The 55520-nt window shown below is 63.9% G+C and carries 59 protein-coding genes and 1 pseudogene (1 of these 60 running past the window's edge); 27 read left to right on the forward strand and 33 right to left on the reverse strand.

The window, feature by feature from the left end; translation table 11 throughout:
- Positions 1-679, forward strand: a 679-nt coding sequence (locus CXY80_RS07050; RefSeq protein ID WP_146070696.1) for an IS3 family transposase, incomplete at its 5' end; no start/stop codon positions are given.
- A 148-nt stretch (positions 680-827) separates the two neighbouring features.
- On the opposite strand, the gene CXY80_RS07055 is transcribed toward CXY80_RS07050, so the two are convergent.
- The 10 genes and pseudogenes from CXY80_RS07055 to CXY80_RS07095 form a co-directional block, all read right to left on the reverse strand.
- The gene (locus tag CXY80_RS07055; RefSeq protein WP_134476899.1) at positions 828-1241 is read right to left on the reverse strand and encodes a hypothetical protein; all 414 of its coding nucleotides are present in this window, start codon (positions 1239-1241) and stop codon (positions 828-830) included.
- A 409-nt stretch (positions 1242-1650) separates the two neighbouring features.
- Entirely contained in the window at positions 1651-3435 is a 1785-nt protein-coding gene (locus tag CXY80_RS07060) for an alpha-glucosidase (RefSeq protein WP_369828652.1), read from the reverse strand.
- Positions 3436-3505: 70 nt separating this feature from the next.
- A complete protein-coding gene (locus tag CXY80_RS07065; RefSeq protein WP_104132072.1) occupies positions 3506-5584 on the reverse strand; it encodes a hypothetical protein in 2079 nt (692 codons plus the stop codon).
- 46 nt (positions 5585-5630) lie between these two features.
- Positions 5631-6716 (reverse strand): glycosidase, encoded by a 1086-nt coding sequence (locus tag CXY80_RS07070; RefSeq protein ID WP_104132073.1) that lies wholly within the window; start codon positions 6714-6716, stop codon positions 5631-5633.
- Between the two features lie 7 nt (positions 6717-6723).
- Positions 6724-7593: a carbohydrate ABC transporter permease gene (locus CXY80_RS07075; RefSeq protein ID WP_104132074.1), complete on the reverse strand. Its 870-nt coding sequence runs from the start codon at positions 7591-7593 to the stop codon at positions 6724-6726.
- A gap of 1 nt (position 7594) precedes the next feature.
- The gene (locus tag CXY80_RS07080) at positions 7595-8548 is read right to left on the reverse strand and encodes a carbohydrate ABC transporter permease (RefSeq protein WP_104132075.1); all 954 of its coding nucleotides are present in this window, start codon (positions 8546-8548) and stop codon (positions 7595-7597) included.
- 11 nt (positions 8549-8559) lie between these two features.
- A complete protein-coding gene (locus tag CXY80_RS07085; protein ID WP_104132076.1) occupies positions 8560-9867 on the reverse strand; it encodes an extracellular solute-binding protein in 1308 nt (435 codons plus the stop codon).
- Positions 9868-9905: 38 nt separating this feature from the next.
- Positions 9906-10931 carry a LacI family DNA-binding transcriptional regulator gene (locus CXY80_RS07090; RefSeq protein WP_104132077.1) on the reverse strand — a complete coding sequence of 342 codons (1026 nt, stop codon included), beginning with the start codon at positions 10929-10931 and terminating at the stop codon, positions 9906-9908.
- Between the two features lie 242 nt (positions 10932-11173).
- Positions 11174-11453 (reverse strand): annotated as a pseudogene (locus tag CXY80_RS20075) (IS21 family transposase); the annotation flags it as partial.
- Positions 11454-11868: 415 nt separating this feature from the next.
- Positions 11869-12204, reverse strand: coding sequence for an N-acetyltransferase (locus CXY80_RS07095; RefSeq protein WP_233195105.1), 336 nt, complete (start codon positions 12202-12204; stop codon positions 11869-11871).
- A 250-nt stretch (positions 12205-12454) separates the two neighbouring features.
- On the opposite strand from CXY80_RS07095, the gene CXY80_RS07100 reads away from it, so the two are divergent.
- Together CXY80_RS07100 and CXY80_RS07105 are read left to right on the forward strand one after the other, a co-directional pair.
- The gene (locus CXY80_RS07100) at positions 12455-12673 is read left to right on the forward strand and encodes a TraY domain-containing protein (protein WP_104132078.1); all 219 of its coding nucleotides are present in this window, start codon (positions 12455-12457) and stop codon (positions 12671-12673) included.
- A complete protein-coding gene (locus CXY80_RS07105) occupies positions 12670-12936 on the forward strand; it encodes a type II toxin-antitoxin system RelE/ParE family toxin (protein WP_104132079.1) in 267 nt (88 codons plus the stop codon). The genes CXY80_RS07100 and CXY80_RS07105 overlap by 4 nt, the downstream gene beginning before the upstream one ends.
- Positions 12937-13667: 731 nt before the next feature.
- Here the strand turns inward: CXY80_RS07105 and CXY80_RS07115 are convergent.
- The gene (locus CXY80_RS07115; protein ID WP_092453038.1) at positions 13668-13880 is read right to left on the reverse strand and encodes a hypothetical protein; all 213 of its coding nucleotides are present in this window, start codon (positions 13878-13880) and stop codon (positions 13668-13670) included.
- A 182-nt stretch (positions 13881-14062) separates the two neighbouring features.
- Here CXY80_RS07115 and CXY80_RS07120 point away from each other — a divergent pair, with 182 nt between their 5' ends.
- The 4 genes from CXY80_RS07120 (at position 14063) to CXY80_RS07135 (ending at position 16951) form a co-directional block, all read left to right on the forward strand.
- Positions 14063-14455 carry a VOC family protein gene (locus tag CXY80_RS07120; RefSeq protein ID WP_104132080.1) on the forward strand — a complete coding sequence of 131 codons (393 nt, stop codon included), beginning with the start codon at positions 14063-14065 and terminating at the stop codon, positions 14453-14455.
- 206 nt (positions 14456-14661) lie between these two features.
- Positions 14662-14967 (forward strand): hypothetical protein, encoded by a 306-nt coding sequence (locus CXY80_RS07125; protein ID WP_134479347.1) that lies wholly within the window; start codon positions 14662-14664, stop codon positions 14965-14967.
- A gap of 156 nt (positions 14968-15123) precedes the next feature.
- On the forward strand, positions 15124-16497 hold the full coding sequence (locus CXY80_RS07130) for a glutamine synthetase (RefSeq protein WP_092453044.1): 1374 nt from the start codon (positions 15124-15126) through the stop codon (positions 16495-16497).
- Between the two features lie 121 nt (positions 16498-16618).
- The gene (locus CXY80_RS07135; RefSeq protein ID WP_104132082.1) at positions 16619-16951 is read left to right on the forward strand and encodes a LuxR family transcriptional regulator; all 333 of its coding nucleotides are present in this window, start codon (positions 16619-16621) and stop codon (positions 16949-16951) included.
- 62 nt (positions 16952-17013) lie between these two features.
- On the opposite strand, the gene fdxA is transcribed toward CXY80_RS07135, so the two are convergent.
- From fdxA to CXY80_RS07160, 5 genes are all read right to left on the reverse strand, one after another.
- On the reverse strand, positions 17014-17337 hold the full coding sequence (gene fdxA, locus CXY80_RS07140; protein ID WP_092453050.1) for a ferredoxin: 324 nt from the start codon (positions 17335-17337) through the stop codon (positions 17014-17016).
- A 111-nt stretch (positions 17338-17448) separates the two neighbouring features.
- Complete coding sequence (locus CXY80_RS19420; RefSeq protein ID WP_158251594.1) at positions 17449-17586, reverse strand: hypothetical protein; 138 nt, start codon at positions 17584-17586, stop codon at positions 17449-17451.
- A 262-nt stretch (positions 17587-17848) separates the two neighbouring features.
- Positions 17849-19093 carry an IS21 family transposase gene (gene istA, locus CXY80_RS07150; protein WP_369828653.1) on the reverse strand — a complete coding sequence of 415 codons (1245 nt, stop codon included), beginning with the start codon at positions 19091-19093 and terminating at the stop codon, positions 17849-17851.
- 72 nt (positions 19094-19165) lie between these two features.
- Positions 19166-20374, reverse strand: coding sequence for an IS30 family transposase (locus tag CXY80_RS07155; RefSeq protein WP_233195118.1), 1209 nt, complete (start codon positions 20372-20374; stop codon positions 19166-19168).
- A gap of 593 nt (positions 20375-20967) precedes the next feature.
- Positions 20968-21624, reverse strand: a complete 657-nt coding sequence (locus tag CXY80_RS07160) for a GNAT family N-acetyltransferase (protein ID WP_092453053.1) — start codon at positions 21622-21624, stop codon at positions 20968-20970.
- A gap of 148 nt (positions 21625-21772) precedes the next feature.
- On the opposite strand from CXY80_RS07160, the gene CXY80_RS07165 reads away from it, so the two are divergent.
- From CXY80_RS07165 to CXY80_RS07175, 3 genes are all read left to right on the forward strand, one after another.
- A complete protein-coding gene (locus CXY80_RS07165) occupies positions 21773-22171 on the forward strand; it encodes a VOC family protein (protein ID WP_104132084.1) in 399 nt (132 codons plus the stop codon).
- A gap of 218 nt (positions 22172-22389) precedes the next feature.
- Positions 22390-22770 (forward strand): GNAT family N-acetyltransferase, encoded by a 381-nt coding sequence (locus CXY80_RS20705; RefSeq protein ID WP_092453059.1) that lies wholly within the window; start codon positions 22390-22392, stop codon positions 22768-22770.
- Between the two features lie 134 nt (positions 22771-22904).
- Positions 22905-23537: an ArsR family transcriptional regulator gene (locus tag CXY80_RS07175; protein WP_146070697.1), complete on the forward strand. Its 633-nt coding sequence runs from the start codon at positions 22905-22907 to the stop codon at positions 23535-23537.
- A 298-nt stretch (positions 23538-23835) separates the two neighbouring features.
- Here CXY80_RS07175 and CXY80_RS07180 read toward each other — a convergent pair whose 3' ends face one another.
- From CXY80_RS07180 to CXY80_RS07195, 4 genes are read right to left on the reverse strand one after another with little or no spacing between them, the layout of a single operon-like run.
- On the reverse strand, positions 23836-24228 hold the full coding sequence (locus CXY80_RS07180) for a RidA family protein (protein ID WP_104132086.1): 393 nt from the start codon (positions 24226-24228) through the stop codon (positions 23836-23838).
- A gap of 12 nt (positions 24229-24240) precedes the next feature.
- Positions 24241-24792, reverse strand: coding sequence for a dihydrofolate reductase family protein (locus CXY80_RS07185; RefSeq protein ID WP_092450415.1), 552 nt, complete (start codon positions 24790-24792; stop codon positions 24241-24243).
- Positions 24793-24825: 33 nt separating this feature from the next.
- On the reverse strand, positions 24826-25752 hold the full coding sequence (locus CXY80_RS07190) for a Ppx/GppA phosphatase family protein (protein ID WP_092450413.1): 927 nt from the start codon (positions 25750-25752) through the stop codon (positions 24826-24828).
- Positions 25753-25778: 26 nt separating this feature from the next.
- Positions 25779-28073 carry a hypothetical protein gene (locus tag CXY80_RS07195; RefSeq protein ID WP_104132087.1) on the reverse strand — a complete coding sequence of 765 codons (2295 nt, stop codon included), beginning with the start codon at positions 28071-28073 and terminating at the stop codon, positions 25779-25781.
- Positions 28074-28248: 175 nt separating this feature from the next.
- On the opposite strand from CXY80_RS07195, the gene CXY80_RS07200 reads away from it, so the two are divergent.
- A complete protein-coding gene (locus CXY80_RS07200; protein ID WP_092450409.1) occupies positions 28249-29709 on the forward strand; it encodes a glycoside hydrolase family 1 protein in 1461 nt (486 codons plus the stop codon).
- 9 nt (positions 29710-29718) lie between these two features.
- Here the strand turns inward: CXY80_RS07200 and CXY80_RS07205 are convergent, their stop codons facing one another.
- Positions 29719-30453, reverse strand: a complete 735-nt coding sequence (locus tag CXY80_RS07205) for an ABC transporter permease (RefSeq protein ID WP_104132088.1) — start codon at positions 30451-30453, stop codon at positions 29719-29721.
- Entirely contained in the window at positions 30450-31196 is a 747-nt protein-coding gene (locus CXY80_RS07210) for an ABC transporter ATP-binding protein (protein WP_199182236.1), read from the reverse strand. Before CXY80_RS07210 ends, CXY80_RS07205 begins: the two co-directional genes overlap by 4 nt.
- Positions 31197-31306: 110 nt before the next feature.
- Between CXY80_RS07210 and CXY80_RS07215 the strand changes: the two genes are divergently transcribed.
- The 3 genes from CXY80_RS07215 (at position 31307) to CXY80_RS07225 (ending at position 33537) form a co-directional block, all read left to right on the forward strand.
- Positions 31307-31891 carry a heme-binding protein gene (locus tag CXY80_RS07215; RefSeq protein WP_092450403.1) on the forward strand — a complete coding sequence of 195 codons (585 nt, stop codon included), beginning with the start codon at positions 31307-31309 and terminating at the stop codon, positions 31889-31891.
- A 181-nt stretch (positions 31892-32072) separates the two neighbouring features.
- Positions 32073-32639, forward strand: a complete 567-nt coding sequence (locus CXY80_RS07220; protein ID WP_092450401.1) for a LemA family protein — start codon at positions 32073-32075, stop codon at positions 32637-32639.
- A 13-nt stretch (positions 32640-32652) separates the two neighbouring features.
- Positions 32653-33537 carry a M48 family metalloprotease gene (locus tag CXY80_RS07225; protein WP_092450399.1) on the forward strand — a complete coding sequence of 295 codons (885 nt, stop codon included), beginning with the start codon at positions 32653-32655 and terminating at the stop codon, positions 33535-33537.
- A gap of 42 nt (positions 33538-33579) precedes the next feature.
- Here CXY80_RS07225 and CXY80_RS07230 read toward each other — a convergent pair whose 3' ends face one another.
- Positions 33580-34770, reverse strand: a complete 1191-nt coding sequence (locus CXY80_RS07230; RefSeq protein ID WP_104132089.1) for a winged helix-turn-helix domain-containing protein — start codon at positions 34768-34770, stop codon at positions 33580-33582.
- Between the two features lie 192 nt (positions 34771-34962).
- Here CXY80_RS07230 and CXY80_RS07235 point away from each other — a divergent pair, with 192 nt between their 5' ends.
- The 6 genes from CXY80_RS07235 to ilvA are packed head-to-tail and all read left to right on the forward strand — an operon-like array spanning position 34963 to position 41540.
- Positions 34963-36072 carry an ABC transporter substrate-binding protein gene (locus CXY80_RS07235; RefSeq protein ID WP_104132090.1) on the forward strand — a complete coding sequence of 370 codons (1110 nt, stop codon included), beginning with the start codon at positions 34963-34965 and terminating at the stop codon, positions 36070-36072.
- Positions 35969-36922: an ABC transporter permease gene (locus tag CXY80_RS07240; protein WP_369828655.1), complete on the forward strand. Its 954-nt coding sequence runs from the start codon at positions 35969-35971 to the stop codon at positions 36920-36922. The genes CXY80_RS07235 and CXY80_RS07240 overlap by 104 nt, the downstream gene beginning before the upstream one ends.
- Positions 36919-37764 (forward strand): ABC transporter permease, encoded by an 846-nt coding sequence (locus tag CXY80_RS07245; protein WP_092450392.1) that lies wholly within the window; start codon positions 36919-36921, stop codon positions 37762-37764. The genes CXY80_RS07240 and CXY80_RS07245 overlap by 4 nt, the downstream gene beginning before the upstream one ends.
- A complete protein-coding gene (locus tag CXY80_RS07250; RefSeq protein WP_166787606.1) occupies positions 37761-38864 on the forward strand; it encodes an ABC transporter ATP-binding protein in 1104 nt (367 codons plus the stop codon). The genes CXY80_RS07245 and CXY80_RS07250 overlap by 4 nt, the downstream gene beginning before the upstream one ends.
- A gap of 21 nt (positions 38865-38885) precedes the next feature.
- On the forward strand, positions 38886-40301 hold the full coding sequence (locus CXY80_RS07255) for an AI-2E family transporter (protein ID WP_233195107.1): 1416 nt from the start codon (positions 38886-38888) through the stop codon (positions 40299-40301).
- A gap of 3 nt (positions 40302-40304) precedes the next feature.
- Complete coding sequence (gene ilvA / locus CXY80_RS07260; RefSeq protein ID WP_104132091.1) at positions 40305-41540, forward strand: threonine ammonia-lyase; 1236 nt, start codon at positions 40305-40307, stop codon at positions 41538-41540.
- Positions 41541-41831: 291 nt separating this feature from the next.
- On the opposite strand, the gene greA is transcribed toward ilvA, so the two are convergent.
- Positions 41832-42323, reverse strand: a complete 492-nt coding sequence (gene greA, locus CXY80_RS07265; RefSeq protein WP_104132092.1) for a transcription elongation factor GreA — start codon at positions 42321-42323, stop codon at positions 41832-41834.
- 98 nt (positions 42324-42421) lie between these two features.
- Complete coding sequence (locus tag CXY80_RS07270) at positions 42422-42907, reverse strand: DUF4307 domain-containing protein (protein ID WP_158251595.1); 486 nt, start codon at positions 42905-42907, stop codon at positions 42422-42424.
- An 82-nt stretch (positions 42908-42989) separates the two neighbouring features.
- Here CXY80_RS07270 and mca point away from each other — a divergent pair, with 82 nt between their 5' ends.
- Positions 42990-43856: a mycothiol conjugate amidase Mca gene (mca, locus tag CXY80_RS07275; protein ID WP_233195109.1), complete on the forward strand. Its 867-nt coding sequence runs from the start codon at positions 42990-42992 to the stop codon at positions 43854-43856.
- Positions 43853-44110 (forward strand): hypothetical protein, encoded by a 258-nt coding sequence (locus tag CXY80_RS07280; protein WP_092450383.1) that lies wholly within the window; start codon positions 43853-43855, stop codon positions 44108-44110. Before mca ends, CXY80_RS07280 begins: the two co-directional genes overlap by 4 nt.
- Positions 44111-44114: 4 nt before the next feature.
- On the opposite strand, the gene CXY80_RS07285 is transcribed toward CXY80_RS07280, so the two are convergent.
- Entirely contained in the window at positions 44115-44816 is a 702-nt protein-coding gene (locus tag CXY80_RS07285) for a hemolysin III family protein (RefSeq protein ID WP_104132094.1), read from the reverse strand.
- 68 nt (positions 44817-44884) lie between these two features.
- On the opposite strand from CXY80_RS07285, the gene CXY80_RS07290 reads away from it, so the two are divergent.
- The 4 genes from CXY80_RS07290 (at position 44885) to CXY80_RS07305 (ending at position 49019) form a co-directional block, all read left to right on the forward strand.
- On the forward strand, positions 44885-45670 hold the full coding sequence (locus CXY80_RS07290) for an isoprenyl transferase (protein ID WP_092450379.1): 786 nt from the start codon (positions 44885-44887) through the stop codon (positions 45668-45670).
- A gap of 36 nt (positions 45671-45706) precedes the next feature.
- A complete protein-coding gene (locus CXY80_RS07295) occupies positions 45707-46828 on the forward strand; it encodes an aminotransferase class V-fold PLP-dependent enzyme (RefSeq protein WP_092450377.1) in 1122 nt (373 codons plus the stop codon).
- A 217-nt stretch (positions 46829-47045) separates the two neighbouring features.
- The gene (locus CXY80_RS07300; RefSeq protein WP_092450375.1) at positions 47046-48395 is read left to right on the forward strand and encodes a PhoH family protein; all 1350 of its coding nucleotides are present in this window, start codon (positions 47046-47048) and stop codon (positions 48393-48395) included.
- A 99-nt stretch (positions 48396-48494) separates the two neighbouring features.
- A complete protein-coding gene (locus tag CXY80_RS07305; protein WP_104132120.1) occupies positions 48495-49019 on the forward strand; it encodes a GNAT family N-acetyltransferase in 525 nt (174 codons plus the stop codon).
- A 188-nt stretch (positions 49020-49207) separates the two neighbouring features.
- Here CXY80_RS07305 and CXY80_RS07310 read toward each other — a convergent pair whose 3' ends face one another.
- The 5 genes from CXY80_RS07310 to xseA all read right to left on the reverse strand — a co-directional run bounded on the left by CXY80_RS07310 (position 49208) and on the right by xseA (position 53458).
- Positions 49208-50623: an aspartate ammonia-lyase gene (locus CXY80_RS07310; RefSeq protein WP_092450371.1), complete on the reverse strand. Its 1416-nt coding sequence runs from the start codon at positions 50621-50623 to the stop codon at positions 49208-49210.
- Between the two features lie 63 nt (positions 50624-50686).
- On the reverse strand, positions 50687-51337 hold the full coding sequence (locus CXY80_RS07315; protein ID WP_092450369.1) for a carbonic anhydrase: 651 nt from the start codon (positions 51335-51337) through the stop codon (positions 50687-50689).
- Positions 51334-51987: a DUF4245 domain-containing protein gene (locus CXY80_RS07320; RefSeq protein WP_158251596.1), complete on the reverse strand. Its 654-nt coding sequence runs from the start codon at positions 51985-51987 to the stop codon at positions 51334-51336. The genes CXY80_RS07315 and CXY80_RS07320 overlap by 4 nt, the downstream gene beginning before the upstream one ends.
- Positions 51984-52235, reverse strand: a complete 252-nt coding sequence (locus tag CXY80_RS07325; protein WP_092450460.1) for an exodeoxyribonuclease VII small subunit — start codon at positions 52233-52235, stop codon at positions 51984-51986. Before CXY80_RS07325 ends, CXY80_RS07320 begins: the two co-directional genes overlap by 4 nt.
- A 5-nt stretch (positions 52236-52240) precedes the next feature.
- Positions 52241-53458, reverse strand: coding sequence for an exodeoxyribonuclease VII large subunit (gene xseA / locus CXY80_RS07330; protein ID WP_092450365.1), 1218 nt, complete (start codon positions 53456-53458; stop codon positions 52241-52243).
- A 132-nt stretch (positions 53459-53590) separates the two neighbouring features.
- Between xseA and CXY80_RS07335 the strand changes: the two genes are divergently transcribed.
- Positions 53591-54631, forward strand: a complete 1041-nt coding sequence (locus CXY80_RS07335) for a 4-hydroxy-3-methylbut-2-enyl diphosphate reductase (RefSeq protein WP_092450363.1) — start codon at positions 53591-53593, stop codon at positions 54629-54631.
- Positions 54632-54659: 28 nt separating this feature from the next.
- Here CXY80_RS07335 and CXY80_RS07340 read toward each other — a convergent pair whose 3' ends face one another.
- The gene (locus tag CXY80_RS07340) at positions 54660-55292 is read right to left on the reverse strand and encodes a DUF6264 family protein (protein ID WP_146070698.1); all 633 of its coding nucleotides are present in this window, start codon (positions 55290-55292) and stop codon (positions 54660-54662) included.
- A gap of 21 nt (positions 55293-55313) precedes the next feature.
- Positions 55314-55520: the 3' portion of a class II fructose-bisphosphate aldolase gene (fbaA, locus tag CXY80_RS07345; RefSeq protein ID WP_092450359.1), read on the reverse strand. 819 nt of this gene lie beyond the right edge of the window; the window shows 207 of its 1026 coding nt (coding positions 820-1026); the start codon falls outside the window, past its right edge; it ends in the stop codon at positions 55314-55316.

Genomic DNA, 55520 nt, shown 5'->3' on the forward strand with positions numbered 1-55520 from the left:
CCGCGCCGACGGGGAGACCATCTCGCGCAAGACCGTCGCTAAGGCCATGCAACGACTCGGATTGGTGGGCATCTGCCCGAAGAAGTGGAGGACCACCACGATCATTGACCACGCCGACGCGTACCCGATCGACGCGGTCAAGCGGGAATGGGATACCGGGGCCCTGAACCAGGTCTGGGTCGGTGACATCACTTATCTGAGGACTTGGGAGGGGTGGGTCTACTTGGCGACGGTGATCGACGCACACAGCCGCCGGGTCATCGGCTGGGCCATCGCCGCCCACATGCGGACCGATCTGATCGAGAATGCCCTCGTGATGGCCATGACGCTGCGCGGAGACAGGCCGGCGCAGGTCATCTTTCACAGCGACCGTGGCACCCAATATGCCTCGGCCCAGATCACCGCATTCGCGATCAAGAATGGCATCATACGCTCGATGGAATTGACCGGTATTTGCTGGGACAACGCGATGGCCGAGAGCTTCTTCGCGACGCTGAAAACCGAGTTCTACTACCGCCGAGTGTGGCCCACCCGCGACCGCGCTACTCGGGAAGTCGGAGCCTGGATCGAGGACCGATACAACCGTCGGCGCCGGCACTCCTCAATCGGAGATGTCAGTCCCGTCGACTTCGAACTGCAATACTCGTCACAGACCGCGGAAGTTCAACTCGCCGCTTAACCCGTGTCCACTAACCGGGGGCAAGGCCAGACCAACGCACCGCCGCGGATGGCGCGCCGCGTGGCGCCGGGAATCGGCAGGGCACCTACACGATGTCGTTGCGGATAGAGGGCTTAGCAGCCTGGTCCCGGCTTGGAAGCGTAGCTGCTCAAGTCTCGCGTCGAAGGGCAATGATTCCCACATAGGCGAGCAGTGCCGTCCTGAACGTTCCGAGAAGACCAGCGAGGAATGCCGCATCAACGCTGAACCCTCCGCTGAAGCTGATAACGACGTACCCGACAACCGCGAGCAGCACGAGGGCGACATAGGACAGTCGGACGAGCCAACCCACCGGTGAGCGAACGACGGACATGAGAATCACTGCCGCCAACGGTGCAAGCATCATCCCGCCGAAAAGCAGAGCGGGCGCCACCCGCACAGCGCGGCCAGAGCAGGGACCCATGAGGTTACACGCCGTGGGGAATCCTTGCGCCATCCAGAATACAAGCCAAGTAACGACCACAATGGCCACCGCGGGAAGCACTAATCCGAGGCGACTTTTCAACCGAATATGGGAAGTCATGAAACGAGTGTGGCATTACGGCGCGCAGAATGGAGCACTACAGAGTCGTAGGATGACAACTCGTTATCGCTCAGGCCGGGTGGCCAACTCCAAGGGTCCAAAGGCGCTTTTAATCAAGGCGAACGAGCGCCAAGCTCCGGGACCTCCAGCGCGAGCGTAGCGGTCGTGGCGCGGCGGCTCAACATCACTAGAAAACTCGGCGTCCCGCAGGGGGTTCCCTTTGCGCGCAACTCGCTCAGCGAATCGACTTGAGGAATCACCCTTCCACGCGATCGGTGCGCGTTCGGCTTATAGGACGATGCGGTGACAGGGTCAGTTCGTGCAGCCATCTGGGCCTAGCTGAAAGTGAGCACCGGCAGGGATCACGACGCCCGCGACTGAATGACTAGACCTTGAGATCGGTGCTTGGTCAGTTGAGCTGGCGCGTCAGTACCCGTGCCTGCCATGGAGAGAGAATCAGATTGTCTACGCCTTCCTTCGCCGGGTAGTTGTCGATTACTGTCAGCGCCGTTCGCCACACGTCTGCGTTCGGCAATATGGGACCCGGTAACTTACCAACCTCTAGGGATGCGTCGCCAAAGTTGGCCAACACGAGCAACTCCCGATCATCCAGGGTACGAGTAAAAGCTACGAGCACCGGATGCTCCGGACACAGCATTTCGAATGCACCACGTGCAATGACCGGTTCGGTATGGCGTAGCGCTATGAGGGCACGGTAGTACTCAAAGATCGATCCTGCCCGACCATGCTGCGACCGGGCATTGATGGTCGGATAATTTGGATTCACCCCGATCCAGGGCGAGCCAGCCGTAAAGCCGGCCTGCGGTTCGTCGCTCCACTGGACTGGAGTTCTCGCATTGTCACGACTGATGTGCCGGATGCCGCGGAGCACCTTCTCCGGTTCCTCGCCCAACTGGTCGACCGCCTCTGCGAAGTAGTTCAGCGACTCGATGTCACGAAAGTCCGATATTCCCCTGAACGGAACGTTGGTCATCCCGAGCTCTTCGCCTTGGTAGACATACGGTGTTCCTCGTTGCAGGTGCAACACCGTCGCAAGCATGGTTGCCGACTCGGCCCAGTAAGGACCATCATCGCCAAACCTGCTCACCGCCCGAGGCTGATCGTGGTTGTTCCAGTACAGGCTGTTCCAACCGACCTCGGCCAGGCCATCCTGCCATCTGGCAAAAGATGCTTTGAGTTCACGCACGTCCAGGGGGCGCGGATCCCACTTCCCGGAAGGGCCATGATCGAGGCCGACATGCTCGAACTGGAAGACCATGTCAAGTTCACGCCGAGCCGGGTCGGTGAATAGCCGCGCCTGGCCAACGGTCACTCCCGGCATCTCCCCAACAGCGAGAAACTGACCGACACGGCCGGCGAAGACACACTCGTGCATCTCGTGGAGGAATTCGTGGATCCTCGGGCCGTAACCATAATGCGGGAATCCGTCGGCGTAACGCTGCCCAGGTGCACAGACTCCGTCGGGAAGCGTCGAATCCTTCGAGATGAGATTAATGACATCCATGCGGAAACCGTCGACCCCGCGGTCGAGCCACCACCGCATCATCTCGTACACGGCTTCTCGCACCTCGGGATTCTCCCAGTTGAGGTCCGGCTGTTTGCGGGAGAACAGGTGCAGGTAGTACTCGCCGGAATCCTTGTCGAATTCCCAGGCCGAACCCGAAAAGAAAGACCCCCAATTAGTCGGTTCCGCACCGGGTTCTCCCGCGGTAGCCCCGTGGCGCGTCGGCCGCCACCAGTACCAGTCGCGCTTGGGGTTGTCGCGGCTCGAGGCGGATTCAACGAACCACGGATGTTCGTCCGAGGTGTGATTGACGACCAGATCCATGAGCAGCGTCATGCCGCGGCGATGAATTTCTGCCACGAGCACGTCGAAATCCGCCAGCGTACCGAAGACCGGGTCGATGGCCCGATAATCGCTGATGTCGTAGCCGTTGTCGTCGTGTGGCGATGCGTAAATCGGGGAGAGCCAGATGATATCGACACCGAGCCGCTCCAGGTGATCGAGATGCGCGATGATGCCGCGCAGGTCGCCGATTCCGTCTCCGTTCGAATCGGCGAAGCTGCGGGGGTAGATCTGGTACACGACCGACGATTGCCACCACGGCATGTCGTCAGTGCTGTCGTCGGAATCGCTACCGGTGCCTAACTGGCCTGGCTTACTGTTGTTCATGGGGCTCCGATTGGGGAACGAGAGAAGCCGCCACCCGGTTGGGCAGCGGCCTCGCTGACGTGGGCAGGAGCTACTTCTGAACCAGCGTCACCAGTGTGAACCCGCCGGCGCCAACGGATACCCGGCCCGAGCGGTCCGCCCCGTTACTGTTGTGACCCGCGGCCAGGAGCTTACCGGTAGCGTCGAACGCCTGCTGTTCCAGCAGGTAGCCCCGCGGCACTTCGCTCTTCCAGACGATGATGTCGTTGGCCGCGCTCACGTACAGGGTGGAGTCCCCACCGGATCCGGTGACGGCGACGGAAGAGATCAGCGGCTGGATGAGGAGTGCGTCCACGGAGGCCGTCCCATCGCTATGGCCGACGATCGAGGTGGCACCGGCGGCGAGGGTGCGTTCCAGCGAGAACGGGAAGATCCTTCCCGGTGCGTCCGTGATGCCTTGGGCGCCGGCACCGCCGTTGGGCGTGCTGCCCAGATCGATGCTCTTCCCGGCAGTCCAGGCCGTGCTCCCGGCCAGTTCAACCGTCTGGTTCACGATCGGGTAGATGTTCCGGGCCTGGTCGGCGGCCGGCACCGGAATCGACAGCGTGTCCCCGGCATCCAGCCCCACGTAGGCACCGCCTGACCAGTTGGACTCCCCGGTCCATGCCGAAGCGGGCGTCACGACGGATCCGCTGCCGGTGATGGTGCCGGATTCAGCCTCCATGACGCTCAGGCCGTTGGTGGAGACGGTCTCATTGATCCCCAGCGCCTTGGCCTTGAGAGCCGGATTCGCGTCGAGGATCAGCATGGAGAGCAGCGCATGGATTGTGGATTCAGCGCCGGAATTCGGGTTGACCCGTCCGTCCCGTTCGATTCCGTCGACGGCCGTTCCAGTGGCGGGGTTGTAGGCCGGGGCGCCGCTGCGGTTGGCTCCGAAGTACCAGCTTGCCGTGATGGCGGCGATGTCCAGCAGTCCAGGAGCGTCGGTGGCCTGTGCGGTGGCGACCAAGCTTTGCACTCGTGAGTCAATCCCGTAGGCAATCTGCGATTCACCGGGCGTCGGCGTCCATGCGTTGTCCGCTCCACCGGCTGCCAGGAGCTGTGGGGTGAACTGCGCGGCATCCTTGATAGCCGCCGTCAGCAGGTCAGGCCGGTCCAGCACGTCGGCGGCCGTGGCGACGGCGGCCGGAGCCATTCCGCCCCAGGCGTGCCAAAGCGTCTGTGACTTGTTCCACGGAAGGATGGCACCGAACGGCCACTGGTTGACCGATCCGGACGACATCGCGGCGATGCCCTCGGTCAGCTGAGTCAGTGCCGTGGTGGCGATGGCGTCGGTCGGTTCTGCGCTGGCATATGCGACAAGTCCGAGCACGGCCTCGGCCGAGGCATCCGCCCCACCCGCGATCAACCAGGCCGGGACCTTCACGCCGTCGGCCACGTCATAGTTGCCATATTCGGCCAGCGATTGCTCGTTCAGGGAGGCGAGCGCTAGGTGCAGGCGGTCTTGCAGGAAGGCGGCGAACTCCGGGTCGGCCGACTTGAACGCGGCGTATCCCTCTCCCAGTGCCCACACCGTGCGCGCCAACCAATAGGATTCGGCCGAGTCGCTCGGGTCTGGCAGTTCGACGGGTGTCGCACTGGGCGCCAGGCTGCCATCCGTCTGCTGCCAGAGCACTACGTTGCCGACGTTGGGGCCGGTCGTGGTCTGCAGGTAGGTGAGCGAGCGAAGAGTCTGGAATGCGTACTCCCGGCTGGTCTCATCGCCGGTCTGTTGCCAGTGCCGCAGGTAGACGACGGCGGTGCGGGAGATATCGTCCGCGTTGTAGGCGCCCTGGCTCCAGTGGCCGGTCACCGGGTCCAGCGAACCGCCGCCGACGCGCGTGTACCTGCCTTTGCTGTTGTCCGCATAGGTCCATGGAGCCAGGACCTTAGGATTCTCGTCAAGCCGGTAGGTGGTGTGTCCCTCGACCGCCGTGAGCTGCACGGTGTCGAGCAGAAAGTTCAGATGCGCCAGATTGGTCAGGGGCGCCGTCGACGTTGGCGAGCCGTGGGCGAGCGCTGACGCGGGTACCGCGGCCGCGGCGCTCGCACCCGCCAGGAGCATCGATAGCGCGGCAGCGAGGGCCACCGGCATGGATATCAGTCTTCGACGAACATGGTCGTGCGTCATGTGCCTCTCCTTGTTAGGGTCATGGGTGGGATCAGATCAATGAGACCTAAACGCGGTCGAGTTTGGCGATACCGATCTTGGAATCGGCCATTCCGTAGAACACGAATAGCTGGCCGGCGATCTTTTCGATCGCTGTTGGAAATACCACGTTTGGCACGATGCCAGAAATTTCGTCCTCGGTTTCGGGTGCCAGCAGTGGCTTGTCAGTGCGGGCGATCACGATGGACGGGTCATCGGCGTCGAGAATCATGGCGCCCGCGGCGTAGTTGACCTTCTGCTGATGGTCGAACGCCGATTTCTCCAGCGCCCCAGCGACACCGTGGTGGATTAGCAGCCAGCCCTCGTCGACCCGGATTGGCGCCGGCCCACCGCCGATCTTGAGCGCCTCGAACGGATACTCGCTCAGGGCGACGAGCTTGTGCTTGCCCATGTGCACCAGGTTGCGGATATCCGCCTGCACGTCGGCCACGGCGACGTAGGAGATCCAGATGCCGGGGCGGTTGTCGGTGAGGCCGGCGGGCAGGTGCTCACCCTCGCCTTCGCGGATCCAGCCCAGGTCCCACATGGGCCGGTGCAGCATCGCGTAGGACAGGAAGCCATCTGGGTCGTTCACCGGCTCGGGGAAGAACACCGCGTCCTTGTTCGGAAACAGGTTTAGGTCTAGGGACAGCTCGGCCTTGTACTCGAACAGGCACGGGCCGAGGCGTTCCCAGGTGCGCAGATCCTCGGAGTAGGCGAAGGCCAGGCGCGGCCCCATCGGTCCGTACGCCACGTACGTCATCAGGTGTCTGCCAAGGGACGGCACCCAGGTGACGCGCGGGTCTTCGGTGCCGGCGTTATTCCGGCCGCGTTCCCAGCCCTCGTCGGGGGCGAGCACGATGCCTTCGCGCTCGACGCCGGAGGGTACGCCGTCGTCACTGATGATGATCCTGGCGATCCCTACCCGGGAGACGTTTCCCTTGGCCACTAGCCGCGGCAGGAGGTAGAGCACGCCGTCGGGGCCACGGCCGCTGGCAGGGTTCAGCACACCTTCGGCTTCGAGGTCGTTGCCCTCTTCCGGCGTCATGATGACGCCGGCGCGGGTGAGCGTAAACGGAACGGTTGGCAATGCAGATGTTGGTGCGGAGTTCATGAGTCAGTTAGCCCTTTACGCTGGATCCGAGATTGGTGGAAATGAATTGACGCTGAAAGAAAATGAACAACGCGATGGCGGGTGCTGCGAGCACACAGGCGCCGGCCAGAATTGCCCCGAACGGATTGGAGGCTGTCGCCGCGATGTTGGAGATGTAGTTGGCTAGTGACACGGCCAGCGGCTGAAGGGCCGCATCTTTCGTGATAAGGAATGGCCAGAGAAACTCGTTCCAGGGGCCGATGAAGGTCAACAGGATGGCCGTGACGATGGCCGGGCGCACCAGCGGGATGGCGATCTGCCACAGAATCCGAAGCTCGCTGGCGCCATCGATCCGGGCCGCCTCGAATAGGCTCGCGGGCAGCTGTAGGAAATATTGCCGGAATACGAATACCGCGGTGGAGTTGATGGCGAACGGCAGGATCATGCCGAGGTAGCTGTCGGCGAGGCCGTAGTCGCGCGCAATCATCACGTACAGTGGGATGAGCAGCAGTTGGAACGGGATCATCTGTACCAGCAGCATCATGCCGAATACCACGCCCCGGCCCCGGAACTGCATCTGCGCCAGGGCGTAGCCCACCAGGAGGCCGAACACTACGGTGCACAGGATGACGCCGCCGGTGAAAATGCCCGAGTTCATCAGACCGGTCAGCAGACTGATCCGGTCGTTGATCTCGGTGTAGTTTTCCAAACTGAGATTGGCTGGATTGGGAAAGGCACCGGCTACCGACGTGTCTGGTGAGGCCTGCAGTGAACCGATGAGCATGTAGTAGAACGGGAAGAGGAATACGAAGGCGCCGACGGCGAGCAGCAGAAAGCTGCCAACTGTCAGGTTCCGGCGTTTCTCAGTTTTTTCCTGGTGAGACTTGATCCGAGCCATTTCAGTCCTCCTTTCCGCCGACGAGGCGTTTCTGAATCAGGGCGACCAGCAGGACGCCGAGCACCAGCACGACGCCCAGTGCGGCCGCAATATCCGGGTTTCCCTGAAGGATCCCCTTTTGGTACATCAGGAATACCGGAGAGCTGGATGCGCCGTCCGGCCCGCCGCCTCCGGTGAGCAGGTAGGGCTCCGTGAACAGATTGGCACCGGTAATAGTGGCGAGGAGGGTGACCAGTACGCTGGCCGAGCGCACGCCGGGGACGGTGATGTTCCAGAATTGTGCCCACTTGTTTGCGCCGTCCACGGAGGCGGATTCGTAGTGTTCTTCTGGGATGTTCTGCAGCGCGGCCAGATATAGCAGGATGAAGAATCCCAGCTGTTTCCAGGTCACATACAGCGCGACGGTGGGCATCGCCAGCCAGGAGCTGACCAGCCAGGATGGGTCGGGGGCCAACGGACCGAGCAGGGCGTTGACCAGACCGTTCTCCTGGAACAGGAACAGCCACACGCCGACGACGGCGACACTGGCCGTGACGTAGGGCACGAAGTAGCTCACACGAAAGAACGTCCGCAACTTCGTCACCCGGTTGAGGGCGTTGGCCAGGATCAGCGACAAGCCGACCGTGAGCGGAACGTTGATGACCAGAAAAATCAGGATGTTGAGGAAAGAGCGTTGCACGGCCGGGTCGGACAGGATCGTGACGTAGTTGTCCAAGCCGACGAACGGCCGGTCCACCTGCACCCCGGGGGCGGTGAAGAAGTAATCGTGGAATGAGATGTAAACGGCATAGCCGAGGGGGAACGCCAGGACCCCGAGGATGTACACCACATACGGTGCGCTGAACAGCAGGCCCAGCGGCTGACGGCCCAGGAGAGATGTTCTCTTCCTGAGGCGCGTCAGCTTCCGGTTTGCCGTCACCCCGACCGGGTTGTCTTGGACGGTGCGGAGTGACATGGGAATCGCCGTTAGTTCTGCGCTACGAGTTGGTCAATTTTTTCGGCTGCATCTTGAAAGGCCTCGTCAATGCTTTCGTTTTCGAAGACCACGGATGCTGCGTAGGCCGTGCGAAAAGTCTGCCAGACCTCGACCGAGTTGGAAACGTTGGGCACCTCAACGGTGCGCGCAGCCTGGTCGGCGAACTGCCCATACGCCGGGTTCGCGGCGAAGTAGTCAGCGTAGGTGCTGGTCAGGTCTTCACGCATCGGCATCTGTCCAGTGAGCGCCAGAAGACTTCCGTCCTGCTCCTCACTTGTGGCGAACTTCAGCACCTCCCAAGCCGTCCCCTGGTTCTCGCAGGCGGAATACAGACCGATGTTCTTGGCGTCTGAGAAGGTATAGCCGTCATCCTGCGCCTCGGCACCGGGGATCGCGACGGCGCCCCAGTTGACCGCGTCCTTGTAAGCATTGATGGCCCACGGACCGGCCAACGACATGGCCGACTTGCCCTCGGCGAAGGAGTCGCCCTGGTACACCTCTTTGGAAGCCAGGTTCTCCTGGTAAAGGGTCTCGAACATTGTGGCCACCTGCTTGCCCGCTTCGCTGTCGAAAGTAGCCTTGCCGTCCTCAACCAGTGAGGCACCATTAGAGTTGGCCGCATAGAACGGGTAGAAGTCGAACCACGACTGGAAGAAGTCACTGGCCGGGGAAGGCCAGATGGCGTTCTGTACGGCGCCGGATTCCACCAGTGCCCGTGCGGTGTCGAGGAATTCAGCCTGAGTGGCCAGCTGCGGGTTCTCAGCGTCCAGACCTGCCGCGGTGAAGATGTCCTTGTTGTAGAACAGCACCACCGGGTTCGATTTCCACGGCATCTGGTACGTCTTGCCGTCGCTCGACTGGTACTGGCCGGCTAGGTCCCCAGTGCGCTCCGCGAGGTAGTCGGCACCATCCGGGAAGGAATCCAATGCCACCAGGCCGCCCTGTTTCTGGAACTGAGGCACGGCCACCGGGGCGGTGTTGAAGACCAGGCAGGGGGCGTTGCCAGCGGTGATGGCGGCGCCGATGACTTCCTCACTGCTCTTGCCGGCCGGGATTTGCTGGCCGGTGACCTGCTCATCCGGGTTGGCGGCGTTCCAGTCGGCCACCATTTTCTCGGCCCACTGGACTTCAAATTCGTTGTTGGAGTACCAGACCTTGATCGGACCGGTCGCGGTGAGTGCTCCGCTCGCGTCCTTGCTGTCGCTCCCCCCGCTACTGCAGGCTGCCAGGACGATGGTGCCCGCCACGGCGACGGCCGTCATGGTAAGTCGGCGGGCAGTGATTTTTGAACGCTTCATTGCATCTCCTCGGAAGGTAACTGTGTTGGTGCAGGGTGTTAGGTCGAAACGAATCTGACCGGTCCGGTAGAGCTTCGGACCAGAAGCTTGGGTGGGGGAAGAACGATGTCCTGCCCGTCGTGGGTGCCGGCGATCTGGTCCAGCAGCACCGTGGCGGCCAACCGACCCCACCTAAGCGGGTCAGACGAGATCGTGGTCAGCGGTGGATTGAGATACTGGGCAAATTCGGCATTGTCGAAGCCGGTAATAGATAGGTCATCGGGCACGGTAAACCCGTGGGTCTGGGCGAACGACTGCCCAGCGGTGGCCATCAGGTCGTTGGCGTACACGATAGCGGTGGGTCGATCCGGCCGGCGCAGCAGGGTTTCGGTGGCGGCGATCCCCCCGGGCGCGGTGAAATCGGCGTCGACGAAGAGGTCAGCTGGTAACCCGGCCGCGGAAAGTGCCCTTTCCCACGCAAGACGTCGGCTGCGGCCGTGAACGTAGGCCTGCGCTCCGCCGACATGGGCGATGCGGGTGTGCCCCAATCTGATGAGATGGTCGACAGCGTCCGTGATTGCGTCCGTGTCATCCGTGCGCAGGGCAGGAAACGGGGAGGGTGTATCCGAACGCTCCAGCGTGACTGCGGGAAGCTTGAGTTCCTGGAGGAGGGCAATCCTGGAATCGTCGTTTCGCATGTCGGTGAGGATCACACCATCCACTCGTCCACCTTCGACGAGCTTGCGGTAGCTGCGCTCCTCCGCGTCGGAATCGGTGGCTATGGTGAGGACCAGAGTGTATTCATGCTCGACCAGGGTGGATTCGATGCCGGCGATAAAGGCGGGAAAGAACGGGTCTGTGCCCAACAGCTTCAGATCACGAGCGACGACGAGCCCTAACGCAAAGGCCTTCGATGAGGAGAACCCCTTGGCGCGCAGGCTCGGCTTCCACCCGAGCTGTCTAGCTGCCTCCATGATGCGCTGGCGGGTCACGTCGCTGACGCCCGGCCGTCCGTTGAGCGCATAAGAGACGGCCCCCTTGCTCACGCCGGCCGCACGAGCAACGTCGCTGATCGTGACCGCCATACGTCTGCCTCCTTGCAACGACAGGCCAGTGACTAGGTTCACTGAACCGGTTCAGTGAACCCGACTCTAACCGGGTCCGGTGCCAAACGTCAAGAGTGCACAAATGATCGGGTCGGGCACCTACCGTCACAGCTCGCTAAAGACCGGGGAGTCAAGTCGCCGCCCGGGAGACACACCGAGGCTGACCCATAGGGGTTGGCTCAGGCTAGATCGAGGCCACCCTAGGTAAGCTATCGGCGCGGGGGCGTATCCTCATGAGGAACGAACACCTTCGGGAGCCGGCCAGCTTCGACATCGATCTCGGGTTGACGACTGCGGACGTAATTGCGGACCGTCGAAATTACGACAGGTCGGCCGCAGCATGCCCGTCTGCAAGCCGCGCGAAAACCCGGCGCGCGGTATGACCCTGCTTGCGCGGAGCATCTCGTCGATGGCGCCCTCGAGCGCATCCAACCGTGGCGCCGTGCGAACCCGCACCTTCCGCTCCGGCGGCTCAGCTTATGACAACGCCAGACGGACTGTCGGCGGCCAGTCACGGTCACCGAACAGCGTCATCTGAACTACCGGCTCAGAGCGGTCCAAGCGCAACGATTCACCATCACGCGCTCGAAATCGCTACTTATGCAACCGCAGATCGACCGACGAGACGCCTCGCAACCCACGGGCGACAAGACGCTGACTACCCACTCTGAGCCAACGCAGAAAACCAAGTCGATGCGCCAAATAGCGAGCACAGAACGCCGCCACAGACCACCGAAATCCCGAAATCATATACTGAAGCGTCCCGTTGAGGGTTCCGTTTACGGGCGCCTATCTCGGGCCGTTGCCCTGCAGCGACGCCATCCGGCAATAGCAACGGACATCGCCATCACGCCGAGGGTGACCAGTACGAAGGTGGCAGTTGGAGTCATGCGGCTCGCTATCTCTTTCGGAACGCTCAGGTGAGCTTCTTGAGCATCTTCACCGAAGTTGTTTCGTACCCAAGCGAGTTGTAAAGCCCCCGGGCGCCGGTGTTGAATCCGAAGACGCTCAGGCCGAGAGACTGCGCTCCGTGTGAGTGTGCGTATTCCTCGCCGAGGAGCATTGCCGCTCTCCCGAAACCCTGACCACGCTGGTCAACGTTGATGACAACGTCCCAGACCCACCACGCCCCTGGATCGGCGCTGACGTCCTGTCCGATCCACAGGTATCCCACTGCGGCACCCGCCTTGTTCATGACGTGAAAGACCTCATTGCCAGGGCTCGGAGCACCATCCGGGAACAAACGAGCCATGCTCTCGACGGCTCTGCGTTGAGCTTCCTCATGCGATCCACCCTGGGTAACCAAATCACTTACGTATTCGGTGCAGCTGCGGTCCAACCACGCTGGGAACTCGCTGGTGAGGATTCGCTGAAGGGTCACAGTCATCCGTCAATTCTTCCAGACAAGTGTCGCCGGCCAACGATTCCTGGTCGCAGCAGATTCGGTTTATGCGACCCCATCTGATGCTATATTTGTATAGCACTCTGAGGAGGGATGCCATATGCCGCAAATCAATCTCCGCGTTGACGATGAAACGGATCATCGCCTGCAATATCTGTCGGAGCGCACTGGGCGGTCGAAAACGTTTTATGCGACCGAAGCATTGACCCAGTATCTGGACGAGAACGAAGACTATCTCTTGGCCAAGGATGCGCTCGAGGAATTCACTCAGTCCAACGACGACGCCATTGACCTCGCCGATATGGTCTGGCCTGTGTGAGCTACACGATCAGATTCACCCCGAAGGCAGCGAAGCAGGTCAGGAAACTCGACTCGGTCGCCGCGAAACGGATTCGTGATTTTCTTGAGCAGAAGCTTTCCGTACTAGACAATCCGCGCCAGCTCGGTAAAAAGCTCGTTAACGAAGAATTCTGGCGTTACCGGGTCGGCGACTACCGAATCCTCACAAATATTGACGACGATCAAATCCTCATCCTCATTGTCGAGGTTGCACATCGTCGCGAGGTCTACAACAGGCTCTAAACACAGCAGCGGCGCCGCTCGACGCGCCAAGTTCGATATTGCCAGCGAAACGAGACGTGTCCCGCAGAGGGTTCCCCATGCGGGCAGAGGACGACCGGCGCCAAGATCACGGCCAGGTGCTCACCTTGGAACCGAAGTTCGGCTAGGCGGTGGATCAGCGGGCGAACCGTCTGCTTCAATGGGCTTTCCCGTGGGACGAGCGTAGTAGGCCCATGGAAACCACATTGTTCCTATTCGGTGCCATCCTTCACCCTCTAATCGGTGTCGGCTGGATCCGAATGCCACGACTCGGAGGTGTTCCCATTGCTCATTAGATTGGATGACGTCGTGGAAGTACATTCCGTAGCTAATTGAATGCCACCCAGTGCGTCCAGCTTCGGCTAGCGCGTCCATCTCGTCAAACGCCGTCAAGGGATAGAGTCGACGTTTCTCGTCAGAAGAATGGACGTCGGTGTTGTCGAGAACCCGACCGAATCTCTGCTGGGCTGCTTGTCGACTCATGCCAAGTTGCTGCCCGATGCGCTCCCAGCTCACGCTCGCCTGACGAGCGGATGCGACTGCAAACTGCAAAAGCTGGGCTATTTCCTCAGCGCTCCGGGATGTCAGATCAATGAGGTCAAGATAGGAGTCGGGCTCGTGTTCAAGGCGCCCCGCCAGAGTTGGGTCGACTGACGCAATTGCATCTGACAGGGCGCGGCGCAGGCCGTCGTCGGTCTGCTCGGGTTCTTCATTCATTGGTCGCGGGGTGGCTTGGCGCGCGCGACTACTACTGCCAGGGAAGCCCCAGCTGCGCCGAGCAGCAACGCGACGACGACGAGTAATAGGACCTTGATCACAATGGAAGCAACGAGAAGCGTGGAAAGGGCGATGCCGACGGAAGCAAGCGCGATAAATGTAGCGGTGAATGCTGCCCGAGATTTTAGGGCCGGATTGTCGTGAACCATGTGTCAATCATAGATTGACTGGCGCATTTGTCAACCGTGAATTGACATGCGGCGCGCATCGGTTGCAATCCGCGCGCTTTCCGACGCCATTGTAAATTGCCTTGACCCGCTGTCCCGCAAGGGGGTGAATCCGCCGTTCCCTTGCGGGAAAAGACCCTCAAGGCTCGTGGAACGATAGCGATATGGTCATTGGTGTGCATCACATTGAGATTTGGGTCGCAGACCTGGACAGCGCTCGCATGTCCTGGGGCTGGCTTCTCGTGGAACTCGGATGGTCCGTCGACCAGGAGTGGGACAATGGTACCTCCTGGCGATGCGGGGACGTCTACATCGTGACCACGCGACCGCCAGCCCTCTCTGGTGGCGTACACGACCGAAGGCTGCCGGGAATCAACCACCTCGCGCTTCATGGAGGATCCGAGGCCGACGTTGACCACATCCTGGGTGCAGCAGCGGACAACGGCTGGAAATCGCTGTACGCGGATCGCTACCCCCACGCTGGAGGCCTCGACCACTACGCCGCGTATCTTGCAAATGAAGCAGGCTTCAAGGTCGAAGTTGTGGGCGAACCCTGAGCACCAACGCATTCCCACTCAGGGTTCCCCTGTGGAACTGGATCAAGGCCGGTCTTGGACCATGCACGGGGCGGATGTGCCTACGGCCGAGCGGTGTGTGGGACCATGCAGTCATGAGGATAGCCAGGGCAGCTCGAGTCTTAACCGTTGTTCCGATTGCCTTGACCATGAGCGGGTGTCAGGCGGTGCTGGAGCCTCGGTCGACTATGGGGGTCGATGATGTGGTGGCTGTTTTCACGGCGCAGGCTGACCTTCCCATGACGGATCCACGCGACATTACCGCCGACGCCTGTGCCACAAACGACGCCTGCATAGCGGCGGTACGGTCAGAAGAAATTTCGATTTACCGTTTTGCGTCGCCGAACGACGCGGAGAAATTCGCGGAAACACTTGGCGATAACGGCCATCAATCCGACTGGATTGTCTTGGAATATCCAGGAGCCAAATTCGATTCCGATCCCACTAAATCGTCGCATGCCGGCCTTATCGACTCCATGTGGACGAGCGACTGACGACAACCAGCGAGTCAATCACCGGGACGTAGCAGGTCCCGCAGAGGGTTCCGCCTGTGCGCCAGTTCCCGACCAGCACTCACTCACCCGTTGGGACCCGCGGCCGAGCGTCCAGGTGAATTTCCTAACAACGCTCATTCCTGCCAGCATGTCGGTATGGCGACAGAGTCTATTCTCCCCGAGTTCAGCGACAGCCGGATTGACGATGTGGCCGAACGGCTCTCCGAAGCCGGCGTCGGCATCATCGTAGGAACGCTGGCGAACCCAGCCGGCATCTACCTGGCCAAGACCATCCCGGTTCATCGACTGGCAACGTTCGCTTCATCCGGTCTCGGCGCCCCGCCGGTGTGGAACATCTTCTGCATCGACGGCGGCATTGCATTCACACCCGACCTCGGCGTCGTCGGCGATATGAGACTGAGACTCGATCTCGACGCTCTCCGAATCCTCGATGAAGGTCTCGCTTGGGCACCAACGGAGATCTTTGACCAGAACGGCGCACCACTCGCCATCGATCCGAGGGGGCGGCTTCGCCGCATCCAACACGACATCGAGGAAGCCGGGCTTGAGGCGCTCGTGGGGCACGAGATCGAGTTCACCATCACCGCCGCGGACGGAACCCCGCTCCCACGCGCGGGCTGGACACCCTACGGTCTCGGTCCGGTACTCGACCACGAGGCATTCATCACCGAATTGCTCTCCGCCACCGCCGCCGCCGGAATCCCGCTCGAGCAACTACACGCCAAGTTCTTTCCCTCCACGGTTGAGTTCTCGCTGCCACCGGCCACACCACTTCAGGCGGCCGATGGGGTAGTTCTCGCCCGCCTGATCACAGGGAGGCTGGCGCGCAAACACAACCTGCGGGCATCTTTCTCGCCCGTCCCTATCAGCGGGGGCGGCGGGAATGCGGCGCACGTCCATTATTCGTTCAGCCGCAATGGGGAACCTCTCTTTTCCGGCGGCGACGGACCCCACGGCATGACCACCGATGGAGCGTCTTCCATCGCCGGGGTGATCGCCGCACTCCCCGGTATCCAGGGCATTCTCGGTGGATCGATCCTCTCGGGGGCGCGGTTGCGGCCCCGAGTCTTTTCGGGCGCATATGCCTGCTGGGGCCGGGAGAATCGCGGGGCGGCGGTTCGTTTCCTCGAAGCCACCCGCGGCAATCCGCAAGGCGCCAACGTCGAAGTCAAGATTGTCGATCCGTCGTCGAACCCGTACCTGACGACCGCGGTCATCCTCGGCGCCGCACTCGAGGGCATCCGGTCATCGACGGCGCTTCCAGCGGAGGTCACCACGAATCCGGCCGACCAGACCGAAGAGCAGCAACTCGCCTCGGCGACGGTGCTGCTTCCCTCCGCTCTGGGAGTAACACTCGACGCTCTCGCCGCTTCCGAACTCGCTGCCCACATTCTCGGACCTCAGATCATCCAGGCCGTACTTGCAGTTCGACGCTGGGAACTCGATCACTACGGGTCGGCCGACGCCGACCAACTGCCAGAGAAGTTCCGGTTCGCCTGGTCGATCTAATCACAGAAGGGACGGAGGATTCGGCTTCTGTAGCCGCGCTCGCCACATGGGAATGTCTGGAGGCGACAGTATGCTGGGGATTACATCAGCAAGCGCAGTGCCGCGCGAAGAGAGGTGCCTCATGATGAAGTCGTCGTTGACTGCTCTTGTGCGTCACGAGTTGGATCATGCCCGGCAGGTCAGCAGCGGCCGAAGTGCGAAGACCGTGTACGGAGGCAGCGAACGCACGCTCCGCCAGACTGTGATCGCCTTGCGTGCGGGCGCCAAGGTGGATGAGCATGAGAATCCCGGTGACGCGACCTTTTTCGTGCTGCACGGACGCGTCGTCCTCATCTCGGGTGCGAACTCCTGGAGCGGCTCACCGGGCGATCTGCTGATCGTGCCGGAGGGTCGACACGCACTCGAAGCATTAGAAGACGCGGCGGTACTGTTCACGGCGGCAAAGACTCGGTGATGAGTTCCCCAAATCGATGACCCATAGGAGTTCGGGGGGTGCACGATCGAGAAAGGGGTGCCTCAGGCGGCAGCCTGCGGCGGTAGTACAGCAATAAAGGGGTGATCCTTGGCAAATGTGCCCACCTTGGCGGCCCCGCCCGGGGAGCCGATGCCGTCGAAGAATTCGACGTTAGCCTTATAGTAATTGGCCCATTGCTCCGGCACGTCATCCTCGTAGTAGATCGCCTCGACTGGACATACCGGTTCACAGGCACCGCAGTCGATGCACTCATCGGGGTGGATGTAGAGCATCCGTTCGCCCTCATAAATACAGTCGACCGGGCATTCTTCGATGCAGGCCCGATCTTTCACATCGACGCAGGGAAGAGCTATAACGTACGTCACAGTGGCAGGGCTCCCTTCACGAAGAGATGACTTTGAGCCTACGACAACCGGGTCATCAAATCCAGATCACGCTGTCGGGCCCGCTGGGGACGGGCCTTCAAACGGCACGGTTCAGTCTCGATCGCGGGCCGGGTTTGCGCTCCTCTCGTTCAGCCAGGCAATGAGTCCGCCCGCGAGCAGCATGTCGATCTGCCGCTGTGAGAAGTTCTGCCGGATGGGGTAGTCCTCCTTGCGAGTCGCATTGTGCACGGTGATCTCGGTGCCGGCAGCCAGCTATGAGGGCCGCAGCTTCAGTGGCATGACCAACGGCTACGACAAGGGGTTGGCGCTCGTCGCGTTCGGCGCAGCCTTTCTCGTTCGGACACCTCGCGGGAGAGGACCGCGGCAAGGTATTCCTCGTGCGACCAACCGGAATCGCGGGCCTGGTCGCCGAGGCGGCGGAACGCGTCGCCGATCCTCGGCGCGCGCAGCGCCCGGGCGTAGTACTCGATCTGTGAAGCCGCGGCGCCGCTCATGCGACCACGTCCATGTCGCGCAGCTCAGGGCCGGTATCCACGCCGAACAACCGGTCATAGGACGCCAGGCTGGCCGTCTCCACGAACGCGACCGTCGGTTGCGGTCGGCGATGCCGCAGCGACTGGAACTGGCGCCGCAGAACATCGGCCTGCCCGACATGCTCCGGGTCGGTCACCGTCAGCGCGCGGGCCCATTCCCGCTCGTGAGACGTCACGTTCACCCCATTGTGGGTGACGTTGACCGTGTCCAGGCTCGCCGTCACATCGACGAGGCGGCCGATCATCGCCGGCGCGACGGAGTAATCGTTGGAGAGCACCCGGACGTAGTAATCCCGCGGCAGGCGCACCGTGTTGCGAAAGAGCACATCCGGCGCCACCGGCGACAGCGAGCGCATCGCCGCGCGGTCCTGCTCGATCAAATCCATCGGGCGCGCCCGCCGCGACTGGGAATGACGCGCGTTCGCCAGCGGCAGCCAGTCAGTGATCTGCTCGTTGAAGTCCTGCGGCGATGCGAAATGCCGCCCCGGCATGAACGACGATCGGAAGAACCGGTTGCGGCGCTCGACCATGCCCTTCGACTCCGGATCGCGGGCCTTGAGCAGCTTGATCTCGGTGCCGAGGGTCCCGGCGAACGCGGCGGTGCGTTCGGTGAGTTTGCCCTTGCCGATGCCAGTCTCGTTGTCCCAGGTCAGCCGGAGCGGCACGGCGCCGGCGGCTTGCAGCAACAACCACATCCCGCCGAGCAGGTCCGACGTGGTTCGCGAGGGCAACATAATTGCTTGGAAGAACCCGGAGAACGTCGACGTCATCACCAACACCGGCGGCATGCCCTCCTGTCCATGGCCCAGCGGCGACGGCTCATGCGGAAACCAGAGGTCGCACTGCACCTGCTTGCCGGGCTCGTGCACCAGCCGATCGGCCGGGTCCGGCGGGACATACTCCGGTCGGATCGCGGCGACCTTGTCTCGGAACACCGACGCTGACCCCAACCAGCCGACTCGCTCCGCCAACGTCGAGGCGGGCATCCGCGGCGTCACGGCCAACAGCACCCGGACCTGCGCCGCATACGCGTCAAAACTCGACCCCGTCGCGGCCCGCTGATACTTCGGTAGCCGGTCCGACTCCAACGCCCGATCGACCGTTCCCCGCGAGACGCCGACGAGTCGGCCGATCTCGCGCTTCGAGTGCTGGCCCGTTGAAAACAGCTGGCGTATCTTCGCCCAATCATCCATATTGATCACCCTCCATACTGGCTGGTGGCCCTGTTTTCAGTCGGCGGGCGGTTTCTAGGGGTCGTTGCAACACCGGGTGGTCTATTCAGTAGTCAGCAGTTTAGCGAAGCGCTCGGCGGGGGTGTCCCAGTCGAGCGCTTTCCGTGGGCGTTCGTTGAGCTCGTCTGCTGCGGCGCGTAAGTCGTCGGCGGTGTAGGTGGAGAGGTTGGTGCCCTTGGGGAAATACTGGCGTAGTAGGCCGTTGGTGTTCTCGTTGGATCCGCGTTGCCAGGGGCTGGCTGCGTCGCAGAAGTAGACGTCCATGTTTGTGCCAAGGCGGATGGCGGTGTGATGCGCCATCTCGACACCTTGATCCCACGTCAGAGAGCCGCGTAGATGTGCGGGGAGGTTGTTCATCGCAGCCACGAGGCCGTCGCGAACTGATTCGGCGGTGTGATCGACGGGCAGGTGCACGAGCATCACGAAGCGAGTCGTGCGTTCCACAAGCGTGGCGATCGCGCTCCTGTTGTGGGCGCCGGTGATGAGATCACCCTCCCAATGGCCGGGAACGGATCGGTCTTCCACTTCCGGGGGACGGTCGCAGATCATTGTCATCGGGTCAACGAATCGTGACCGGCGTGTGTCGGTGCTTCTTCGGGGTTTGCGTCGCGATCGGCCGGTGCGCAACTTCGCGGTGAGGTCCCGGCGGAGGCCGCTGCGGGCTGGAGAATAGAGGGCTTGATAGATTGTTTCAGGACTTGCCCGCATGGTGTCGGTCGTCGGATATTCCCTGATCAGGGCCTGACTGATCTGCTCGGGAGACCAGCGCACGCCAAGTTTCTTGGCAACGTATTCGCGCAGCTGAACCTCAGAATGAAATTTCAATTCTTTAGGCCTCGGACGACGACTGGCGGCTAGTCGATGTGCGGAGTAGGGCTGATATTCCCCGTGTTCGGGTTGACGGTTTCGGGCTATTTCGCGGCTGATCGTGGACGGGGACCGGCTCATCAATGTGGCGATTGTTCGCAGGGAGCCGCCGGCAACATGAAGATCCCGGATCGTTTCTCTCTCAACTAGGGAGAGGTAGCGGACATTGATTGGTTTCTCAAGCGCGGCGAGCTCGATGGCTTTTGCTGTCGGAGTGCGGTTCACATTTCCTGTGTACTCGATCACGCGGCCGTCTGGGTAGATACGCCGGTTGTTCGATTTACGGATCTCTTTGTCCCAGTCGACGGCAGTCCTGATATCGACCCCGGCCAAAGCGGCCGCCTCCCGGCGTGGGGTGCCGGCCGCGCGAAGCTCACGAAACATCTCGCGCCCAGGGTGCGGTTTCGGTCCGCGAATCCCAACGCTGCGCGCCCAACGGTAGCCAGCGCCCCGGTTGATGCCAAGCTCAGCCGAGGCAGCAGTCACGTCCCCAAGACGCTCCAGCAAGATCAGAAAAGACGCCTTGTCCGCGCGCGGCTTCTGTTCGTCGGTCGAGGGCTCATTGGCCGACTTTAACCATGTCATGCAAACTCCCAAGAGTCTGGGTGTTGCAACGACCAGTAGAACCCAAGGCGATACTGGCCCTATTTTCAGTCGACGTCAACAATGTTTCTGATGCTCACATCTCCGCCCGATGTCGATGCAAGGGCGATGTCAGGCAGATGCAATCCGACTAGGTGGTCGGCAGCACCGGCGTCGATAGGCGTCGATAGGCGTCGGGAGGACATTTGTCATGTGGTTCCTTTTTGTGATGTGGTGGCGATTAGGCATCCTCGAGGTACCGAGGACAGTACCCACGGGATCTTGTCCTCTCCTCGAACTTGTGCAATCTCCCGCCCGAATGGTGGGATGAGCGTCGCCGACGCTGAGGGGAAGACGGGAACGATCGCTGTGCGGCCCCCGACTCCGACCCGGTTCTATGGAGTCAGCCCGAGGAACTTCTGCAGTTGGCTGGCGCCGTCGACCTTGAGCTGATGCCTGGGGCGGCTCAACGATTCTGCCGTTAGAACTAGTTTCTTGCTCAGGGCTACTTCGCCGTCGCGCCTTTTGAGGCGGTCGACGCCGTTGTCCTGGTAGCCAACTTTGCGCGATACCGCGAGCGACGCCGGATTGTCGGTAAAGGCGGCCGAGGTGACCTCGGCGGCCTTGAGATGGTCGAACATGAAGGCCGCAATGGTTTGACGCATCAGGGTGCCGATTCCTTGCCCGTGATGTTTCTCGCCCAGCCAGGACCCCGTTTCACCCGTTCGAGTGATCAGATAGTCTCTGGTGGAAATGCTTTGGCAACCGACAATCTCGTCGTTGAATCGGACCGTGGTCTCAAGCGTCCAGGACGCCGGCTCCATCGCCGCTCGCTGCGCCCAGTGATACTGCATGAGTCTCAGCCGAACCTCGTCCGTGGACCCCAGGGTCCACGGAAACCCGAACGGCATCTCGGTCCGTGCATGGATCCCGGACTGGGCGAGCGCTACGAGGCTTGGCAGGTCGGAGTCGCGAACAGGGGTCAAGGTCACCGGGCCGCAGGTGACTGTGAGTCCAAAGGGCGGCCATAAGTTTTCCATCGGTTCTGGCATTTCATCAGCCTATTGGTCTTGAACTGCGTGCCTCAGTTCAACCGAACGGCGCTTGTCAACCTTGCGACTAATAACGCTGCGTCGAGACGTCCCGCGCGGGGTTCCTCCGTGGCACAGGCACCCGTGACGTTTATGGAACGATGATGACATGGCAGTTGGGGTGCATCACATCGAGATTTGGGTTGGTGACCTGGACAGCGCGCGAACATCGTGGGGCTGGCTGCTTGTGGTGCTCGGCTGGTCCATCGATCAGGAATGGAACACTGGCATCTCTTGGCGATGCGGCGAGGTCTACATAGTCGTCACTCGACCGCCCGCCGTCTCCGCCGATGAGCATGATCGTCGCCGTCCCGGAATGAACCACATTGCCCTCCATGGAGGGACTTCAGCTGATGTCGACCGCATCGTCGGTCGGGCATCAACCCACGGCTGGACCGAGCTATACGCGGATCGGTACCCCCACGCAGGAGGCCCCGACCACTACGCCGCGTACCTCGAAGATGAAGCCGGTTCAAAGGTCGAAGTCGTCGCCACAGCGCCGCGCTGACGCACCGCCTTCGGGTTTCCAACCCCGAGCTGCAGGACTGTGCCAGTCTCAATGGATGAAGATGCCGCCGACAGCTGAAACTCTGACACCTGCGCGCCTCCTGTTGGAACCGCTGTCGGTTGCGCACGCGTCGTCGATGGTAAACGTTTTAGCCGATCCCTCTTTGTACGAATTCACTGGTGGGGAAGCGCCGTCACTGAGGGAGTTAGAAAACCGTTATGCCGCTCAAGTCGTGGGGGCACTCCGCGGACCGCTCGCAGTGGTGGTTGAACTGGATCGTCATTCAGCGTGATGGAGCAGAGCCAGTGGGATTCGTCCAAGCAACTGTAGAGAATGACGGGACGAGGCTCACCGCCGACACAGCCTGGGTCACTTCACCGAGCTGGCCGGGACGCGGGTTTGCTTCCGAAGCAGCCCAGGCCATGCTCGAATGGTTGCGATCCAACGGAGTCCACCGCTTCACGGCACACATTCTCCCGGCCAATCGCGCGTCCATGCGCGTCGCACAAAATCAAGCGCTACAGGCGACGTTTTCGAGGAAAGATGGTGAAATCCGGTGGCAATCCCAATCACCTCCTAGCGAACCTTGGAGGATGTGACGGGAGGAATCCTGACTTCCTGACTTTTGCGCCTTTCCCGTAAGGGGTTCCACTTACGAAACACCCAAGACTCTGTTGCGGCACAAACTCCAGCATGCGTTGTTGTGCCGAGTGCCCATGCCAACGCTCCCGGCTTGTTTATCCACATAGCCGATAGTATTATCGCGTATGTGAACATACGGGCGCCAGCGCTGAGCCCGCTCTTCCGGTCAGATGCGCAGGGAGAAATTCTCGCACGGCTGTTTCTGAATGCGGATCGGTCATTTACGATTGCGGAACTTGCGCGCGCCGCTAAGTCGCCGTATGCGAGCGCTCACCGGGAAGTCTCTCGCATCGTCCAGATGGGACTTGCCAGCACGGAGAAGCGCGGTCAGTCTGTCGAGGTGCGAGTGCGCGCTGATACGCCGGCCTTTCGGCCCCTCGCAGAGCTGCTTGCCCTGACGTACGGGCCGGCTGTGGTGATACCTCAGAATTTGTCAGGGATATCCGGAATCGATCAGGCATTCATTTATGGTTCCTGGGCCGCCCGCCGTGCGGGGGAGCCGGGGGACGCTCCGGCAGATATCGATGTACTCCTTGTCGGCATCCCGCCCCGTGGTGCGGTCAATGAAGCGGCACACCTCGCGGGCACCAGCCTGGGGCGCGAGGTGAACGTGCGAATAGTCAGCATGGCCGCGTGGGAGGCCGCCAGCACGGACCCGTTCCTGCGCACCCTGACCGAGCGTCCGATCGTGAGCCTTGAACTTCGGGAGGACATTGGGAATTGACGCCGCCGTGGACGCGTCACACCGTCATCTATTTCCTGTCAGGAATGTCCCGATGACCGTCAGAGATGTCCTGATGCACCCAAGCAAACGCACCGAAAAAAGGCCCTCGGACTTGCCCACATTTTGCGCACACATTGCCCACAAAGGTAGGAAAATGACGTGGTTGTACCACTACCCAAGTGACCAAAAAACGTTGATTTTATGCGGAAGTGGCCTGCTCGCGGGTGGCCATTGGCCTCCCAAATGGTCTCAAGTCCCAATGGGGGCACCACACCAAAACAACGTGACAGTCCGTGCGTCAGCCGGCAGGGACCGCAGCAACGGCCTCGATCTCCGCGAAAGCGCCCACCCGTGCCGGGGTGACCGCGAGCACCGTGACCGCGGTACGGCGGTTGCCCCACGCCGCAGCGGTGGCGGCATAGGCCTCCCCGGGGTCGATTCCGGTCGCGAGATAGATCGTCTGCTTGACCACATACTCCGGCCCGCTTCCGGCCTCAGCGAGCACGGCTAGCACGTTGCGGAGCGCCTGTTCGGTTTGCGCGCCGAGCCCGTCGGCCAGGGCGCCGGTGCCGTCTGTTCCGTTCTGCCCGCCGACGTCCAGGGTGCGCCCGGCCGGGGCGATCATGCCCTGCGCGAAGGCAGGGCTCTGAAAAAGCTCGGGCCGGTCGATCGGTGTCGGCAATGAAGTCATGCTGGTGTCCCTTCAGTCGGTGCGCAGGCCGTAGGTGAGAAGGGCGTTTCCCCTGCTCGTCAATAAAGATGTCTGCAGCGTCAGCCGGGTGACCGGGTCGGTCGGCTCGAACAGGTGACGCCCTACGCCTGCGATCACAGGGTGCGTCATAACGGTCAGTGAGTCGAGCAGACCGGCAAAGAGCAGCTGCCGCACGAGCGAAATACCGCCGACCACCGAGATTTCACCGCCCTCGGTGTTCTTCAGGTTGGTCACAAACTCGTTCAGATCACCCGGAATGAGCGTGGAATTCTGCCAGGCCAGGTCACCATTGAGAGTACGCGACGCGACAAACTTCTCTACGGGATTGATGAACGCCCCGAACGGGTCGTCGTGTTCGGCGTTCGGCCAGTAACCGGCCCACTGTTCGTAGCCCACCCGGCCGAGCAATACGGTGTCGACCCGGGTGATCATGGCCGTCATTTCAACGCCCAGCTCCTCGTCGAAGCTGTCGAATTGCCACAGGTTCGGCGACTCCACGACGCCATCCAGGGACATGAACAAGCCGGCGGTCAGTTTTCGCATGCGAATCGCTCCAGGGGTCGGTGAGCGAAAATGCTACCTCAGTCGGTCGAGATAGCGCAGGATGACACCCTCGCGCAGCGCCCACGGTGACACTTCAAGTTCCGCCGCCCCGAACGCGGCCATTGCCGCGCCGAGCACGATGCCGCCGGCCACGATCTGAAAGGTGCGGTCGGCGGTGATACCGGGCAGCGCCGGGCGGGCTTCGGCAGGAATACGCGCGAGACGCGGCACCCAGTCATCGAGCTCCGCGCGACCCAACCGCAAGCGATCGGCGGCGCCGACGCCGTCCGAGGTGGTTCCGGCCAGTCGGGCCAGTGATCGAATCGCCTTCGACGACCCGACGATGTGGTGCGGTGCCGGCAGCCGCGCAAAGGCACCGACCGCATCGCGCAAAACGGATGCCGCATGCCTGCGCAGCGCAGACACCTCCTCCGGCAGGGGAGGATCGTGGTGCAGAAAACCGATCGTGCTGCGCCCGGCGCCGAGCGGCAGCGACAGCGCTACCTCGGGAAACTCAGCCCCGCCGGCCGCGATCTCGAGCGATCCACCGCCGATGTCGAACAGCAGAATGTTGCCGGCCGACCAGCCATACCAGCGCCGCACGGCTAGGAAGGTCAGCCGGGCTTCGTCCTCGCCCGACAGCACCTGCAGGGCGACACCGGTTTCCCGTTCGACCCGGTCGAGCAGTTCCGGACCGTTGGTCGCGTCGCGCAGGGCCGAGGTGGCGAACGGCAACAACTCGTCGATATTGTGCTGCTGGGCAACATCCGCTGCATGCTGCACCGCAGAGAGCACCGCCGCGACACCCTCGTCGTTGATGGCACCCTCTGGCGTGATGTACCGCATGAGGCGCAGAACGCTCTTGTCGGAGGCCATCGGCACCGGCGGGGCGCCTTCGTGCGCGTCGACAACTAACAGGTGGACGGTATTCGAACCGACATCGAGGACTCCAAGGCGCACATTTGTACGATACTGCCTCCGCCGGGTCAGCGTTGCGCGGGAGCGACGAAGCGCTGCCAGACCCAGCCGCTCGCGCACAGGGCCGCGAAGCTCGCGGCGACGATCCACAACACCGTGCCAGAGCCGCTGCTCTGCAGCTGATCGATCGCCGGGGCCAGCGCGGCGAACAAAATTCCATAGGCGACCACGGTCAGGCCAGTCCAGATCGGCGGTGACCAGGCGAGAATGCTGCGCCCACTGGTGTGACCGATCGGCACCAGGATGAGCACGGCCGAGCCGACTGAAGCGAGCACGATCGTGTTGACCGTCTCCGCCACGAGCGAGGTCGTGAAATCATTGGCGGCGGGCAGAAGTGCTCCGAGTGACCAGGCGAGCACGGCAAACAGGGAGAGGGCGCCGACCCGCACTGCCGCAAGCTGGCCGCGCTGCGCCGGCGTCGGTTGCGCGCTACCAGCATCCGCTTTGGCTAACAGGCTCACGCTGCCGAGCAGGCCGAACAGCAGGGCCGGGTGCACGTCGAAGACGCGCGAGGCGGTCGCCGCGGCCGCGATCAGCAACAGGTAGCGCGGCAGAAACCTGACCGCCCCGCGCAGCTCCAGCACGCGGGAACTCCACCACAGCGGCACCAGAATGGCGACCCCGTTGACCAACACCAGCCCGATAGTCACCGCGACCAGCAGGCGCAGGTAGGCCGGCTGATCCACCACCGGTCCGGACAGCATGACGAAGGTTGCGGCGGCGACGAGCGCGGCGCCACCGCGCAGCCACCGATTGAGTCGCACGGTCGGTGCCACCTCGTACTCTTCGCGCACCCGATTGCGACCCGCCAGGGTGGGCCCTGACCAGAACGGACGGCCGCCGCGCGTACGGGAGATGGTGCCCGCGAGCATCCGCAGCGGCAGAGCGATCAGCACCAGGGCGCCCAGGGCGAGCAGCCCGGCCTGCAACCAGGGGAATGGCGAACTGGTGGCGCTTGGCCCGATCGGCAGTGCGAAGCGGGTCGGGTCATCCCACCGGCCGGTGAAAGTGGATGCCCCCGCCGAGTCGTCCGCCGACTCCTCCGCAGCGGCTTCCGGTGCTGGTTCCTGCGTTTGGGGCGCCGCGGAAGGCGTCGGCTCCGCTGTGTCACCCGGTATGCCAACCGCACCGTCGGGCGACGGCGAAGCCGATGCGCTCGGAGCCGGCGTGACCGCTGGCGTCTCCGAGGCGGACTGGGTCGGCGTCGGGGTCGGTGTGGCGGTGCTCGGAGCGGCATAGCGGACCGTCACGGGGGTGCTGCCCGGTCCGACATTGCCGGCGGAATCCTGCTGCACGGCGATGATTGAGTACGAACCCGCAGCCACGCCCCCGGCGAAGCAGGTCCACGCCCCGGCGGTCACCTCGGCGGTGCAGACCGAGTAGGCGCCAGCGAACACGGTGACGGTTGCGCCGGTCTCGCCGGTGCCGGTGTATTCGGTTCCCGCGACGGGCACCTGGGCGCCCTCGCGAGGAGTCGTCACGACCGGAGCCGCTGGGCCCTGAAGGTCAAAGACAATCGTGACCGGCTCGCTCGAATTCGACGATGACGGGCTGCTGAAGGTCGAACGCTGGCTCGCTGTCACCTCCCGGCTTCCGCTCTTGAGCGTGCCCTCGAACAGGCACGCCCAAGCACCCGAGTTGTCGACGTCACTTGAGCATGAGTCTTCGGTCCCCAGCGACGCCGTCACAGTGGCCTGGGGATGCCCGGTTCCGCGAACCCAGCCGTCGGACTCGGAGCCGCTGCGGCCGCCCCGCACGGTCGGTGCACCCAGAACGGCAACCGTGATCTCGTCGCTCAGGGTGGCATCGCCGGTTACAACGACGCGCAGTTTGATCGTCGGACCGTTCTGCAGGTAGAGGTTGCTGCAGCTCCAGGAGGTTGATTTGTCATCGACGATGCACAGCGGGTCCCCGCCGCGCGGCGACAACAACTGAATCTCCTGATCGAGCGCTTTCGACCCAGACACAGTTGTACGGTTACTGCCGATGAACTGCCCGTTGCCGGGACTCTCGATCAGCGGCCTCGTCGTAGCTGGATCGGTCGTGGTGTTCGGGATGGGTTCTTCGGTGGCCGGAGCGGTCGATTCCGGTGTCGATTGCAGGTTTTTCTCCTGAGTCGGCTCGGGTGTCGTTTCCTCAGCCAACGATGTCACTACGGCTTCCTCTGCCTGCGCCGTCGCCAGCATGGGCCCGGCGAGGACGATCGCACACCCGAGCAGAAGGGCGACGACGGCCGCTGAGCTGCGGGAGCGTCGCGGACGCGCCGTTGCGCCCGATGCTTCGACCCGAGTCGATTCGGACATGACTCACCCCCTGCCCCAATTTGATGGGCAGAGGGCGGTAAAGTCAACCTCCCGCGCCCGCAGAATGTAACAAACCGAGGGAATTCTTCGCGCTGTCGCCGCCCGCCGGTAAACATGACACCCTTTATATGAAGCGGATGCCCAGCATGAGACCGCCGAAGAGAGCCGCACCCTGATGAATCCCACGCCCCGCACCCCCGCCTCCACACGCGCCGTCGCTGCCCGGGACTGGGAACACCGCGCCGGCGAGCTCGGCGATGGCCTGCCGACCGGGTTCGAGGTGGCCGTCGCCACGTCCGCCTTTCAGATCGAGGGAGCCGCTCGCGACGGCGGCCGTGGCGACAGCGTCTGGGATTCCTTCAGTCAAAGATCCGGACGCATCCGCGATGGCTCGAACGCCTCCGTTTCGGCTGACCACATCAAGAATTACGAAGCGGATGCCGCCATTCTGCGCGACCTCGGCGTCGATGCCTACCGCTTCTCGCTGGGCTGGACCAGGTTGCAGCCCGAGGGCCGCGGCCCCCTCAACCGCAACGGACTCGCGTTCTACGATCGGTTGCTGGATGCGTTGCTGGCCGACGGCATCCGTTCTACCGCCACTCTCTCGCACTGGGATCTGCCGGCTGCCCTGCGGGGCGGCTGGCTGAACCGCGACACCGCCGGCCGTTTCGCCGACTACGCCCATGCCGTGGGGGAGGCGTTCGGTGACCGCATCGACGCCTGGGTCACCCTCAATGAGCCAGCCACGGTCACCACCAGGGGCTACGCGCTCGGCACCCACGCACCCGGTCGCACCCTGCTTTTCGACGCGCTGCCCACCGCGCACCATCAGCTGCTCGCGCACGGTCTTGCCGTGCAGGGCCTGCGCGCCGCCGACGTGCGCGGACGCATCGGTCTGGTCAACTCCCACACCCCGGTGCAATCAGCGACCGACCGCGATCAGGACCGCTCCTATGCGGTCCTCTACGACCTGCTGCAGAACCGCCTGTTCGCCGACCCGGTGCTGCTCGGCCACTATCCAGACCCGCTCGAACCATTCGCGGTCGAACTACGCACCCTGCTCGAAGCAGACCCCGCCGACCTGCGCACGATCCAGCAGCCGCTCGACTTCTACGGGCTGAGCTACACGGGGCCGGCCCGAATCGCCGCCGGTGCGACGGTGCTGAAGACCCCCGACGGCCAGCCGATCCCCGTCACCTCATGGCCGTTCCACCTCGAGCCGTTCCGCGAACACCCCACGACCTCCACCGGCGACGTTAACGCTCCCGGGTACCTCGCCGTGGCGCTCTCCGAACTGGCCGAACGCTACCCCGACCTGCCCCCCGTCTACCTCTCACTAGCCGGCGGCGCCTTCTGGGACCAGGCGGATGCCCGCCACCAGGTGCACGATCCCGCCCGCATCGACTATCTGGCCGAACACCTCGTGGCCGCCCTCGACGCCACCGCGACCGGAGCCCCGGCCGCTGCCGTCGACCTCGCCGGTGTGGCGTTCTGGTCGCTGCTCGACGGATTCGAGTGGGATGACGGCTACACCCAGCCGACCGGTCTGGTACACGTCGACTTCGCCGACGACCGCCGCACGCGCACGCCCAAGTCGAGCTACCGTTGGCTGCAACACGCGCTGACCAATCGCTGAGGCGGCCAACTACGGCGTGCGCCGCCGCAGCGTCACCGACCCGAGCACGACGGCGCCCACAACCCACGCTCCGATGATGAGCACTTCCCCGCCGACATAGGCGGCGTCCTGCGAATCGGCCGCGACCGCCTGCAGCGCATCGATCGCGTGCGACAGCGGCAACCAGTCGCTGATCATTCGCAGCACATCGGGGAGCTGCTCGCGCGGCAGAAAAATGCCGCCGAGCAGAATCTGCGGAAACACCAGCGCCGGCATGAACTGCACGACCTGAAACTCCGTTCGGGCGAACGCGCTCGCCAGCAGGCCGAGGGACGTGCCGAGCACCGCATCGGCCACCGCGACCGCGAGCAACAACCAGATCGATCCGCTGATCTCGAGCCCGCACACCCACACCGCATACCCGACCGCGACGGCCGATTGGGCCACGGCGAGCAGCCCGAACGCGAGCGTGTAGCCGAGAATCAGGTCGCCCTTGCCGAGCGGCATCGACAGTAGCCGCTCGAGCGTGCCGGTGCGGCGTTCGCGCAGGGTTGTGATGCTGGTCACGAGAAACATCACGATGAACGGAAACAGGGCGATCATGCCCGGTCCGATCGTGGCGAACACGGGAGTGTCCGAGAAAATCCAGGCCAGCAGCCCGATCAGCAGGCTCGGCACCACGAGTAGCAGCACGATCGTGCGCGGGTCATGTCGCACCTGGCTGAGCACCCGGCCGGCCGTCGCGAGGGTGCGTTGCGGCGTCATGAGACGCTCCCAGTGGCTTCGCCGAGCGGATGCTGCGCGATCAGCGCCAGAAACGCCCCCTCGGTATCGCTGGTTCCGGTCGCGGCGAGCAGCCCCGCCGGGGTGTCATCGGCCAGAATCTCGCCGTCCCGCATGAGCAGCAACCGGTCGCACCGGTTGGCCTCGTCCATCACGTGGCTGGAGACCAGCAGACTCGTTCCGACGGCGGCGAGTTGATGGAACAGTGTCCACAGCTCGACCCGCAGCACGGGGTCGAGTCCGACGGTCGGTTCGTCGAGCACGAGCAGATCGGGAGAGCCGAGCAGCGCTCCGGCCAGCGAGACCCGGCTGCGCTGTCCGCCGGAGAGCGATCCGACGAGCTGGCCGGCCTGTGCCGTGAGATCGGTCAGGGCCAACACCCGGTCGACGTCCCGGCGCGGGGCACCGAGCACGGCGCGAAAATAGTGCAGATTCTGCCGCACGGTGAGGTCGTCGTAGACGCTCGCATCCTGTGTCACATAGCCCACGCGGTGCCGAAGCGGGGCGGCGCCAGCTGGCAGGCCGAGCACCGTGACTGTGCCGGACTGCACCACCTGCACGCCGACGATCGCTCTCAGGAGCGTGGTTTTGCCGCATCCGCTCGGACCGAGCAGCCCCACCACGACTCCGCGGGGAACAGTGACGGTAAGCCCACGCAGCACCGGATGCTTTCCCCGTCGCACGTGTAAATCGGTCACGTCTACCGCGGGGGCGGATGTGTTCACCGTGTCCGAACTCTCCGCCGCTGCACATTTCCTGTCAAGCCCACAATGGGCGATTCCGCGGTGCTTCACGTTGAAAGCGGGTACCCAGCCACCTGCAGTAATTTCGGGGCGTGACCAAGCAGCAGCCCTACCACGTCCTGCACTCCTACGACGATTTCGAACTTCGCCGATACCCAGCCCATCTCTTGGCCGAAGTCACCACGGATGGCCCTTTCGAAGACGCCGGCAACCGTGCTTTCCGATACCTGTTTGCCTACATCAGCGGGGCAAACCAGTCCCGCCGGAAGGTGGCCATGACCGCGCCAGTGGTGCAGACCGGTGCGGCAGAAAAGATCGCGATGACCGCGCCCGTGCTGCAACAGCCTGTGACGCACCCGTCAAATCGAGTGGGCAGTGCGCAGTTCCAGGTTGCTTTCGTGCTGCCCGAGGAGCTGACGGCGCAAACGGCGCCGCAACCCACCGACCCCAAAGTGCAACTGAGAACGGTACCGTCCGCACTGGTCGCTGCACTGCGGTTCGGTGGCCGCTGGCGTGAGACTCGTTACGAACAGCATGTCGAGGAGTTGCGCGCGGCGCTCGCCGCCGCCGGGCTCACCGCCCTGGGGTCACCGAGATTCGCCCGATTCGACCCGCCGTTCAAACCGTGGTTTCTGCGTCGCAACGAGGTGTTGGTCGACGTCGAAGAGCCCGGCTGACCGCGCTCTCCCTGCCGCCTTGGGAAATCCCCGCACGCCTTGAGGTTGCTTGGAGTGTGATGGGAAGCGGGTGGGAGCCTCCGGGGTCGCGGTTAGTATTGGCAGGTACGCACGGGGGTCGTTGTCGCTAGTTCATGTCTCCGTGCCACCCTAGAAAGCCAATTTGCAAGGAGACGCTGCCATGGAATGGCTCATCCCGGTTCTGATCGTTGTCGCACTCGTCGCCATCGCTGGTATCTACCTGTGGTCGACGTACAACTCGCTCGTGACGCTCAATGTGCGCGTCGACGAAGCGTGGAGCGACATCACGGTGATGCTCAAGCGTCGTGCTGACCTGCTGCCCAACCTGATCGAAACGGTCAAGGGCTACGCAGCACACGAGAAGAACGTGTTTGAAAACGTGACCAAGGCTCGGGCCGAGACGCTGTCTGCCCAAGGCCCGGCCGACGCATCCGCTGCTGAGAATCACATGCAGACCGCGCTGAAGAGCATCTTTGCCGTCGCCGAGGCGTACCCGCAGCTGCAGGCCAGCCAGAACTACCTGCAGTTGCAGGGCGAACTCGTCGACACCGAAGACAAGATCCAGGCCGCGCGTCGTTTCTACAACGGTGGCGTGCGCGAAATGAACACCAAGATCAAGGTGTTCCCGAACCACTTGTTCGCCGTTAACCTCGGATTCACCGAGCGCGAGTTCTTTGAGGTGGCCGATTCCGCAGCGATTGCGGAGCCGCCCCGCGTGCAGTTCTAACGGGACTTAGCCGATGTACAGCGCGATAGCTAAGAACAAACGCAACACCGTTTTCATCATGATCCTGTTTTTCGTGATCATTGCGGGGCTCGGCTGGCTGGCCAACGCCGTCTATGGTACCGGCGGCTACGGCATCCTCATCGCCACCGTCGTCATCACGGCGCTCTACGTGATCATTCAGTACTACGCCGCCGGTCGCCAGGCCATCTCGATGAGCGGCGGCATCAGGGTCAACAGCAAGGCCGACCACCCGCGCCTCTGGCGCATCGTGGAGAACCTGTCGATCACGACCGGCACACCGATGCCCGAGGTCTACATCATCAATGATCCGGCGCCGAACGCTTTCGCCACCGGTCGCGACCCCCAGCACGCGATCGTCGCCGCCACCACCGGCCTGCTCGACATCATGGACGACTCCGAACTTGAAGGCGTCATGGCCCACGAGATCGGCCACGTGCGCAATTACGACATTCGCGTGTCGATGGTCGTGTTCGGCCTCGTTGTCGCGATCGGCTTCATTTCCGACATGTTCCTGCGCATGGCGTTCTTCGGCCGCAGCAACAACAGCAACGGCAACCCCGTCGTCATGGTCTTCGGGCTCGTGGCCATGATCGTGGCCCCGCTCATCGCGACCGTCGTGCAGCTCGCCATCTCTCGCCAACGCGAATATTTAGCGGATGCCACCAGCGCGTTGACGACGCGCCACCCGGATGCGCTCGCCTCTGCCCTGGCCAAACTGGGCGAATACGGTCGCCCCATGCAGAAGCAGAACAGCTCGATGGCCCACCTCTGGATCTCGGACCCGCTAAAGAAGGGCGCCATGGGCAAGCTGTTCGCGACGCACCCGCCGATCGCCGACCGCATAGAGCGCCTGACCGCCATGGGCAGCAAGTTCTGATTTAGTTTTCCCGCACATCGGGGCGTCACCCGGCGGCGAGATCTACCGCAGTTCGGCGGCCAGACCCCCAGCCAGGTTTCCCCGCGGCGCGACGACGACCTCCTCAAGTCCCTGCCAGAGCGCGGCTTCCCGCAGTACCTGCGCGAGCCGACCCGCGGTATCCGTCGGCGCCGCCGGCTCAGCCCAGGCCGACTGCACCCGGAGCACGCCGGCCTGCCGGTCGTTCTTCAGATCGACCCGGCCGACGATCATGTCGCCCAGCAGAATCGGCAGTGAGTAGTAGCCGAACACGCGCTTTGGTTGCGGCGTGTAGATCTCGATGCGGTAGTGAAAATTGAACAGCCGCAGGGCGCGGGCACGCTCCCAGACCACCGGGTCGAACGGCGACAAGACCGCCTGCGCGTCCATGGCCCGCGGCAGCCGGGCGTCGCGGTGCAGCCAGGCGCGCGCGCCCCAGCTCGCAACCTCCACCGGGAGTAACTCGCCGGCCTCCTCCAACTCAAGGATGGCTGAGAGTGCCGGCGCCGACTTCAGCCGAAAGTAGTCGGCGAAGTCCTTCACGGTTCCGATCCCGTGCGCGCGCGCCGAGCGGCGCACCAACTCGCGGTGGGCATCCGCTTCAGAAATTTCAGTGCCGAGCAGCTCGGGGGAGAAGACCTGCTCTGGCAAGGCATAGACCCGCTCAAAACGGATGCGCCCGGCGCTGACCACATCACCCCAGCGGAACAGAATTTCCAGCCCGGTCTTCACCTCGGACCAGCCCCACCAGGGCCCGCTGCGCTTGTTGGCGTCGTGTTCGATTGCGCTGGCCCGCATCGGGCCGTTGGCGGCGAGCTCGGCCAGGAGCCAATCGAGCATCGGCCGGTTGGCGTGCGACCAATCGTCGGGCGTGCGCGCTGAACGGTCGCGATAGTTCTGCATGCGCCAGTGGAACAGCGGCCAGACCTCGACCGGTAGAAAGGAGGCCTCGTGCGCCCAATACTCGGTAAAGCGGGCCTCGCGCCCCGTGGTCAACCGATCAAGCTGGGCCTTGTCATAGGCGCCGAGTCGGCTGAAGGCCGGCAGGTAGTGGCTGCGCTCGAACACGTTGACCGAGTCGATCTGCAGCAGCTCGAGTCGATTTACCAGACCCGTGAGCTGACGGATGCCGACGGCCGATCCAGGTCGCGCGCCGAAGCCCTGCGCGGCGAGCGCAATCCGCCGCGCGAGTGCGGGGGAAACTGTCGTGACCATTCGTCTCACTCTAGCTGCACCCCCGTTCACCTGGTGTTTACCCGGAAAACATGTGGCGGCCATGTAGCCTTCGTATTGTCGGGCGACCGGCACACCCTGCCCCGTAATCTGTTCACCCGGTGCGTTCGCACAGTAATCCAACGCTCCGGACCCGGTCACAATGGAGGAAAATTGTCACTCAAACGCACTCTCATGGTGTCCCTGGCCGCCGCAGCGGCCCTCACCCTCACGCTCAGCGGCTGTTCACCGGCCGCCGAGGCTCCGGCCTCGGGCGTCGACGCAGCGACCGCCACCAGCTTGAGCGCCTTCGGCGATCTGGCAGGCCTCGAAGAAGCCGCCATCGCGGAAGGTCAGCTGAACGTCATCGCGCTGCCGCGTGACTGGGCGAACTATGGCGCCGTTCTCGACCTGTTTGCCGAGAAATACCCGGACATCACGATCAACGAAGCGTCCCCGGATGGGTCCAGCGCCGAAGAGATCCAGGCCGCCGACAACCTCAAGGGCCAGGACACGGCACCGGATGTCTTCGACCTCGGCCTGGCTGTGGCCCTGTCCAGTACCGACCGCTTTGCGCCGTACCAGGTTGCCAACTGGGCCGACATTCCCGACGCGCTCAAGGAAGCCTCCGGCCTCTACGTCGGCGACTACGGCGGATACCTGTCGGTGGGCTACGACCCCGACGCTGTTCCGGAGCCCAAGGAGTTGACCGACCTGCTCGGCGCCGACTACACGGGAAAGGTGGCCATCAATGGTGACCCGACCCAGGCTGGTGCAGCGTTTGCCGCTGTCGGCCTCGCCACCGTGCAGAGTGGCGGAACGGTCGCTGACTTTCAGCCCGGCATTGACTTTTTCTCCGATCTCAATGCGGCCGGTAACTTTCTGAAGGTCAACCCGACGACGGCAACCGTCGCCTCCGGTGAGACCCCGGTGGTCTTCGACTGGGACTACCTCAACGTTGGCTACGGCGCCCAGCTGGAGGGCCAGCGCAACTGGAAGGTCGTCGTCTTCGACGGCACCGGTTACGCCGGCTACTACAACCAGGCGATCAACAAGGATGCTCCCAATCCCGCCGCAGCGCGGCTCTGGCAGGAATTCCTCTACAGCGATGAAGCACAGAACCTGTGGCTTGCGGGCGGCGCCCGCCCGGCGCGCGCCGAGGCCATGGCCGAGGCCGGCACCATCGATAGCGAGCTGTTCGATGCGCTGCCGAAGGCGCCGAGCGACACCGTCGTTCCGACCGAAGACCAGAGCACCGCAGCGGCAACGCTGCTCGGCGAGAAGTGGGCTGCCGCTGTCCAGTAACATCCGTGGTCGGGCAGCAGCCTTCGGGCTGCTGCCCTTCGCGGTGTATGTGTTGTTGTTCCTGGCTGTGCCGACCCTGATTGCCATCGGCACGGGCTTTTTCGACAATACCGGCGCCTTCACCCTGGCCACGGTCGCGGCCCTCGGCGATCCCGTCGTGCTCACCACCTTCTTCAACTCCTTCTGGCTGTCGGCGCTGACCGCCGTCGTCGGTGCCGTTGTCGGTGCTGTGGTCTGCTACGCCCTGCTCGGCGCTCGCCCCGACGGCCCGCTGCGTACCACCATCGACTCGCTCAGCGGGGTGCTGGCGCAGTTCGGTGGCGTCATGCTCGCCTTCGCCTTCGTCGCGACCATTGGCATTCAGGGCATGGTCACCCTGTATCTGCGCGACACCTTCGGCCTGGATATTTTTGAGAACGGCGTCTGGCTGTATTCGACGACCGGCCTTATCCTGCCCTACATCTACTTTCAGGTTCCGCTTATGATCATCACCTTTATGCCCGCCCTGCAAGCCTTGAAACCGCAGTGGGCCGAGGCGAACGCCACTCTCGGCGGAAGCACAGCCAGCTACTGGTTCCGTATCGCCTTTCCGGTGCTCGCGCCGTCCTTCATCGGCAGCCTGCTGCTGCTGTTCGCCAACGCGTTCTCCTCTTACGCCACCGCGGCGGCGCTGGTGAGTCAGGGCTCGCAGATTGTGCCCCTGCAAATTCGCGCCGCACTCACCAGTGAGACGCTGCTCGGTCGGGAAAACCTGGCCGGCGCGCTGGCCCTCGGCATGATCGTGGTGATGGCCGTCGTCATGGTCGGCTATTCAGTGCTGCAGTCACGGGCCGCGCGGTGGCAGCAATGACCGGACTGACCACCAACGGTGTGGCTCACGCGCCCTCCCGCACGGTTCGCACCATCATTCTCGGCGTGGTCGGGGTCATCTTCGCCGTGCCGATCGTGGCCATGATCGAATTCACCCTGCGTGCCGGGCTGGTCGGCGGCTACAACGTCGACCGCTGGGTCGCCCTGTTTCAGAGCGGATTCACCGGGGTGTACCGACCGGTGCTGGTAGCGCTCGGCAACTCGGTGGCTTTGGCCATTGGCACCGTTCTGATCGTGCTGCTGCTGCTCATACCCACCATGCTGCTCGTGCACATCCGTTTTCCCCGGCTGCGCCGAGTATTGGAATTCATCTGTATTCTGCCCATCACCATTCCGGCCATTGTGCTTGTGGTCGGGCTCGCGCCGGTCTACGCCATTGTGGCTCGAATGCTGGGCAGCGGCGTGTGGACCCTGGCCTTCGCCTACGGCATTACGGTGCTGCCCTTCGCTTATCGGGCCATTCAATCCAACCTCGACGGCGTCGACGTGAAAACGCTCACCGAAGCTGCGCGCACTCTCGGGGCTGGCTGGGGCAGTGTGCTCCTGCGGGTGCTCGTACCCAACCTGCGCCGGGGCATCCTGGCCGGAGCCTTCATCGCCGTGGCCGTCGTGCTCGGCGAATTCACCATCGCGTCCTTGCTGAACCGGGTCAACCTGCAAACCGCTCTCGTCGTCGTGAGCAAGGTCGACCCGTACACGGCCGTGATCCTCTCGCTGCTGGCCCTCGCCTTCGCTTTCCTGCTGCTCCTCGTTATCGGACGACTCGGTGCCCCGCGCACCCGAACATCGCGCCGCCGTACCACCGTGAAAGGTCCAGCATGAATTCACAGCAGCTGACAGCCCAGCAGCCAACCGCACCGACCCGACCGGGAACCGTCGTCGAATTCACCGGCGTCGTCAAAGAATTCTCCGGAATGCGCGCCCTGGACGGCTTCAACCTCACCCTGCACGCGGGCGAATGTGTCGCGTTGCTCGGCCCGAGTGGCAGCGGCAAGACCACGGCGTTGCGCGTGCTGGCAGGGCTGGAATCCACCGATGCTGGCAGTATCACCATTGACGGCATCGACGTATCAGCACTCTCCACCAGCAAACGCGACATGGGTATGGTGTTTCAGTCGTACTCGCTGTTTCCGCACCTCAGTGCCGGCGAAAACGTCGAATTCGGGCTGCGGATGCGAAAGATCAAGCCGGCCGAGCGGCGCCGCAGGGCGGCAGCGTCCCTGGCCATGGTCGGCCTCGACGACCACTTCGATCGCTTTGCACACCAGCTCTCCGGCGGCCAGCAGCAGCGGGTCGCGCTCGCGCGCGCACTCGTGACCGAACCGCGTGTGCTGCTGCTCGACGAACCGCTCTCGGCGCTCGACGCCAAGGTGCGCGTGCAGCTGCGCGACGAGATTCGACGCATTCAAACCGAACTTGGCATCACGACCCTGTTCGTCACCCACGATCAGGATGAGGCCCTCGCGGTCGCCGACCGCGTCGCCGTGATGCGCGCCGGCAATATCGAGCAGGTCGGCACGCCCGAAGAACTCTATTCCCGTCCGGCCACCCCGTTCATCGCCGACTTCGTCGGGCTCAGCAACCGCATCGACGGTCTCGTGCGCTCGGCTCGAGCCGAGGTCTATGGAACGAGCCTGCCCCTGATCGACCCGGCGACGCCCGACGGACCCGTGACGGTCTCGATCCGCCCGGAAGACATCGAGTTCGCAGCCGAGGGCCTCGCGGCGACCGTGGTCACCTCCAGCTTTCTTGGGTCGCTCCGCCGCACGACCCTGCGCCTGGCCGACGGCACCATTCTGTTTCTTCAGCACGGCGTGCGCGTGCACCCGAAAGCGGGCGAGAACGTGTTTGTCAACTTCACCGGGGCACCGGTCTCGACCGAGCGGGTGGAGACCGCCAGTGTGGCGCAGCAACAGTCCTGACAGCAGTCCTAGACTGTTTGAGTGAGCGAATCCACGGGCAATCCAGGTGCACGCGCGCTGCTACGGTTGCGTCGCAGGCGTTCGGCAGAGCGCGCGCGGGAGAGCGCTGATCTCGCCGGATCCGAGCTCGTTGTCACGCCGATCGAGGTTGTGACCGGGGCCCCCGCCGCCAACGGCGTCGACGAGAATCTGCCGGCCGGCATCCGTTTGGCTGGGGCCTGGTCCTGGCGTCTGATTGTGATCGCCGCCGCTATCGCCATTCTGGTCTTCCTGGTTATTCAGTTGCGGTTGATTGTCATTCCGCTGCTCGTGGCCGTGCTGGTTTCCGCGCTCCTGGTTCCGTTTGTGGCATTCCTGGTGCGGCATCACTGGCCTAAGGGCGTCGCTGTGGCGCTGGCGATGGTGGGCACGCTGGTGCTCGTTGCCGGTCTGGTCACCCTCGCCTCGACGCAGATCGCCGAGGGCACCGTTGGGCTGAGCGAACGGCTCACCCGATCACTCGACTCGTTCAAAGCGTTCCTGGCCGGCTCACCGCTGCAGGTTTCCGAGACTGATATCAACACGTACGTGCAGCAAGGGTGGGAGGCTCTCCAGGAGGATAGTGCGGTATTCATCAGTGGTGCTCTGTCGGTCGGGAGTACCCTAGGACACCTGCTGACCGGCCTGCTGCTGGCTCTGTTCAGCCTGCTCTTCATCCTCATCGACGGCAAAGCCATCTGGGGCTGGATCGTGCGAATTTTCCCGAGACGGGCCCGCGCGGCCGTCGACGGTGCGGGAATCGCCGGCTGGACCACCCTCGGCAACTTCGCCAAGGTGCAAATTCTGGTCGCTTCGATCGACGCGGTCGGCATTGGAGTGGGCGCGGCCCTGCTCGGGGTGCCGATGGCCATTCCGATCGGAATTCTGGTCTTCCTCGGCTCATTCATCCCCATCGTCGGTGCCGTTGCGACCGGATCGGTGGCGATTGTGATCGCACTCATCTTCAACAACTGGGCTATTGCCCTGGCCATGCTCGGTGTCGTCCTACTCGTGCAGCAGGTCGAGGGACACGTTCTGCAGCCGCTCATTATGGGAACCGCGGTGAAGGTGCATCCGCTTGCCGTCGTGCTCGTGGTGGCTGCCGGCGCCTTACTCGCCGGAATTCCAGGCGCTCTGTTCGCCGTTCCGGTGGCCGCGGTTTTGAACGCGATGACCAGTTACGTTGCTGGGGGTAGCTGGCGGTCGAGCCCACCGACGGTGCCGACGGTGCCGACGACCGGATCGGTGCTCTGGCAGACCGTGCCGCAAAGCCGACCGGGATATCGCACGTCCGGCGCACCGGCGCGCACAGCACGGCTGCGCCCGGGGACCCTCCTCACGTCGCGGGGGGCATCCGCGCGCGTCACCCCTACAGATTCGAGCGCACCCGGCGCCCCGCACGATAGTTCGGAGAACTAGAACATGCCAGAGACCACCCTCGTCGGACCGACCCTCGCCGAATTCGAGGCCGCTCGCGCGGTCGTCGCCCGGGTTGCGGATGTGACTCCGATGGAGAGCTCGCGCTACCTTGCCGATGTGTTGGGCGCGCCGGTCTACCTCAAGTGTGAAAATCTGCAGCGCACCGGCTCCTACAAGATTCGCGGTGCCTACAACCGACTGTCGAAACTGACCGAGGCGGAGAAAGCCCGTGGCGTCGTGGCGGCCTCGGCCGGAAACCACGCCCAGGGCGTGGCCTTCGCCGCGCGCGAGCTCGGCATCAAGGCGACCATCTTCATGCCCGTCGGAGTCGCGCTGCCGAAGCTGTCAGCGACGCGGGACTACGGAGCAGAGGTCATTCTGCGCGGAACGACCGTGAGCGAACCGCTGCTCGCCGCAGCCGAATACGCCCGGGAGACCGGCGCGATCCTGATCCCGCCGTTCGACCATGCCGATGTGGTCACCGGGCAGGGCACGCTCGGACTCGAAATTCTCGATCAGGTTCCCGACCTGGAGACAGTCATTGTTCCCATCGGCGGTGGCGGACTCATCTCCGGAGTGGCCAGCGCGCTCAAGCAGCGTGCCGCCCGGGAGGGGCGACACATCCGAGTGATTGGGGTGCAGGCGGAGAACGCGGCTGCGTATCCGCCCTCCCTCGCCGCCGGCGAAGCAGTGACGATCAACATGCTCCCAACCATCGCCGATGGCATCGCGGTGGCCAGGCCCGGGTTGCTTAATCTCGAGATCGTTCGGGACGCCGTCGACGAGATCGTCACCGTCACCGAAGACGACACCGCCCGCGCGCTCCTGGTGCTGCTGGAACGCGCCAAGCTCGTGGTTGAACCGGCCGGGGCAGTGGCGGTCGCCGCCATCCTGGCCGGCAAGATCACCCCTACCGGGCCGACCGTCGCCATCCTCTCGGGCGGAAACATCGACCCGCTGCTGATGCAACGCGTGATCAGCCACGGCCTCGCCGCGTCGGGACGGTACCTGACGCTGCGCATCATGCTGCCCGACCGTCCAGGTCAGCTGGCTCGAATCTCCGAGCTGCTCGCGGAGGCGACGGCCAACGTGATCGAGGTGCTGCACACCCGGCACGGCGTCGGCCTGCAGATCAGCGAAGTCGAACTCGACGTCAGCGTTGAAACTCGCGGGCCCGAACACCGCCAGCACGTCGTAGACACGTTGCGCGCCGCCGGCTACGACCCCCAGATCGACTAGCCCGGTCGACTAGCCCGGTCGACTAGGCAGACAGACAGGCCGGGCGGCAGCTGCTGCCGCCAGCGCTGTCGACCGTCGGCTGCTAGTTGATTGCTGCTGGCTGTGCAGCGTTGTAAGCGGGCCGCCTCATGCGTTGTGCATTGACCGCGCGAGGTGCCACTTCTGGCCCCTTGGCGAGCTCTCAAGGGGCTAAAGATGGCACCTCGCGTGCAGGGGAAGGCCAAGTGCAGCGAGTGGACAACCTGAGCCCCAATATCGGCGCGAATCGGCAGCCGAGCCTCGGCGGGGGAGTCAGGCGCCGGTGAACGTCTCCACGTTCGAGATCTGCACGGTGATCTCCTTGCCAGTGGGCGTGGTGTAGCTGGTCTTGGCGCCGACCTTGAGGCCGATGATCGCCGAGCCGAGCGGACTCTGCTCGCTGTACACGTCCAGGTCGCTGTTGGCGGCGATCTCGCGGCTGCCGATCAGAAAGCGGCTTTCGTCGCCGGCGATGGTGGCCGTGATGACGGTGCCCGGCATGACGGTGCCGTTGCTCTCTGGGGCGCGGCCGACCTCGGCGGTGCGCAGCAACAGGGTGAGCGTGCGAATGCGCGCCTCCATCTTGCCCTGCTCTTCTTTCGCCGCGTGGTAGCCCGAGTTCTCCTTGAGGTCACCCTCTTCTCGCGCGGACTCGATCTTCTTCGCGATGTCGCCCCGGCCAAAGTTGCTCAGTGTCGCCAGTTCCGCGGCGAGGCGGTCGTGGGCCTCCTGAGTTAGCCAGGTGACCGTTGTGTCGGTAATCACGAGTGATCTCCTTCAATACGCTCAAGCGCAGAAAGGCCGGTTGAGGGCCGCGCAGATATAGTCGTCGCCCGGGCGATTGCCGAGGCGAATACGTCAGTTTAGGTCAGCCAGCACTGGTAAATCAAACCCGTGTTGCTCAGATCGGTGGTGCGCAGAACCTCGGTGAACGACCGGTTGTACAGGCTGGAGGGCGGTAGATCGATGATCTTCCAGCCGACGACCGAATAGCTCTCGTTGAGAGCCTGAACCGCGCAACTCGCCGTGCGGTTCACCGGTAGCGCTACCTCGAAGGTGACGCTCACGCTGTGCTCATCAATGATGGTGTGCCCGATATCGCGCGCTTCTATCTGAGTGGATGCCCCGTCCAGGCCGGTCCACAGAACCCACGCTCCCAGCACCAACACGAAAACGCCACCGAGCCCCCACAGGATGCGGCGGTCGCGAACCCGGCGGGCCGGGGTGCGCCCGTAGCGCGATTGGATCGCGGCGCTCTCGGGTGCAGGTGCCGCGGCGACGTCAGATTCGTCGAGGCGCTCGGGCTGGCGGCTCGACTGAACTCCGATGGGCGTGCTGTTGAGGGGCACTGGCGATTTCACACTTCCGATGGAGCGATTAGGCTGGTATCTAGGTTATCTGGCCTAAGGTTATCTGGCATTCCTGAGGAGTATGGTGACGCTGCGATTGATGGCTGTGCACGCCCATCCCGACGACGAATCGAGCAAGGGCGCGGCAACATATGCCTACTACCGCAGCCTCGGCGTTGAGGTGATGATCGTGAGCTGCACCGGCGGCGAACGCGGCAGCATCCTGAACCCGTCCCTGACCGGCCATGCCATGGCCGAGCGTGACCTGCCCGGGCTGCGCCGCCTGGAGATGCAGGGTGCCCAGGAGGCGCTGAACGTGCAGCATCGCTGGCTCGGCTACGAGGATTCCGGTATGGATGAGGGCCAGGAGGCGCCACCGAACAGCTTTGCGGCCATTCCGCTCGACTACTCGGCTGAGCCGCTGGTGAATTTGATTCGGGAGTTCCGTCCGCAGGTGCTGATCACCTACGACGAAAACGGCGGCTACCCGCACCCGGATCACATCCGCTGCCACGAGGTCTCGATGGAGGCCTATCGTGCCGCCGCCGACCCGAGTCGCTACCCGCACACCGGGCAGCCGTGGCAGATCGACAAGGTGTACTACGACCGCATCTTCAACCTTGAACGTATCGATGCCATGTACCTCGCGCTGAGCGTGGCTGAGCCGGACTCTCCGCTGCTGGAGCCACTCGGCGCAGCCCGCGAGCGCATGGAGAATTACCCCAAGCTGGCCACCACGCACGTTCCCGCCGGTGATTTTCTTGAAGCTCGAGATGCCGCCCTACGCTCGCACGCGAGCCAGGTCACACCCGACAGCAGCTTCTTCTTCTGGCCCAACGATCTTGTCCGCGAGGCCTGGCCCTACGAAGACTTCCAACTCGTCGAATCGAAAGTAGACACCGCAATGCCCGAATCCGATCTGTTCGCCGGAATCCAGGACGACGCATGACCTCGCTGCTGAGCGTCGTGCTCGCCGCAACTCCCGACCCCGACTTCGACCCCAACACCGTCACCCCGGGCGTCGTCGGTTTTCTGGTCTTTTTCTTGATCGCGTTGGCAACCCTGCTGCTCTGCCTGGATGTGGTGCGTCGCATCCGTCGTACGACCTATCGCGCCGAGATCAAGGCACGCCTCGATGCCGAGGTCGCCGCCCGCGATGCCGACCCGAGCGCACCGACCACGCCTAGCGACAAGCCCGAATAAACCGTTACGGGTAGAGCGGATGCGTGGCGATCAGCAATATCGCCACGAAATGACACAGAAACGCCACGACCGTCAAGGTGTGGAAGATCTCGTGAAAGCCGAACACACCGGGAACCGGGTTGGGCTTCTTCAGCCCGTAGACGACCGCGCCGACCGTGTAGCAGAGCCCGCCGACGAGGATGAGCGTCATCATGGCCGCGTTGGCCTGGAAGAAATCCACGATGAACAGCAGCGCGCCATAGCCGAGCACCAGGTAGAGCGGCACGTACAGCCAGCGCGGGGCGTGAATCCAAAACACTCGAAATAGGATGCCCAGCCCGGCTCCGCCCCAGACCAGCCAGAGCAGCAGAGTCGCCTTTTCCGGCGGCAGCGCGAGCACCGTGATGGGCGTGTACGACCCGGCGATGAGCAGAAAAATATTCGCGTGGTCGATGCGCTTGAGAATGATGCGGGTGCGCGGCTGCCAGTTGAAGCGGTGGTATAGCGCTGAATTGCCAAAGAGCAGCATCGAACTGAGCACGAACACGGCCGAGCTGATCTTCGCCGCCGACCCCTCAGCGAGCACGAGCAGCACGATGCCGGCAGCGATCGTCACCGGAAATGTGCCAGCGTGAATCCAGCCGCGCCAGGTCGGTTTGACGTCTTCAGGGTGGGCGTCAGCCGCCTCGATCAGCGGCAGATTGGGGATATCGTGCTCGGTGGCCATGCTGCAAGGATACGGCAGGGCGTGGCCCGGGTGCCGCGAACGCCCGGGGAGTGGACTAGCGTAACTGTGTGCAGAAACCCCAGGTACCCTCGCCGCGTGGCATCCTCTATGGGCTGTATCAGCGCCGGCTGAGGCGTGGGCTCACTCCGGCACACATGCCTCACCACGTTGCCATGATCATCGACGGCAACCGGCGTTGGGCCCGGCAATTGGGGTTTCAAACCGCCGCGCACGGCCATCGAGCTGGCGCCGCCAAAATGCGCGAGTTTCTGGAATGGTGCGACGACCTCGGCATTTCGGTCGTCACCCTGTACCTGCTCTCCTCCGACAACCTCACCCAGCGCCCGAGCGATGAACTCGCCGATCTGATCGAAATCATCGCCGATCTCGCTGAGGAGCTCTCGCACTACCGCAACTGGCGGGTGCAACAGGTGGGGTCCAAGGCCGGCCTGCCCGAGCCGCTGGTCGCGGCTCTCGATGCAGCGGATGCCCGGACCAGCGGCCATAAGGGACTGCACGTCAACCTCGCGGTCGGCTACGGCGGCCGCACCGAGATCACCGACGCCATGCGCAGCATCGTCGCCACCCACCACGCGCACGGCGGCACCCTGGAAGACCTCGCAGAGACCCTCACGCCCGAACTCATCGGTCAGCATCTGTACACCGGCGGTCAGCCCGACCCCGACCTCGTCATCCGTACCTCGGGCGAGCAGCGGCTGAGCGACTTCATGCTCTGGCAGAGCGCGCACAGCGAGTTCTACTTCGTTGAAGCGCTGGGGCCCGACCTACGGCAGATCGACTTTCTGCGGGCTTTGCGCGACTTTTCCCGCCGGCAGCGGCGCTTCGGGGGGTAGCCACCCTGTGTTTGACAACCGATTGGAATTGCGCGCATGAATTCACTGCTCAGCTTCACCGACGGTTTTCGTGAGGAACCCGGCTACCTCGACTTCGGTCGGGTCGGCCCGCTCTCCGAGGCCGTGGTGGCTGAGACCCTCGGCCAAACCGAGGTATTGTCCCGCGCCCGCCACGGCAGCCTCGACCATCTGGTCGACCAGGATCTGCGTGCTCGCACCGCAGCGTCAGAGCTCACCGGCTTTGCCGCGGATCAGATCGTGCTGCAGCCCAACACGAGCTCCGGACTCATGCAGGCCATGTTTGGTCTCACCGGATCTGTGCTGCTCTCGGCCGGTGACTTTCCGAGCGTTCCGTTCGCCGCAGTGCGCGCCGCCGAAGCCCTGCACGTGGTGACTCCGCTCTGGTTGGAGACGGATCACGGCCGCGTCACCCCCGGACAGATCCGCGACCAGCTGACCCCGGCCGTCGCTGCCGTCGCCGTCTGCCTGGTCGATTCGCGCACCGGGTATCGCACCGACCTCGAGGGCATCCGCCAGGTCATCGGCGATCGCCTGCTCATCGTCGACGCGATTCAGGGCTTCGGCGTCGTCGATGCCGCCTATGAGGCAGCGGATGTCGTCGCTTCCGGTGGTCAGACATGGACGCGGGCCGGCTGGGGCACCGGGTTTCTCGCCCTCAGCGAACGGGCACTCGAGCGCCTGGTGCCCGTGATTTCCGGTTACGTCGGTACCGACACGGACGATCCCTGGGACGAGGTCACCCCGCCCAGTCACGCTGCCCGAGCCTTTCGGGTGACCAATGGGGACGCCATCGCGCAGGCGCGGTTCGCTGCTGCGCTCGAGCAGAGTTTCGACGTCGGTGTCGACGTGATCCAGAAGGCTATGAACGAGAATGTGTCGGAGATCATCGAGCTGGTCGATGAGTTCGTTGTCGATATCGTGTCGCCGCGGGATGTCGTCTCAAGGGCCGGCATCGTGGTCCTGGAGCCGCCAGCCGAACTTCTGACCACCCTGGTAGCCAGCCTGCACAACCACGGAATCACCGCAACCACCCGCGGCCGGACCGTGCGACTGTGTGTGCACGCGGCCCTCGACCCCGACACGGTAACCATGCTGAGGGGTGCGCTCACGGCGTACGCACTCTCAGCAAACTACTAGGAGTCGGCGCCGGCGTACCCGTCGTCCGCCTCAACGTCAGGTGAACGACAAATTTCGGTGGGCGTGTCGGGTTTCTTTTTTCTCCTGTAGGTCGTAGCGTCGCTTTCATCAGGTACGGCACCTGATCGAGACGGCCATATAAGTACGGCTCGAGAATTGCTTGATGGCCAGCTCGCCAAAGTGATCCGCGTCCTCGTGACGCAGGGTGGGAGTGGCCATGACCGCTAATCGAACCGATCGCAAGGCGACTGACCGGGTGGAGACATCCGCTTCGCAAACCGAGCGCACCTACGTGCTGGACACCTCGGTGCTTCTGTCCGATCCGAAGGCGATTTTCCGGTTTGCCGAGCACGCCGTGGTGTTGCCCGTGGTGGTGATCAGCGAACTGGAGTCCAAGCGAAACGACCCGGAGATCGGCTATTTCGCCCGGCAGGCGCTGCGCAACCTCGACGAGTTGCGGCTCAAGCATGAGCGCCTGGACTTTCCAATTCCCGTCGGCGAGGGCGGCAGCCTGCGGGTGGAGTTGAACCATTCCAACATGTCGGTGCTGCCGTCTGGCCTGCAGCTGGGTGACAACGACTCGCGCATTCTGGCTGTGGCGCTCAACCTCGCCAATGAAGGAATGACCGTGACGGTCGTCTCCAAGGACCTGCCGCTGCGCGTGAAGGCCGCGTCGCTCGGCCTCGCCGCCGACGAGTACCGGCACGAACTCGCCGTTGATTCCGGGTGGACCGGCATGGACGAGATCACCCTCAGCGCCGAGCAGATGAGCGTGCTCTACGACAAGGAAACGCTCGATTCGCGCACGGTGCAGGACATGCCGATCAACACCGGGCTGGTCATCCACTCCGATCGGGGCTCTGCCCTCGGCCGGGTGACCAGCCGAGGCACGCTCAAGCTGGTGCGCGGCGACCGGGACGTCTTTGGGCTGCACGGACGGTCGGCGGAGCAGCGACTCGCCATTGACCTGCTGCTCGACCCGGAGATCGGCATTCTGTCGCTGGGAGGTCGAGCCGGAACGGGGAAGTCGGCGCTCGCCCTCTGCGCGGGTCTGGAAGCAGTACTGGAGCGTCAGCAGTACCGCAAGATCATGGTCTTCCGGCCGCTGTATGCGGTCGGCGGCCAGGACCTCGGCTTTCTGCCGGGGGACCAGGGCGAGAAAATGGGGCCCTGGGCGCAAGCAGTATTCGACACCCTCGGCGCGATCGTGTCGGAGAACGTGGTCGAGGAGGTGATCGAGCGCGGCATCCTCGAGGTACTCCCGCTCACTCACATTCGCGGCCGGTCCCTGCACGACGCCTTCGTGATCGTCGACGAAGCGCAGTCCCTCGAACGCAACGTGCTGCTGACCGTGCTGAGCCGCATCGGTCAGAACTCGCGCGTTGTGCTCACCCACGACGTCGCCCAGCGCGACAACCTGCGGGTCGGCCGCTTCGACGGCGTGGCCAGCGTGATTGAAACGCTGAAGGGGCATCCGCTGTTCGCGCACATGACCCTGACCCGGTCGGAGCGCAGCGCGATCGCGGCGCTCGTGACCGAGATGCTGGAGGGCAACGAGGTGATGTAGTTTCGGCGGGGGAGCGGATGCCTGTGGTCGCTGGTCACCGTTGGCGATAGCCCACGCGGCAGGTCGTTTGATTTGCGGCTCATGTGGGAGCATTCTTTGATGCCTGCTACTACTCGACTCATTTCCGCCGATGATGCGGAGCGCCTTGCCGTCCTCCAGCGAACTGGTCGGATCTTCTTCGCTCCGTGGGAACCAGTGCGCCAGGATCCCTACTTCACGGTCGCAGGTCAGCAGGCAGAGGTCGAAAATGTTCTTGCTCGGCACAGCCGAGGCGAGGCTCTGCCACACGTGATTCTCGACGAGGACGCCCAGGTCGTGGGTCGGATCACGTTCAGCGGGATCACCTATGGGGCATTTCAGTCGTGCAACATGGGTTACTGGGTCGCTGAAGAGAACAACGGACGCGGCTACGCCACTGACGCAGTTCGAGCAATGACCACGCGGGCATTCGAAGAGTTGGGGCTGCACAGGGTACAAGCCGAGACGCTGATTCCGAACGTGCGCTCCCAACGGGTGCTTCAACGTGTGGGTTTCGTGCGTTATGGATTGGCGCCCGCATACCTCAAAATAGCGGGCCGGTGGCAAGACCATCTCATGTATCAGCTGTTGGCCGATCCCCGCTGAACGTGAACTCCGCCCTGATCCCGAGGCGTCCCGCAGGGGATTCCCGTATCGGGACGACAGCGACGATCGTTCTATTGGTGGCGGTGAAGAAAGTGAGTCGCGATGCCCGCGGCGTGAGCGGTTAACGACAGCGAGTGTTGCCGATAACGCCTGGGACGGATCGGCAACACTCGCTGTCGGTGGTGCTGCTACTTCTTCTGCGGGGGACGCGTCATGCTCAGCACGTCGAGCGCGGTGTCGAGCTCGGCGAGCGTGAGGTCACCGCGCTCGACGTGGCCGAGCGCGATGACGGACTCACGCACGGTGAGTCCGTCGGCTACAGCCTTCTTGGCCACCTTGGCGGCGGCTTCGTAGCCGATGACGCGGTTGAGCGGGGTGACGATCGACGGCGACTTCTCGGCCAGGGCGCGAGCATGCTCGAGGTTGGCGACGAGGCCGTCGACGGTCTTGTCGGCGAGCACCCGGGTGGCGTTGGTGAGCAGGCGGATCGACTCGAGCAGCGCGGTTCCCATCACTGGGATGCCGACGTTGAGCTCGAACGAGCCGGAGGCACCGGACCAGGCGATCGTGGCATCGTTGCCGATGACACGCGAGCAGACCATGAGCACGGCCTCGGGGATAACCGGGTTGACCTTACCGGGCATGATCGACGAGCCGGGCTGCAGATCGGGGATGTTGATCTCGCCGAAGCCCGTGTTTGGGCCTGATCCCATCCAGCGCAGGTCGTTGCAGATCTTGGTGAGCGAAACGGCGATGGTGCGGAGCGCCCCGGAGGCGTCGACGAGGCCGTCGCGGTTGGCCTGGGCTTCGAAGTGGTCGCGCGCCTCGGTGATCGGTAGTTCGGTTTCCCGCACCAGCAACTCGATGACCAGCTGCGGAAAGCCGTAGGGCGTGTTGATGCCGGTACCGACCGCGGTGCCGCCGAGCGGAACCTCGGCGATGCGGGGCAGGGCGGTGCGGATGCGCTCGATGCCGAGACGCATCTGGCGGGCGTAGCCGCCGAATTCCTGGCCGAGGGTAACCGGCGTGGCATCCATAAGGTGGGTGCGGCCGGCCTTGACGGCTTCTTTCCACAGTTCGGCCTTGGCCTCGAAGGAGACGGCCAGGTGGTCGAGCGAGGGGATGAGCTCGTCGATCAGGGCGCTCGTGACGGCGATGTGCACCGAGGTTGGAAACACGTCGTTGGAGGACTGGCTCGCGTTGACGTGGTCATTCGGGTGCACCGAACGGCCGAGCGCGCGGGTCGCCAAGGTCGCGATGACCTCGTTCATGTTCATGTTCGAGGAGGTGCCGCTGCCGGTCTGATATACATCGATCGGAAACTCGGTGTCGAACTGCCCGGTGATGACCTCGTCGGCGGCCGAGGCGATCGCGTCGGCGATGTCCGCATCGAGCACGCCGAGCTGAGCGTTGGCGAGAGCCGCCGACTTCTTGATGCGGGCGAGAGCCGCGATCTGCGCGGACTCAAGTGTGGAGCCGGAGATCGGAAAATTCTCGACCGCGCGCTGGGTTTGGGCACCGTAGAGAGCGTCCGTCGGAACGCGGACCTCACCCATCGTGTCGTGTTCGATCCGGTAGCCGGTTTGTGCGGAGGTGTCCACCACTGTGTGCGTTCCCTTTCGGTGCTGTATGAGAGTCGTGCTGTGCGCAACGGGTGCGCCGGTGAGCTAAATATCGCCCACCACGATGTTGGGGTCGGCATGCCCTTCGAAAAGAACGTAGTTCGCACCGACGATAGCCAATGTACCGGCTGCGATGGCCGCGCTGATCACCTCGGACTGTTCGAGCAGTTCGGTGACCGTGTCCTTGAGGTGTTCCCGGCCGACCTGGCCGGCGTCGACCCGGGCGGGGTCCAGCTGAGTGGATGCCGCCTGCCCGCTGACCCGACGCACGGCCGGCACGATCTTCTCGATAATGCGCGCGATATGCACGGGCAAAGCCGGGGCATCCGCTGTCTGAGAATCGATCGCAGCACGTACCGCTCCGCACTCGTCGTGGCCGAGCACGAGAATGAGCGGAACGCGCAGCACGGCGACCGCGTATTCCAGCGAACCGAGCACGGACGACGAGATGACCTGGCCGGCGTTGCGCACGACGAATAGGTCGCCGAGCCCCTGGTCGAAGATGATCTCGGCGGCGAGCCGGGAGTCGCTGCAGCCAAACAGTGCAGCGTGCGGTGTCTGCGCTCCGACGAGTTCGGCCCGCCGGTCAACGTCCTCGCGGTGCCGGGGGGTGCCGGCAACAAAGCGCGCATTGCCCTCGCATAGTTCGTTCCAGGCCTGCGCCGGAGAAGGGACGGCCGTCGATGACCGGTTCATTCCGCTCCATTTTGTGCGATGTTGGCGGCCAGCGCGGTGGCGAGGGTCTCGAAGTCGTCGGTGGGCGCCGTTCCGATCAGCAGATAGGTGCTCGGGCCGGCTGTTGTCACGAGCGCGTAGTCGAAATTTCCCCGGTCAGCGGCCGGTGCGCTGTTGCGATAGACGTCCCAGGTGACGCCAGAGATGCTGACCGTGTCGACGACGGGGGAGCCGGGCAGCTTCTGGGCCAGCCAGGTGGGGTTGGCGTCGAAGGCCTGGTTGAAGCCGATGAACTGGTTTTCGGGCGTGATCAGGCCGATGTACCAGGACGGAACCTGGTCGTTCGCTCCGGCTCGCCACTCGGCGTCGTTGGCGCTCCAGCCGTCTGGCAGCTCCGGGCTGGCCAGGGTGTGGTCGACGACCGGAGCCAGCTGGGCGGCGATGCTTGGATAGTCGGCGTCGCGGGTGATCGGGTTATCGTTGCGCGGCACCAGCAACACGAGCACGAGCACGGCTCCCACCGTCACCAGCAGCGACAGCACGAGGTTGTTCACGGTCTTGTGCGACCGGTACTTGCGCGAATTCTCGGCGAGGCGATCGGCGGTCTCCTGCGGAGTCTCCGGTCGGCCGAGCTCGGCGACGACGCGCGGCGGCTTGGGGGCGCGGCTCATCTGGTGGGTGTGGCGTCTTCGGAAGGTGTGGTGGCGGCCAGGCGGGCCGCGTCGAGGCGGGCCTTGGCACCGATCAGCCATTCCTCGCAGCGACGGGCCAGAGCTTCGCCGCGTTCCCACAGCGCGAGCGACTGCTCCAGGGTGCTCGACCCCTGTTCGAGTTCGTTGACGACGCGAATGAGCTCGTCGCGGGCCTGTTCGTAGCTGAGTTCACTGATGGTGGGGGCAGGCGAGGTCATGGCATCCATTCTAATTATTTCGGCGCGGCGGCGTTTGTGGTGACGGGCACGGTGCCATTAGCCAGGGTGAGCAGCAGCGCGGTGCCCTCGGGGGCATCCTCGGCTCGGCGCAACACGTGGCCGCCCGGCAGCTGGGCGATCGCATAGCCGCGATCCAGGGTGCCCTGCGGCGAGAGCGCGCGCAGCTGTGAGCGCAGGTCGACGACGACGCTGCCGGCGCGCTCCAGAACGCGCCCCGTCAACTCAGCGCCGCGGGCGACGTAGCGGGTGAGGTCTTCGCTGCGGGAATCGATGATCCAGCGCGGGTCGACGAGCGCCGGGCGGCTGCGCAGCTGAGAGATTCGGTCGATCTCCGACGAGAGGATGCCGGTGAGCCGGCTGCTGAGGCGTGCCCGGGCCTGCTGTACCCGGTTCAGTTCGTCGCTGACGTCGGGAACGACGCGCTTGGCGGCATCCGTTGGTGTGGACGCTCGCAGGTCGGCCACCTCGTCGAGCAGCGGCCGGTCGGCCTCATGCCCGATCGCGCTGACCAGCGGCGTCACGCAGGCGGCGGCGGCGCGCACGAGACTCTCGTCGCTGAAGGTGAGCAGGTTTTGAAAGTCACCGCCGCCGCGGGCGACTATGATGACATCGACCTCCGGGTCGGCGTCGAGGCGTTGGATGGCGCTCGTGACCTCGCCGACGGCACGGTCTCCCTGCACGGCGGCGTGCGCGACCCGAAAGTTCACGGCCGGCCAGCGCAATTGCGCGTTGCGAATGACGTCCTTCTCGGCGTCGGAGTCCTTGCCGGTCACGAGGCCGATGCAGTGCGGCAGAAACGGCAGACGCTTCTTGTGGGAGGCATCGAACAGCCCCTCGCTCGCGAGCTGCTTGCGCAGCCGTTCGAGCCGTTCCAGCAGGTCGCCGAGCCCGACGTGACGCATTTCGAAGGCCTGCATGGTGAGCGTGCCGCCCTTGACCCAGAAGTTGGGTTTGACCAGTGCGACGACGCGGTCGCCGGCCTTGAAGTCAGCGGTCAGTTTGGCCCGCACCGAGGACCAGATTGTGAAACTCACGGTGGCGTCTTCGGTGAGGTCTTTGAGCTTGCCGTAGACGTTGCCGCCGCTGGCACCCCACTGGGTGATTTCCCCCTCGACCCAGACCATGCCGAGGCGCTCGATGTAGCCGCGAATCTTGCCTGAGAGCAGGGCGACCGGCCACGGCGTTTCGACTGTGGCGGGGGCATCCGTCATGCGGCTGTCCTTGGCGTTGCGCTGGCGTGGGGCACAGGCTGGTCCTCCCAGAGTTCTTCGGTCGTGCGTGCGTAGACTGAGGCGGTGAATACAGCGCAAACGAAGAGCACTCCGCCCGTTATCGGCTTGGGCATGCCACGCATTCCAAGCGCCCGCAACAGGCTCAAGGATACCCCGGTGGTCGGACACAAGCGGGTGCTGCTCGCCGCCCCCCGCGGCTACTGCGCCGGAGTCGACCGTGCGGTCATCGCCGTCGAGAAGGCGCTTACGCACTACGGCGCCCCGGTGTACGTGCGCAAGCAGATCGTGCACAACATTCACGTGGTCTCCGAACTCGAAAATCTCGGTGCCATCTTTGTTGACGAGGTCGACGAGGTTCCACGCGGCGCGCACATCGTGTTCAGCGCCCACGGCGTCTCTCCGGCCGTCGTCAACGCCGCCGCCGAGCGCGGCCTGCAGGCCATCGACGCCACCTGCCCGCTTGTGACCAAGGTGCACCGCGAGGCCGTGCGCTTCGCCCGTGACGACTTTCAGATTCTGCTGATCGGCCACGAAGGCCACGAAGAGGTCGAGGGCACCGCCGGTGAGGCGCCAGAGCACACAACGCTCGTCGGCAGCCCGGATGCCGCCGACACGGTCATCGTGCGCGATCCCGACAAGGTGGTCTGGCTGTCGCAGACCACGCTGAGCGTCGACGAGACCATGGAAACCGTGCGCCGGCTGCGGGCACGGTTTCCGAACCTGCAGGATCCGCCGAGCGACGACATTTGCTACGCCACTCAGAACCGTCAGGTCGCCATCAAGAAGGTCGCCCGCGACTCCGACCTGGTGATCGTGGTCGGCTCAGCCAATTCGTCCAACTCCGTGCGCCTCGTCGAGGTGGCGCTGGAATACGGCGCGAAGGCCGCCTACCGCGTGGACTTCGCGAGCGAGGTCAAACAGGAGTGGCTGGACAACGCGACGACCGTGGGGGTGACGAGCGGGGCATCCGTTCCCGAAGAACTGGTCGAAGAGCTGCTCGAGGCCCTCGCTGATGCCGGCTATGCCGACGTTCAGCAGGTCAAGACCGCCGAAGAAGACCTGGTCTTCTCGCTTCCCAAGGAGCTGCGCACCAACGTCTCCGGCGAAACGGATGCCCGTGCCTTCGGCGGTCGCGCCGCACCCGCCGAGTAGACGGCCGGGGCGGTTCAGCCGCTGAAAGCTACTGGCGGCTGAGGAACTCGATCAGGGTCGGGTCATTGAGCATGGCGGCGAGCATGAAGGCGAACATCGTCACGGTCGACACTGCGCCGGCAATCAGCGACACGTAGAACGCACGGCGGCGCCGCAGCAGCAGACGCACCGACACCGCGGCAGCGGCGAGCCAGATAAACACCACCGTAATGGCCCCGACCGAGGTCAACGGGCCAATGCTGGCACCCGAAGTGTAGGTGCCCAGGCCCTGCTGCGTGTAGATGAGCTGCATGGCATCGGGGAGTGCGCCGAGCGAAAACGCGCCATACAGGGTGGCCAAAAGACCGACGGTCAGTAGCCCGATAGTGAGCGGCCGGTCCCAGCGGGGCACGGTGCGCGAGGAAGGCTGGTGCGGCTGCCCCGTCTGGAACGGCTGCCCCGTCTGGAACGGCTGCCCCGTCTGGAACGGGGGTGCCGGAACGGCGGGCGGCTGCGCGGTCGGGTGCACGCTTGCTCCCGCCCCAACGGTGGGGGCGGGAGCGTCAGCCCGGTCCTGGTCCTGCGGAGGTTGCCAGGTCCAGCCCTCAGGGGCGAGTTCGCCGTACTGGGGGCGGGGACGAGGGGCTGGTGCGGGGGGACCGGAGTCCAGGTTCTCTGTCATGGTCTAACTGCTGTCAGTGCTCTAACTGTTTGAGTGCCCGGCGGAGCCGAGCTGACGGGTGGCATCGACGACGCGAGCGGCCATGGCCGACTCGGCTACCTTGCCCCAGGCGCGCGGGTCGTAAATCTTCTTGTTGCCGACCTCGCCGTCGACCTTGATCACGCTGTCGTAGTTCTTGAGCATGTAGTCGGCGATCGAGCGGGTGAAGGCGTACTGGGTGTCGGTGTC

This window comes from Cryobacterium sp. M91 (genome assembly GCF_002929615.1).
Taxonomy (GTDB): Bacteria; Actinomycetota; Actinomycetes; order Actinomycetales; family Microbacteriaceae; genus Cryobacterium; species Cryobacterium levicorallinum.

Bases quoted from the DNA above. Each gene is read 5' to 3' on its own strand.
- CXY80_RS07155 (WP_233195118.1), bottom strand. From the start codon at position 20,374: ATGTTTCGTGAGCTTCGCGCGGCCGGCACCCCACGCCGGGAGGCGGCC.
- CXY80_RS07300 (WP_092450375.1), top strand. From the start codon at position 47,046: ATGACCGCTAATCGAACCGATCGCAAGGCGACTGACCGGGTGGAGACA.
- CXY80_RS07130 (WP_092453044.1), top strand. From the start codon at position 15,124: ATGGCGACAGAGTCTATTCTCCCCGAGTTCAGCGACAGCCGGATTGAC.
- CXY80_RS07295 (WP_092450377.1), top strand. From the start codon at position 45,707: ATGAATTCACTGCTCAGCTTCACCGACGGTTTTCGTGAGGAACCCGGC.
- CXY80_RS07165 (WP_104132084.1), top strand. From the start codon at position 21,773: ATGGCAGTTGGGGTGCATCACATCGAGATTTGGGTTGGTGACCTGGAC.
- CXY80_RS07060 (WP_369828652.1), bottom strand. From the start codon at position 3,435: ATGAACAACAGTAAGCCAGGCCAGTTAGGCACCGGTAGCGATTCCGAC.
- CXY80_RS07205 (WP_104132088.1), bottom strand. From the start codon at position 30,453: ATGACGCCGCAACGCACCCTCGCGACGGCCGGCCGGGTGCTCAGCCAG.
- CXY80_RS07125 (WP_134479347.1), top strand. From the start codon at position 14,662: ATGGGGGTCGATGATGTGGTGGCTGTTTTCACGGCGCAGGCTGACCTT.
- CXY80_RS07235 (WP_104132090.1), top strand. From the start codon at position 34,963: ATGGTGTCCCTGGCCGCCGCAGCGGCCCTCACCCTCACGCTCAGCGGC.
- CXY80_RS07075 (WP_104132074.1), bottom strand. From the start codon at position 7,593: ATGGCTCGGATCAAGTCTCACCAGGAAAAAACTGAGAAACGCCGGAAC.
- CXY80_RS07220 (WP_092450401.1), top strand. From the start codon at position 32,073: ATGGAATGGCTCATCCCGGTTCTGATCGTTGTCGCACTCGTCGCCATC.
- CXY80_RS07160 (WP_092453053.1), bottom strand. From the start codon at position 21,624: ATGCCAGAACCGATGGAAAACTTATGGCCGCCCTTTGGACTCACAGTC.
- CXY80_RS07070 (WP_104132073.1), bottom strand. From the start codon at position 6,716: ATGAACTCCGCACCAACATCTGCATTGCCAACCGTTCCGTTTACGCTC.
- CXY80_RS07240 (WP_369828655.1), top strand. From the start codon at position 35,969: ATGCGCTGCCGAAGGCGCCGAGCGACACCGTCGTTCCGACCGAAGACC.
- CXY80_RS07180 (WP_104132086.1), bottom strand. From the start codon at position 24,228: ATGACTTCATTGCCGACACCGATCGACCGGCCCGAGCTTTTTCAGAGC.
- CXY80_RS07120 (WP_104132080.1), top strand. From the start codon at position 14,063: ATGGTCATTGGTGTGCATCACATTGAGATTTGGGTCGCAGACCTGGAC.
- CXY80_RS07055 (WP_134476899.1), bottom strand. From the start codon at position 1,241: ATGACTTCCCATATTCGGTTGAAAAGTCGCCTCGGATTAGTGCTTCCC.
- CXY80_RS07315 (WP_092450369.1), bottom strand. From the start codon at position 51,337: ATGAACCGGTCATCGACGGCCGTCCCTTCTCCGGCGCAGGCCTGGAAC.
- CXY80_RS07200 (WP_092450409.1), top strand. From the start codon at position 28,249: ATGAATCCCACGCCCCGCACCCCCGCCTCCACACGCGCCGTCGCTGCC.
- CXY80_RS20705 (WP_092453059.1), top strand. From the start codon at position 22,390: ATGCCGCTCAAGTCGTGGGGGCACTCCGCGGACCGCTCGCAGTGGTGG.
- CXY80_RS07185 (WP_092450415.1), bottom strand. From the start codon at position 24,792: ATGCGAAAACTGACCGCCGGCTTGTTCATGTCCCTGGATGGCGTCGTG.
- CXY80_RS07230 (WP_104132089.1), bottom strand. From the start codon at position 34,770: ATGGTCACGACAGTTTCCCCCGCACTCGCGCGGCGGATTGCGCTCGCC.
- CXY80_RS07100 (WP_104132078.1), top strand. From the start codon at position 12,455: ATGCCGCAAATCAATCTCCGCGTTGACGATGAAACGGATCATCGCCTG.
- CXY80_RS07250 (WP_166787606.1), top strand. From the start codon at position 37,761: ATGAATTCACAGCAGCTGACAGCCCAGCAGCCAACCGCACCGACCCGA.
- xseA (WP_092450365.1), bottom strand. From the start codon at position 53,458: ATGACGGATGCCCCCGCCACAGTCGAAACGCCGTGGCCGGTCGCCCTG.
- CXY80_RS07305 (WP_104132120.1), top strand. From the start codon at position 48,495: ATGCCTGCTACTACTCGACTCATTTCCGCCGATGATGCGGAGCGCCTT.
- CXY80_RS07085 (WP_104132076.1), bottom strand. From the start codon at position 9,867: ATGAAGCGTTCAAAAATCACTGCCCGCCGACTTACCATGACGGCCGTC.
- CXY80_RS07195 (WP_104132087.1), bottom strand. From the start codon at position 28,073: ATGTCCGAATCGACTCGGGTCGAAGCATCGGGCGCAACGGCGCGTCCG.
- CXY80_RS07340 (WP_146070698.1), bottom strand. From the start codon at position 55,292: ATGACAGAGAACCTGGACTCCGGTCCCCCCGCACCAGCCCCTCGTCCC.
- CXY80_RS07090 (WP_104132077.1), bottom strand. From the start codon at position 10,931: ATGGCGGTCACGATCAGCGACGTTGCTCGTGCGGCCGGCGTGAGCAAG.
- CXY80_RS07325 (WP_092450460.1), bottom strand. From the start codon at position 52,235: ATGGATGCCATGACCTCGCCTGCCCCCACCATCAGTGAACTCAGCTAC.
- CXY80_RS07080 (WP_104132075.1), bottom strand. From the start codon at position 8,548: ATGTCACTCCGCACCGTCCAAGACAACCCGGTCGGGGTGACGGCAAAC.
- CXY80_RS07095 (WP_233195105.1), bottom strand. From the start codon at position 12,204: ATGGCTCGTTTGTTCCCGGATGGTGCTCCGAGCCCTGGCAATGAGGTC.
- CXY80_RS07335 (WP_092450363.1), top strand. From the start codon at position 53,591: ATGCCACGCATTCCAAGCGCCCGCAACAGGCTCAAGGATACCCCGGTG.
- CXY80_RS07065 (WP_104132072.1), bottom strand. From the start codon at position 5,584: ATGACGCACGACCATGTTCGTCGAAGACTGATATCCATGCCGGTGGCC.
- CXY80_RS07320 (WP_158251596.1), bottom strand. From the start codon at position 51,987: ATGAGCCGCGCCCCCAAGCCGCCGCGCGTCGTCGCCGAGCTCGGCCGA.
- CXY80_RS07115 (WP_092453038.1), bottom strand. From the start codon at position 13,880: ATGGTTCACGACAATCCGGCCCTAAAATCTCGGGCAGCATTCACCGCT.
- ilvA (WP_104132091.1), top strand. From the start codon at position 40,305: ATGCCAGAGACCACCCTCGTCGGACCGACCCTCGCCGAATTCGAGGCC.
- CXY80_RS07285 (WP_104132094.1), bottom strand. From the start codon at position 44,816: ATGGCCACCGAGCACGATATCCCCAATCTGCCGCTGATCGAGGCGGCT.
- mca (WP_233195109.1), top strand. From the start codon at position 42,990: ATGGTGACGCTGCGATTGATGGCTGTGCACGCCCATCCCGACGACGAA.
- CXY80_RS07225 (WP_092450399.1), top strand. From the start codon at position 32,653: ATGTACAGCGCGATAGCTAAGAACAAACGCAACACCGTTTTCATCATG.
- CXY80_RS07135 (WP_104132082.1), top strand. From the start codon at position 16,619: ATGATGAAGTCGTCGTTGACTGCTCTTGTGCGTCACGAGTTGGATCAT.
- CXY80_RS07280 (WP_092450383.1), top strand. From the start codon at position 43,853: ATGACCTCGCTGCTGAGCGTCGTGCTCGCCGCAACTCCCGACCCCGAC.
- CXY80_RS07245 (WP_092450392.1), top strand. From the start codon at position 36,919: ATGACCGGACTGACCACCAACGGTGTGGCTCACGCGCCCTCCCGCACG.